The organism is Flavobacterium aurantiibacter, from assembly GCF_002251775.1.
GTDB classification, from domain to species: Bacteria; Bacteroidota; Bacteroidia; order Flavobacteriales; family Flavobacteriaceae; genus Flavobacterium; species Flavobacterium aurantiibacter.
This window is the reverse complement of the sequence record NZ_NOXX01000194.1, coordinates 1-52958: the sequence shown is the minus strand read 5'-3', so window position 1 is coordinate 52958 and position 52958 is coordinate 1. Positions and strand designations below refer to the sequence as shown.

Below are 52958 nucleotides of genomic sequence, written 5' to 3'. Positions count from 1 at the left end.
AATAAAAAGATACAGCCGAAAGCCGGAAATGCTGCCCAAATAAAACCAATCAGAAAGCCAACGTTAACGCGCGCCAACACTCGCAATACGTATTCTTGTCCATTTTTTTCCATCAAATCACCCAACAACGGCACCAAATAAGTACCATTTTAGCGACATAAAATCCCAGTCTTTTACATTTGTGCAGAATTGCATGGAATTACCCTCAAATTACTGCTAGTTTTTTTGAGGTATTTTAAATTTACGCTACTTTTATGCAGATGTTTTTGAGACAATTTCCTTACTATATCGCCGAAATTGCGCAAGCGCACGAAGGCAGCCTTGGGATTTTACATTCCTATATCGATGCCGTTGCAAAAACCGGCGCGCATGCGGTTAAATTTCAAATGCATATTGCTGAAGCAGAAAGTAGCAAAGCCGAAACTTTTCGAACGAATTTCTCTTACGAAGATGCCACGCGTTTTGATTACTGGAAGCGCATGGAGTTTACTTTCGAACAATGGCAAGGCATTAAAGCACATGTGGAGGCCGTCGGACTCGATTTTATCGTGTCGCCTTTTAGTGTCGCTGCCGTAAAAATGCTCGAAAAAATTGGACTCACAGCCTACAAAATTGGTTCCGGCGAATTGAGTAATTTGTTGATGCTCGAAGCGATTGCAAAAACTGGAACGCCTGTGATTCTCTCTTCCGGGATGAGCGATTTTACCGAGCTCGATACCGCAGTTTCGCTGTTTAAAAGTCGGAATACCCCGCTTGCCTTATTGCAATGTACAACAGCTTATCCAACAAAAGCGACCGAATACGGTTTCAATGTGCTTGCCGAAATGAAGTTGCGTTACCAAATTCCGATTGGCTTTTCGGATCATTCCGCAAAATCGAGTACTGGAATTGCTGCCGTGGCTCTTGGTGCCGAAATACTTGAATTTCATGTGGTTTTCGACAAAGATCTTTTCGGACCAGATGCAAAAGCCTCGTTAACTTTTCCAGAAGTAAAGCAGCTGATCGCTGGCGCAAATGATGTGTATGAAGCTTTGCAAAATCCGGTTGTCAAGAACCATACGGCTGATTTCAAGAGTTTAAAAACACTCTTTGGCAAAAGCTTGGCTGTAAATCGGAATTTAGAACAGGGAGCTCTGATACAAGAATCTGATTTAGAAAGTAAAAAGCCAGCAAATTGCGGTATTCCCGCCGCCGATTATAAACAAGTAATTGGCAAAAAACTGCTTCGCCCATTAAAACAATGGGATTTTTTAACTGAGAATGATCTTTCATGAAACGTAAAATAGCTGTTGTTATAACCGCCCGTCCATCCTACAGTCGTGTAAAAACCGTACTTACAGCGCTTAAAAACGCACCCGATGTCGAGTTACAGCTTATCGTGGCTGCATCGGCTTTACTCGATCGCTACGGAAATGCCGTTGAACGTATCGAAGCCGATGGTTTTGAAGTTACAGCGCGTGTTTTTAATGTGTTGGAAGGCGAAAATCTTACCGCAGCAGCAAAAACTACAGGAATCGGAATTTTAGAATTAAGTACAGTTTTCGATAATCTGAAGCCCGATATCGTGGTTTCGATCGCCGATCGTTTCGAAACAATCGCTACGGCTATTTCGGCATCCTATATGAATATTCCTTTGGCGCATATTCAAGGAGGAGAAGTCACAGGAAACATCGACGAGAAAGTGCGTCATGCCGTAACAAAATTAGCTGATTATCATTTTGTTGCGTCGGAAGGTGCAAAGGAACGTGTGATCAAATTGGGCGAAAATCCGGATTTTGTATTTAACACGGGTTGTCCGTCGATTGATTTAGCTGTAGAAGTTTTAGCAAATCCAGAACTTGATTTTGACCCCTATCAAAAGTACGGAGGGGTAGGAGAAAAGCCGGATTTATCGAATGGCTATTTAGTTGTGATGCAGCATCCTGTAACAAACGAGTACACGCAATCGAGGCAACATATTGAAGAAACATTTAAAGCAGTTATAGAGATTAATTTACCTACTTTGTGGTTTTGGCCAAATATTGATGCGGGAGCCGACGGCACGTCAACAGGCATTCGTGCTTTTAGAGAAAATAATAATATACAGAACGTTCATTTTTTTAAAAATATGGACGGAATCGACTTTCTTCGGATTCTTGCAAACGCAAAAGTGCTGGTAGGAAATTCCAGCGTTGGTATTCGAGAAGCGGCCTTTTTAGGAGTTCCCGTTGTAAATGTAGGTACACGTCAAAATAGGCGTGATCGTGCCGAAAATGTAGTCGACGTGGTTCACGAAACTCAAATAATTAAAGATGCCATTCAATGGCAAATAGAGCGCATACGCTATCAATCGTCGGATTTATATGGTGATGGTTCTGCCGGAAAACGAATTGCCAATTTGCTAACAACAGTACCGCTTCATTTTCATAAAACTATTTCCTACTAGTAAAACAAAAGCTTTGAGAGAAGGAGTGATATTTTATTTGTTAAAAATTTGAAACGCAATTGTTGTTTTACATTTGTTGACCGCACTAGATGCTTGAAGCAACAAGAGTCGCATATTTTAAAAATGACAGTTCGGTATTTAGCACACAGAAAAAATTGACAATAAACTTATCGCAATTATTAAAGTATGTTGCAGTACTTTTACATTTTTGTATACGATAATTTTTAAATGTTGGTAAGATGCTTTCGATTTTAATTCGCAATAAAAATGAAGCTGGTTATCTTGAGAATACACTTTCCAGCATCAGAAAGCAGGAGCTAAATTTTGATTGTGAAATTATTTTTATAGACGATCACTCCACGGATAATTCCGTCGAAATTGCAGAAAAGTATGGCTGTAAAGTTTTTTTATTAGATCGCGATTTTTCTTACGGATATGCATTAAATTTCGGTATTTCAAAATGTTCTTTTGAACTCATTTTATTTTTAAGCTCGCACATCACGTTGCTAACTACCCGATTTTTAGAGGACCTTGTTCAACAATTTTCTGATCGTAACATTGCTGCGGTTAGGTGCACTCCAATTTTAAATGTTCGTCAGGTAATGCAAAGTGCAAAAGAGCCACTCTTGCTCACCAAAGAAAATTACAGCCATTCTATTGATTGGGAAAATTTGATAGTAGCGAATTGCTCAGCTGTTAGAAAAACAGTTGCAACTGCAATTCTTTTCAACGAAGAAATTAGTGCAAACGAGGAAAAACAATGGTGTTTAAAAGTTCTTGATCAAGGATTTGTTGTGAAGTCGAATGTTCCGTGTTATTTTCTCTACACTAAGAAAAAGCATTCAAATAGTTTTATAACCGATGCTACAGCTAAATTTCAGATTGATGGAATTGCTACAGTTTCGAAGAGCAACTTTTTCCTTAGTGTTATCAAAGGAGTACCATGGGCACTAAAAATTGCAGCGAAAACCTATTGGTCAAACATCGTTACAAAATATAGTTTAATCAAAATTCCTTTAAGCAATAAAAAAGGTGTCTTTACAAAATGATAGAGAGTAATTGAAAACGATAGCAATCATACCAGCAAGAGGAAACTCGAAAGGAATTCCAGGTAAAAATCTAGCGAAAATTGGCGGCTTAAGCTTAATTGAGCACACGATTAGGTGCGCAAAGAATGCTAAATTGCTTACGAAGGTGGTTTTAACTACCGATTGCGAAAATATCGCAGAAGTTGCAGAAGCAGCAGGTTGTCAGGTAATCAATCGGCCGAAAAACCTCGCTCAAGATGACTCTTCAGTTGTTGATGCCATATTGCATACTCTAAGTGTTGTGGAGGAAGAATTTGATGCAATCGTTCTTCTTCAACCAACCGCACCTCTGCGCACTGGTGCGAATTTAGATGAAGTGATTGAAATTTTAAAAAATGACAGAAATACGGATGCTGTTGTTAGCGTGGTCGCAATCGAAGATTTACATCCTGCACGAATGTATAGGTTGGAAAACTTAAGACTTGTTTCATTGGAAAGTGAAAATGAAACAAAACGAAGGCAAGATCTCGATAAAGTTTTTATTAGAAACGGTTGTTTTTACGTCATTAGATCAGCTAATTTCCTCAGAGAAAAAACACTAATGATTAAAAACAAAGTTCCGTATGAAATGGATGCTAATTTTCTGCTAAACATTGACACACCGCGAGATTTAAAAATCGCCGAAATTATTTACGATGAATGGAAAACTCACATTAGCGATAACAGAATCAAATAATTTCAATCCCGCTGTTGTTGAAAAATTAAAGGATTTTTTTTCTGTTCGGCTTTTTGATATAAAATCTGAAGCTGATTTGTTGCTCGCGCTGGAAAATGCAGATATTGCCTTTATTAGGCTACGATTTCATTTTAGAAGCGATATTTTAAAGCAACTTCCCAAACTCAAATACATCGTAACTGCAACGACGGGATTAGACCATATCGATACCAACTATTTCAATTCGATCGGTGGAGTAGTTGTCTCCTTGAGGGGTGAAACAGCATTTCTAAGTTCCATACCCTCGACAGCAGAGTTTACGTGGGGTTTACTTTTGTCGATATACAAAAACACCATCAAAGCGAGTACTGATGTTAATGCAGGCAATTGGCAACGCGATCAATTTCGTGGTAGAAATCTTAAAAATAAAAGAATTGGTATTTTAGGGTTGGGAAGAGTAGGAAAACAAGTAGCAAACTACGCAAGAACATTTTCAATGGAGGTTGGTTTTTACGATCCGGTGGAAGTTTCAACCGACTTTTTAAAGATGCCTACTGCCGAAGAACTATTTTCATGGGCAGATATTATCAGCATTCATATCGATTATTCTTCCAGAAATCACAATTTTGTTGACGCTAGCTTGTTGCGTTACTGCAAGGAAACCGCAGTTTTAATTAATACATCGCGTGGCGCGGTTTGGGATGAAGAGTATCTTGCTGAGCTAATTCGAAATAAAAAGGTGTTTGGAGTTGCCACAGATGTAATTGTCGATGAGTTTATAGAAAAATCAGTTCATCAAAATCCATTGGTGAAGTTGGCAAACGAAGGTTATAATGTAATAGTAACGCCGCATATCGCAGGCGCAACGATTGAATCTATGGCTGAAACAGAGTTTTTTGTAATGAAGAAACTACTAAAGATATTGAATTACGAATGTGCGGAATAATTGGCATTTTAGGAGCAGGCGCCACTCGAGAAGTTGCGGAGAAAATGGTTGCTGCACAAGCACACCGCGGGCCAGATTTCGACGCTGTGAGGCAGGTCGGTGAAAATGAATTCCTGGGACACAATCGTTTAAGTATCATTGATTTATCAGGCTCTGCAAATCAGCCTTTTGAAAGTGTTTGTCGCCGATACACGCTCGTCTTCAACGGAGAAATTTACAACTACCGCGAATTACAAATTCAGTTGTCTACAGATTACACTTTCAAAACCCAAAGCGATACAGAAGTGCTATTAGCAGCGTATATAAAGTACGGCAAAGAAGTTACATCCTATCTAAATGGTATGTTCTCGTTTGCTGTTTACGATGCAGTAGAAAAAACCTTGTTTGCTGCTCGTGATCGATTTGGTGTAAAGCCTTTTTATTACTACTATGCTAATGATCAGTTCATTTTTAGCTCGGAAATAGCAGCACTTTTTATGGCTGGAGTTTCAAAAAATATCAATTATAGCGTCTGGAGCTCATATTTTGTTTATGGTTCCTATGGTGCAACTGATGAAACTTTTTGGAAAAACATAAGGCAACTCCCCGGAGGATCACAACTAATTTTCCGAAATAATGCGGTCGAAATAAAACGCTGGTACGATTTTGCGCAGCGCGTTGCCGAAGTAAAGCTTTTGTCGGAGATCGAAAGTAGCCTTCAAATTGAAGAGTTGCTGTTGCATGCGACAAAATTGCGTTTTCGTGCCGATGTACCAGTTGGTTTTAATTTAAGCGGTGGAGTTGATTCGAGTACTTTATTGGGTTTAATAAAAGCGCAAAATTTCGATGAAAGTCTGATTAATGTATTCACTTTCGTTTGTAATGACCCACGATATGACGAATTAGAATGGGTAAGGGGTATGTTAGCAGGCACAAAATTCCCTTTGCACGTAGTTCCTCTAGAATATCGCCAAGTGCCTGAATTGTTTGACGAATTGTCGAAACACCAGCTCGAACCTTTCGGAGGAATACCAACACTAGCGTATTCACAAATTTTTAAAAATGCACGTCATTTGGGTGTGAAGGTACTACTCGACGGACAAGGAGCCGATGAGGCTTGGGCGGGATACGATTACTATTTAAACGCGAGTGATTCGGTAATTCAGGGAACGTCAAAAAGTCCCTTTAGAATAAATGTTTTAGATAGCGAGTTTCGTTCGCGCGCCGAAAAACCTGCAATTGAGAAGCCTTTTGAATCGGATTTGAAAAACCTGCAATACCGCGATTTATTTCACACCAAATTACCCAGAGCTTTGCGTTTCAACGACCGTGTTTCTATGCTCTACGGAACCGAGCTTCGTGAGCCTTTCTTAGACTATCGACTTGTTGAATACGTTTTTGCACAACCTTACGATCTCAAAATTAAATGCGGTACCCAAAAGTGGTTACTTCGCCAAATTGCCTCTAAATATTTAGATCACAACATCGTATATGCTCCTAAACGGCCACTGCAAACGCCACAGCGCGAATGGTTGAGTATCGAGTTAAAAACATGGGTTTTAGAAATGACCGAATGCTTAAAAACACATGAATTTTTTGACGGAAAAGCACTAGTACACGAATTAGACGCATTTTTCAAAGGTGATAATCAAAGTAGTTTTCATATTTGGCAGTATATTAGCTCGGCAAAATTGTTATTCCCCTGATGAAGAGATTTTCACAATTTATTTTTATTCCGTTTACATTCCAGATTGAGATTTGTAAATATTTCGTTCGACGACTTTTTGGTGCAGCGATAGCTAATAGTCAGAATCAGCTTTATACGTTATTTTGTGATTTAGAACGCTATTCGGGTAAGGTTCTAAAATTTGATTCTGAAGGAATTACCATTCAGTTTCAATTGAAGAATGCCGTTATTAGCTTACGACATTTTCCGTCGAGCGATTACAAAGTTTTTACTCAAGTGTTTAAAGACGAGCAATATAGGTCGACATTAGAGGCTTTTCGTAAAAATTTCAAGAAAGAGCCAGACAACTTTCTAGATTGCGGAGGAAATATTGGATTAACATCGCTTTATTTCAATACAGCTGTTCCGAATATAAAAATCTGTATCGTTGAACCAGATACTGAAAATTTTAAGTCTATCGAACAGTATTTTAGGATGAACAATCTGTTTGACCCACAATTGGTTAAGAGCGGTATTTGGAGCAGCGATACTTTTTTGGAAGTGAATAGTTCCTACGGTGATGGAAATCACTGGGCTAAGAGTGTTCAGGAAACTACAACCGATACAGGTTTACACGGTGTCAGTATTTCGGATCTTCAAAACCGATTGGAATGGCCAATAATCGATATTCTTAAAATTGATATTGAAGGTGCAGAAGCAGAGGTTTTTAATACTGAGAAATCAGATCTCACCTTTCTTAAAAAAACTAAAGTACTTGCTATCGAAATACATGAAGATGTGATTGAAAAACAAACCATTTTGAATGTTTTAGATCATTACAATTTCGCATATTTTGACGACGGAGAATTAACTATTGCTTACAATCAGCAGCTAATTTTATGAGATCTGAAGATTCGACTAACAGCGAAAAAACGCTTGAAAAAAATAAATTGCAATACGATGCGCTGTACAGCAGTACATCAGGCGCAAAAATGATTAAAGTATTGCAGCGATTTGAAGCATTTTTAGACGATACTACGCAAACCGATACCAGTTGGAAAGGCTTCTATCTCAACGATTTCAGAAAGCAATTGAAAGGAAAGCGCGTGCTTGAAATGGGTTGTGGCGATTGTTTAAACGCCGCTATTATGACCATGCTTGGCGCTGAAGTGGTTGCAAACGATATTTCCGATGAACCTGGAAGAATCATTGCCGAACTCAATGCGTCGGGAGTGCTTCCAAAACCGATAACTTACGTTTTTGGCGATTTTTTACAATACGACACTAAAGAAGAAGCTTCGTTTGATTTTGTAGTTGGAAAGGCGTTTTTGCACCATCTGACATTAGATTTAGAACGACAATTTCTTGAAAAAACGGCTCGGTTGTTAAAACCAGGTGGACAAGCGCGCTTTTTCGAGCCGGCCATTAATAGTTTGTGGCTCGATAAGTTACGTTTTATGATACCTGTTTCCGGACGGCCGTCGAGTTTGCAGCGAAAAGCCTTTAAAGCATGGGAGGAAGCCGATCCGCATCCCGACCGTCCAAATTCCTCGGAACACTATCAACAAGTAGGCTTGCAGTATTTTTCTAAAGTTGATATCTATTGTATTGGAGCCATTCAGAAATTTCACAGGCTTTTACCTTCCGGTTCGTTTGATCGAAAATTCCGACGTCTGGCATTTCGGTTAGAACGCTACTTACCAAAGTACATTAATGATACTTTTGCTAGAAGTCAGCTTATTGTGCTTTCTAAAGCTTCGTAAAAATGTTGGTTCGGATTTTGAGGTACTTCTCGTACCCTGATATAAAGAGACAAACGCCCGGTGAATAACTTTCTTGGGGCCGATTTTTATTTACCGAGGAAGCGGTAACCGAGTGCTATTTTTTAGTAATACTAGATCAGCCCCGCGAGAACATTAAAACCAGCGTTCTACCAAATCGGATTATTCATGTTTCGTTGGAACCGCCCAATGAAGTTGCGTCCTACCGGCAATTCGGAAATAAAAAAGTAGCTGTTCGTTTCGGACAAATACGCAATAAACAAATTTCGTTTTCGCATGGTGCACTTCCGTGGCATATTAATGTTAACTACGATACATTGCGCAGTACCTCGTGGGAAGATTTAAATAAAACCGACGAGATGGTTTGGGTAACAAGCAATTTACACACGTCGAGTGGGCATTATTTGCGCATGAAAGTCGTGGTGCAATTGCAAAACAGTTTTGTGAAGATTTACGGCCGGGGAATAAATCCGATCGACGATAAGTACACGGTTTTTAAATCGGCTAAGTATGTGATTGCTTTCGAGAATTATGCACACAGCGGCTATTGGACTGAGAAAATTGCCGATGCCTTTTTGAGTTACTGTTTACCCATATACTTTGGCGCAACGGACATTGATACCTATTTTCATCCGTTATCGTATGTGCGTTTGGATCCGCGATCGAAAACTTTATTGTCGGATTTGCAATCGATTGTTGATGATCAAACTTGGGAAAAGCGATTGCCTTACATCATCGAGGCGCGCACTGATGTTTTAAACAAGCACCAACTATTTCCGTTTTTAGTAGATAAAATGGAAGCTATTTTGGCGTCGGAAAAGCAGCCGAATGTTCCGCAGCGTGTAGAAATTCCCGGCGGCTCGGCGTATTTCGACAATATTCCGCTAAGCATCAGGTTGCAGAAAATTTGGGTACGCTTGCAGTACAAATGGTATGCAATAACTAAAAGTAGGAAGTTATGACCTATCATTCTCAATTTGAGCAAGATCGGTTTTTAGATGAGGTTGTTTTTGCCAAACAGAAAGGCGGTTTTTTCGTTGATGTAGGAGCTCACGACGGTTTAACCTACAGCAATAGCGCTTTTTTTGAGTTTTACAGGAGTTGGGACGGTATTTGCGTGGAACCGAATCCGCAGGTGTTCGACAAGTTGAAGACGGCACGACAAGTTCGCTGCGAAAATTGCGGTTTAGGTGCTGTCGAGGGTGTTTTGCGTTTTACCTCCATATCGGGTTATGCAGAAATGTTAAGTGGTTTCACCGATTTTTATGCGGCAGAGCACAAACAACGAATTGCGCGCGAATTAGAGAAACGCGGCGGGTCGGTCATCGAACTAGAAATTGCAGTAAAGCCACTTTCTAGTTTAGTAGACAGTCATAAAACTGTCGATTTTATGAGCATTGATACGGAAGGAAACGAACTTGAAGTACTAAAAGGAATTGCTTTTGAGAAACAGCATATCCGTGTTTTAGTGATTGAGAACAACTACCAAGATAATCGGGTTTTGGAGTTTTTGAAAGAACTTAATTATCTGAAAGTATTTACTTTAGATACCGATAACGTTTATGTTTTGCAGTCTGAGTGGAATGCAGCTATGAAGTATCGTTTGTTCAAATGGAAGTTACGTAAGAAAAAAGGTTCGATTTTGAGACGGCTTTTTGGGTAACGATTTTTTTGCGTTAAGGACAGTAGCGATATCCTTTTGCCGGAGGTACGTAGGCAAAAGATACAGCGGATGGCCTGACGGTGGCAGGAACGCTTTTTTGCGAAGCGATGTTCGTTTTGCCACCGGAACGCCCAAAATGTAAATGGTAAAACAAGTAAATTTTTCTGCCATCACATCCGCTCCTGCGAAAATTACTTTTTCTTTGCATTAAAAAGTTAGAATATGAAGAGGCGACTCGGAATTGTGATTACAGACGGTGTAGGTTTCCGAAATTTTATCATCAACGATTTTATTTCCGAGGCGTTAAAAACTTTTGATGAAGTTGTAATTTTTAGTTTTTTACCAAGTCATATATACCCGCAATTTTCGGAATCGGTTACTATAGTTCCGCTGGAGTTTATTCCTGAACGCACTTCTACTTGGTTTTTTAGAAAATTCAAGGAAGTGGCGCACATGCAAAAATTTGCTGCTCGAAATTTTGGAATTAACGATAATTTGAAAGCAACTACAACTTTTGTTTGGAATGTGCACGGAGTTTTGAATGCAATTATACACTTCATTTCTAGGTTTTTACATTCTGAAAGTGTAATTCAAATGGCAGAGCGTTTGCAATTTCTGAGCTACTATAGTCAGCCGGCATTAAAACGATCTTGTGATCTTCTAGAGAGTCATAAAGTGGATGTTCTGTTTTTCACGCACCAACGTCCGCCGTTTATTGCTCCGGTCATAAAATGTGCTAAAGATCTGAAAATCAAAACGGCAACATTTATTTTTTCGTGGGATAATTTGGCGTCTAAGGGACGAATGGCGGGTAGTTTTGATCGGTATTTGGTTTGGAGTAATTTGATGAAATCCGATTTGTTGGAATTTTACGATTCGGTTTCAGAGACGCATGTGCATGTGGTGGGAACGCCGCAGTTTGTTCCTTTTGTAACCGATTCGTTTGGTCAGGAACGGGCAGATTTTTTCAAGAAATTCGATTTGAATCCGAATTTGCCTTTGGTGGTTTTTACGTGTAACGATTCGAGTAGTAGAAACGATCCGCATTACTTGGATGTTTTGGCGCAGTTTATTGAAAATAAGCAATTAACACAAGAAGTTTCGGTATTGGTTCGCACTTCGCCGGCTGAAGATCCGTTGCGTTTTGCGGCGATACGTGAAAGATATCCGTTTTTAAAATGGAACGATCCAAAATGGCCAATTGCATCAAATTCGGGTACCGAGATGTGGGCGCAACGAACACCCACGCACGAAGATATTTCCGATTTAAAGTCGATGTTACAGTACGCGGCATTTACTATAAACGTAATGTCTACGATCACCATCGATTCGTTTATTTTTGATAAGCCCGTGATAAATCCGGTTTTTGGAACGGGAAGTAACGGTTTGTGGAATGATCAGAAGTTTTTAAAATTCAGACATTTAGAGGTTTTGGAACGTGCCAATGCGAGTTTGATTGTTAAAGATTCCGACCAATACTTAACGGCTATCAATTTTTTACTTACTGGCGGCGATGATAAGGCGGCAGCGCGAAAGTCTTTTGTAGATTTACAGATAAGCGTACCGTTACCGGCTGTTAATAAAACGATTGTAAAGACTTTGTACGAATTCGAATAAGTTCAAATCGTTTGCATTTATTGGGAAAATGGATGTATCTTCGTTTTGATGCAAAACTACTACAACCGCACACTTGGATCGATAATTACTGATGGCGTAGGCTTTCGCAATTTCATTATCAATGATTTTGTTTCGGAGGCATTATTGCTTTTTGACCGTATCGTGCTATTAAGTTTTTTGCCTGCTGAAGTTTATCCTAATATTCAAGACCGCTCTGAAATCGTGCCTTTGCGTCCGTCCGACGAGCGTTTTTTAACTTGGATGTTTCGCAAGTTTAAGGAAGTAGCGCACATGCAGCTGCACGCCAAACACAATTTTGGTCTTCGAAACAGTTTGCAGCGCACACGCTCAACGGCTTGGAGTCCGAAAGGAATTGTAAATCGCTTTATTTATTTAATTTCTAAGATTTTTCATAGCGAAGGTGTTGTGTTAAGCGACGAGCGTTTACAGTACAGTAGTTTCCTCGGACAGCCAATTTTAAAGGAATATCGCGATATTTTGCGTCGCACCCAACCCGATGTATTGTTATTTACGCATCAGCGTTCGCCGATTATTGCACCTTTATTAAAAGTAGCTAAAGCACTCGGCTTGCCTGCATCTACTTTTGTGTTTTCGTGGGATAACTTGGCATCAAAAGGTAGAATGGCCGGCTGGTTTTCACACTATTTAGTTTGGAGTTCGATGATGAAGGCTGATTTATTGGAATTTTATCCAAGAGTTAACGAACGGCAAATTTCCATCTTGGGAACGCCACAATTTGTTCCTTTTATAATCGATCAAAGTTCAAGTGGTCGAGCGGTCTTATTTCGAAAATTCGATTTGAACCCAGATTTACCGCTTATCGTTTACACTTGCAACGACTCGACCATCAAAAACGATCCGGTTTACCTCGATTTTCTGGGTTCGTTTATTGAAGCAGCTAAGCTTGTTCGAGCAGTGAATGTTTTGGTGCGTACTTCTCCGGCAGAAGTTCCGGGACGTTTTGCAGCAGTTGCCGAAAAATATCCGTTCTTTAAGTGGAACTATCCCGACTGGAAAGTGACAAAAACGCCTTTCACTGAAAGTTGGTCGCAGCGCGTGCCAAGTTTTCAAGATTTGTGTGATTTAAAATCGATTTTAACCCACGCAGCGTTCACCATAAATGTGTTATCAACGATTACTATTGACTCCTTTTTGTTTGACAAGCCGGTTATAAATCCGGTTTTTGGGAATGGAAACAACGGCTATTGGGACGATCAAAAATATTTGAAGTTTCGACATTTGATTCCATTGGTCGAGTTGAAAGCGAGTCATATTGTCACCGATGAAAAGCAGTACTTAGAAGCAATTAATCGGTTGTTGTTGCATGGAGACGACAAGTCGGCGCTGCGGAAATCGTTTGTTGATTTGCAAATAGGTTTTCCGCTGGAGCAAGTAAACTCTCGGATAACGGAAGAATTATATTCTTTAGCGCAAAAGGACGCCTCATTAAAGTCAAAAGAGTAGGAAAAAGGTTTGTTATGAAATCAGTTGTAATCTTAGCAAAATCGAGACCTCTCGAATTCTACACGCTGTTTTTTTTAATGGTGTTCGCCACTGTCGTTACGACAGGAAAAACGATTGCTTTGGGTTTACTTCCACTGTTGGTTTATTTTTTCTTTAAGGATTCAAAAGCGCAGACAGCTGGCGAATTACTTCTTTTTTGCAAGCTATTTGCAGCTATTTTTTGTCTTAATTTTTTAGCTGTTTTTGATTGGGATTCGTTAGGTGTTGATATGCCTCATCCGGATTATCATTTTTACGCTAAAATTGCATCATACTTTAACGAATTTGGTGTAGAGAATTATTTGAATGCCAAGCACTTCATCCTTGAAAATACGAGTTTCGCTGTTCCGTATCGCAGCGTCGACACATGGATTTTAGCTGTTTTAAATAAGTTTTTGCCGATTGCCGATTTAGAGTCAGTACAGCTAGTTTACAGACCTTTAATTTTCACTGCGGTTTCGTTTACTTTTTTTAAATTGTTTAAGTCGCAATACTCTTCTCAAATTTTGTTGTTTGTATCAGCGATTCTCGTCAATTTCTTTTTGGCAGATTACTTTACTTCGTGGTTGTTACGCGATGAGAAATTAGCGCTCATTTCAGTTTCAAGCTACCATAAACTATGGATTTACTACATCGTCTTTTTGCGTTTATTCTGTTCTATTTACAAGCACGGTTGGAAAGAAAACACTTCGGTTGTTTATTTAGCTCTGCTTCCCTTGCTTATGCAAACTACGTTTCCAGTTTATGCTGTAGTTTTTTTATGGATGATATTCGATTATAAGTTCTATTTGAAAAATTATTGGCTCACTACTGCCGTATTTTTATCGATTTTGTATTTCGGATTGTTTTATTACAGCTATCAAGACGATCAAACAGCGTTTTATACAACTGCACCAACGGTTATTTTAAATTCAGCTAGTGAAATTTATAAGGCTTTGGAAGAAGTTTTGATTGATGTCGGAAGAAATGGAGGTTTGGTTATAGGAAGCTATCTCGTGTTAGTGCTCCTTTTTCTTCGAAGAAAAATGCGTTTGGCGATTATTGTTTGGCCCTTTCTTATTCTTATTTCGGGAATGTTATTGGGAATCCTAGTTTTTCCGACTCCTAATTCCTATCAATTCTATTTAAATCTGTTGGGCCCTGTTTTCGCATCATTACTCATTCTTCTGTTAGTTGTTAGAGAACGAAATCAGTACCTATTTCAATACGCATTCCTAGCTATCGCGCTGGTTGGATTTATTCAACAGCAGTTTTCAGTGGGTTTTTATAACTGTCAATCTATTTGGAACACAGATGAATCCACTGTAAATAGATTTCAAAAACAAATTTCCGAAGTCGATTTTCCCATCGGCGTGACGTATTACAAACAATCATTCGACAATTACAATGAAAATTTCAATCAGCGCGGAGCTGATATTTTACTATACGCTAACGCAAGATTAGATGTAGTTAATTTACGCGCGTTAGAACTTTCTGTTTTTGATTTCTCTTCGAAGAATAGTGCTATCGCTATTTGGAGAAAACAACAACAATTAAATCATTCTGAAAATATTGAAGAGCGATTTCTTAGGGCTTTTTGTTTTCGCTTTTTATTTACCGACTGTCAGCCCCATGAATTACCGTCGTATCTTGCAGTTAGAATTAAACCGGAGTCGGCAATTTTGCTGAACGGAACTACCTTTTACCTACTAAAATGAAAAAATTAGCGATCCTATGTGCGTACCGTTTGCTCCCCGATCGGGTGGGTGGGATGGACTATTTTTTTTGGAAGTTCGACTATGAATCGAAGAAATTAGGTTGGAATCCGGTGTGGTTCTTTCCGAACAACAGCGAGCACGGACAATACAGCAACTTGCATATTGTTTCGAGCGAAGGTTTATCGGTTGAAGACAGCTTTTTGAGCTACAACCAACAGTTTGATTACGTTTTTACACACTTTCTCGAGTTATGTACCCCTTTTTATAAGATGGCTCGACCGCTTGTTAGAAAGAACTTCATAGCGGTAGATCACAATCCGAGACCGCTTGGAGGTTACCCGTTTAAAAAGCGAATTGAAAAGCGTGTAAAAGGCTTGTTATATGGTTGTTATATCGATCGATTCGTTGGAGTTTCTAACTACACAGTAAAAGAGCTCATTGCCGATTTTGGCTGTGTGATACGAGATCGTACAACCTGTATTTATAATGGAATCATCGCAGCAGATATTCAAGTTAGATCAGAGCGAAATACCGTAAAACCTAAATTTGTTGTGGTTTCGCACTTGCGTGAAACAAAGGGCATTCAAGATCTTATTGCAGCCGTCTCACTTTTAGATGAGAACATCAAGAAAGAACTTCAAATTGATGTTTTTGGATCCGGACCGTACGAAGAAGTGCTGTTTCAACTTTGCGATCGATTTGAAGTAAGACAAAATTTCAATTTTCGAGGTAATTCTCCAACCGTCAAGCAACAATTAGCAAATTACGATTACTTACTACAACCTACTCATATGGAGTGTTTTAGCTTGAGTATATTAGAAAGTTTAGCTGCTAATGTACCTGTGATTACTACGCCAGTTGGAGGTAATAAAGAAGCGGTACATCACGGAAAAAACGGACTAATTCTTCCCGCGAAGAACGTTAATGCTTGGGTAATTGCTTTGGAGAAGTTATGGCGCGGATCTATTGTTTTAGATTCGAATGTAAGCGAAACGATTCGCAAGCATTTTTCTTTAGAAAATATGGTTCAAAATTATTTGAAGTTACTGCAATGATCACTTTTTCACAACTTGAGAAAAAAGGAAATCTTGGAAATCAATTATTTCAGATTGCGTCGACCATGGGTATAGCAATTCGAAATAACCAAGATTTTGCATTTCCAAAATGGAGTCATCAACATGCGTTTTTAAACGAATTACCTGTTTTGGAAAGACCAATTCCCGAGCGCTTTTCAGAACCGAATTTTGGATATAGAGATTATTCATTTGAGAAGGATGCCGATTTGTTTGGCTATTTTCAATCCGAGTTGTTTTTCGATGTATTGAAAACTAAACATTATTTCACGTTCAAGCCCGATTTCGTTACTCATATTAAGCAAAAGCTGCAAAAGTGTTTTGAAAAGGAAGTTGTTTTAATAAGTATTCGAAGAGGTGATTTTGTCAATCATCCCGACTATTATCAATTGCCTATTTCATATTATTTACTTGCCTTATTGACCGAATTTCCAGATTGGGAATCTAAAAACCTATTAGTTTGCAGCGACGATTTAGCGTACGCAAAGTTTCATTTTGATTTTTTACCTAATGTCTTTTTCCCAGACGGGCTTTCTGGATTGGAACAACTAGCCGCTGCTTCCTTAGCGAAACATTTTATTATCAGTAACTCAACTTTTTCGTGGTGGAGCGCTTGGTTTGGTGCGAAAAATGGAGGAAAAATTATTCGTCCGCTTCACAATTTTACAGATGAGAAAAGAGCGCGCGACAATGATGCCGATTACTATCCGAAACGGTGGCAGATTTTTGAACCGGCTGCACAAAAACTTGATTTAGCAGGAACAACATTACAGCTAGAATCAGAAAATCTGCTCTGGAAGCAGTATCTAGAGCGCTGGTTTTGTAATTTTTCAACTTCGGCACACACAGCAGCAGCCGAACGAAGTTTATCAAAGTATTTTTTACCTCCTTTTGCACTATACTACATTTGTCAGAAAAAGCATATTGATTATTCTTTGTTTAAAGTTTTGAAAATCAGCAGATTTTACGATAAAGATAGTTTCTTAAGAATGAGTGATTTTGGTTTTTATACGCTCGGATTTAACACGTCTGTTGCCCGTTTCAGCGCCGAGCTGTGCTCAGATTCTAACCATCCTATTTCAATAAAGGTCGCCGAATTTGGCGGCATCTTCGCCACACGCTACATCAGAAAGTACTATTTTCGCACAGCAATGATTTTCGTGAAATCGAATATCAAGAAAATGCTCAAGTTTTTGAAGATTATATGCATATAGTTTATCTAACCTCGCACTATCCGCTGCCCAATGCCAAAAGTGTTGGCGGTATAGGAACGAGCGTTCGAAATCTTGCAGTAGCACTTGCGCAAAAGCATGCAGTTACCGTTGTAGTTTACGGTCAGGAATGTGATGCCGTTATCAAAGATGAAGGCGTTGAAGTGCGGTTTTTGTCAGTAAAATGCATTGCTGGTTTTACTTGGTTGTTAACGCGGCTGCGTATTCGTAAATTACTGAAATCGTTACCCAAAATCGATATTATAGAAGCTCCCGATTGGGACGGTATTACGGCCTTTGTGCCCTTACCAGCACCCGTTGTAGTAAAAATTCATGGTTCTGATACCTATTTCTGCCATTTGGAAGGAAGAAAAGTTAAAAAATGGAACTTTATTCGAGAAAAATTAGCCTTGAAATCGGCGGCTGGAATTGTTTCTGTAAGCACTTTCGCCGGAAGAACCACTGCTGAATTATTTGGTTTGAAAAAGCCAGTTACAACAATTTTTAATGGAGTTGATTATGCTGTTTTTTCGGAAAGCTCCAAGGAAATTGTAGATAATTCCATTTTGTATGTTGGCGGTCTTATTCGAAAGAAAGGACTTGTTGAATTAGCCTCGATTTTTAATCTAGTTGTTGAAAATCAACCAAATGCGAAACTAACTTTAATCGGAAAAGATATGGCCGATAGCGAGACAGGCAATCCTTCGACGCTCGGTATTTTTTTTGATAGACTTTCTGAGTTAGCTCGAAAAAATGTAATTTATCTTGGAGTCGTTCCGCATCAGCAAATAAAGAGCCATTTCGAGAAATCTGCGGTTTGCGTATTTCCTTCTTTCGCAGAAGCGTTGCCTGTAAGTTGGTTAGAAGCTTTAGCTGTTGGAAAGGCCTTGGTTACCTCGAATATTGGTTGGAGTAATGAAATCATTGATGATGGTGTTGATGGATTTAGTGTTGATCCGAAAGATCATCAGCTTTTTGCCGAGCGGATTTGTACGCTTCTGAACGACAAGATATTGCGTTTAAAATTTGAACGACAAGGACAGCAGAAAGCGCAAAAACTTTTTGCAGTTACCGAGATTGCCACGAGAACAGAAGCTTATTACCAAACGATCAGTCGGAACTAATGGGAATCAAACCGCTGCATATCTGTTTTGTATCTCCTGAGTTTCCCGACCAGCGCTTGCTGCCTGCTGCAGGAATTGGTTTCAGTATCTTAAACCTCGCGAAAGCTTTGATAGAGCAGGATCATAAAGTAACTGTCGTTGTATATCGCCAGCAGAAGTCAACGGAGTTTACCGAAAATGATATTCGCATAATTGCATTATCGGCAACTAATAATCCGTTTTATTCCCGATTTTATTGGCGAGTAGATTTGGCGCGCCGTGTTGAAATGTTACATAAAATCGAATCCTTCGACGTGATCGAAGTTCCTGATTACGAAGGTAGTGCCGCATTTTTTAAATTACACTTACCCATTATTGTAAAACTTCACGGTTCTCTTTCTTACTTTGATTTTCTGTTGAAGCGAAAGCCAAAATTTACCTACTATTTTTTTGAAAAGCGTGCGTTGCAGCGAGCCAAATTCGTAACAAGTGTCAGTCATTTTGCAGCTAAAATTACCAAGGAAGTATTTAACCTAGATTTTAATCATAAAGTAGTTTTTAATGCAGTAGCAATCGATGGTTACCAGCAATCAGAATCAGCATTAGCAATATTGTATTTTGGTTCTTTGATAGAGAAAAAAGGTTTTTTAGAATTGCCGGCAATTTTTGAACGCATAGCTCAAGAACATCCGCATGTTGAGTTTTGGTTCGCGGGTAAAGATTTCATTACTGGTAGTGGGAAAAGTACTAAAGCAAGCTTTTTTGAACTGCTTCAGCCCAAATTCCATCATCGAATTAAAGATTTTGGCATGTTGCCCGCTCCTGAATTAAAACAACTATTGGCTCAAGCTAGTGTTTGCATCTTTCCGAGTTTTGCCGAAGCACTGCCAATGGCGTGGTTAGAAGCTATGGCTGCTGGTAAAGCCATTGCAGCAAGCAATATTGGATGGGCAGAAGAATTACTTACGCACCGGGAAAATGCCCTTCTTTGCCATCCGACCGATCACGACACCTTCGCAAAACATATTCTCGACTTACTCGAAAGTCCAGAGCTTCGGAAATCCTATGGTTCAAAAGTGCAGCAGTTGGTTCATGAAAAATTTACACTCGAAAAAATTGCAAAATTGCATATCGATTTATACAAACAATTTGGAAAACACTAAATGGAAAATCTAAAAACATATACGTTAGAATCTGGCGAAGTACTGTATTACACAGGAAATCCCGAATTTAGTATGTTGGAACGCCTCGTAGCGGGTCCAGGTCATCTGTGGCACAGCGGATTGGATCAAGGTTGTAAAAACTTGATGCAGGAAATCATTTATCAATCGAATGTGATGTTTTGGTATGTTAATGATTTTCTAGCCGAAAATCAGTCGGTTAGTTGGCGTTGTCATCCCCATGCTTTTGTTGTAAGGAAATCAACTTGGGATTTTGTTGGAGGTTTCGACCTTGATTTTATGTCGCCAACAGCTCAAGCGCTCGATTTCGCCTTCCAATTATTGCGTTTTTACGGCGGAGTTCCTCTCTACGTTAAAGGTTTGTTTCCTGCTACTGAAACTGCTGTTCCGGCGATAGCAGTTACCGATCGTTATCGATTTTTCCTAAAAAGTTTCAAACCTGCGCACGCGTATTACATGCTCTTTCGTAAAGGGATTTACAGTTTATCAGAATGGTCTGGTTTGATTCAAGCCAAAAAAAATACCCGAAAACGTGTGTATAATCGAACGATTCCGGTTCGAAAACTTACAGATACCATTCCTTCTACAACCGTAAGTTACATCATACCCACAATGATGCGACAAGAATTAGTACTCAAATTGCTAGACGATATCAATGTGCAAACCGTCTTACCCACGGAGGTAATAATCGTAGATGCCACACCAGATTCCGATCTTGAAAAAGTCTATTTTCCTTCAAAGTATCGATTTCATTTGCGTTTCTATAAGCAAACCTCTAAAGGAAGTTGTCGTGCTCGAAATGAAGCGATCGAAGCAAGTAAGGGAGAATACATTGTTTTTGGTGACGATGATATTCGTATTCCACCCGATTACATAGAAAATCACCTAAAGTTTTTAATAACGTATGGCGTAAATGCCTGTAACGGGTTAGATACGCGTTGCCAAACCGTTACAGACGGACTCGATTATTTGGCCACACGTTTAAACGCTATGCAAGATCGGCGTTGGTTTGCCGGAGTTACTTCAAGTTTTAACAATGCTAATTCTTGTATAAAAGCTTCGTTAGTAAAGAAAATTGGAGGGAATGATGTCAATTTTGATGGTGGCTATGGCGAAGACAGCGATTTTGGACACACTTTAGCTGAATTAGGTGAAGTTATTTTAAGTAATCCGTTTTCAACGACGCTACACTTACGACCCGAATCAGGAGGCTACCGTTGGTGGGGCAATCAAGCGAAGATTCTCGGGAAAAAGAGAAAAGCACAGCCTTGGGAGTTGGGTGTGCCTTTAGGTTTTATCCGACCTGTACCGAGTCCGACGATTATGTACGGAATTCTAAAGCATTTTTCTTCGCAACAATTAAATGATTATAAGTACAAACATTACTTGCATTTTCTGCAAAACGGCTCGAAGTGGTTTTTGCCTGCGCGGATTTTATATCTTCCCTACAAAGAACTTCAATTTCATAAGTCGCTTTTTTATGCCAAACGTCTTGTTAAAGCGTCACAAAAAAAAATGGAATGAGTGCTATTTCGCAAAATTTGGCATTAATAATATGCACGTATATGCGCAGCGAATCACTAAAGCGACTGCTCGATTCGATTGTGCAACAAACAGTATTACCGCAGCAGATCTTAGTAATCGACGGCTCTGGTGACAATCTTTCTGAGCAAGCCTGTCGCCAAGCTAATATTGCCGTTTCGTATTTTCAAGTACCACCGGAACACCGTGGTTTAACAAAACAACGAAATTTCGGAATTGAAAAAGTTCTTCCAAGTTGTGAAATAGTTGCTTTTCTCGACGACGACGTGGTTTTAAACGAATCGTACTTTGAAGAGATCCTCAAAACGTTTACCACATTTCCCGAAGCAGTTGCAGTTGGCGGAGCGATTGAGAATGAGTCGGATTTTACTTTTGTAGGTCTAGATTACAAACCGAAATCCACTGATTTTTATTATGATGGCTTTGTAAAAAAAGATAGTCAGCGTTTCATTTTGCGCAAGAAATTTGGGTTGGATTCAGATCAGGTGCCTGGATTTATGCCTGAAGCGGGCCATGGTCGATCGATTTCTTTTCTTCCACTTTCTCAAAAAACCTATCCCGCCGAATTGCTTATGGGTTGTGCTTTTTCTGTGCGAAGTACCGTTTTCAAAAATGGCACTCGATTTTCCACTTTTTTTGAAGGTTATGGCCTTTATGAGGATGCACATTTTTGTGTGGAACTTGCCAAAACAGGTCCGATTTATCTCAACACCGCGGCACTATTAATCCATTTGCATGAGCCATCTGGCAGACCAAATCAGTATAAATACGGGAAAATGGTCGTCCGAAATGGTTGGTTCGTTTGGAGAACTAAGTATCCGAATCCGTCTTTGAAAAATAAGTTTAAATGGCACGCCACAACACTTTTGTTGATGTATATCCGATTAACTAATGTGCTCAATTCCGAACAGCGAACTGCTGCATTCACCGAATTTCTGGGTCGAAAAATTACCTGGATTAGCTTACTTTTGGGAAACAAACCCAAGCTAGAACAGCGCGCATGAGATTCACGGTTTTTACGCATGTGGCACATGTGAAACACAACGATAAACTATATGCCTATCGACCGTACGTAACCGAAATGAATATTTGGTTTAAGTATTTCGACGAAATTCGGGTTGTTGCTCCGCTTTCAAAGGCACATTTTACAGCTATAGATGCGCCGTATGAACACGCAAATATCACTTTCGTAGAATTAAAAGCGTTTGATTTTACTTCATGGGCAAATTTGTTAGCAGCACTCTTTTTTCTGCCGTTTAATTTGTTCATCATTGCACGCGAATTTCAAAAAAAAGCACATTTTCATTTGCGTTGCCCAGGTAATATCGGCTTTCTAGCATGTATCATACAAGTTTTCTTTCCGCGAAAGCAAAAAACTGCCAAATATGCGGGAAATTGGGATCCAAACAGCAACCAACCCAAGAGTTACCAATGGCAACGGGCTATCTTAAACAGTACTTTTTGGTCGAAGAATATGCGCGTATTGGTTTACGGCGATTGGCCCGACAATTCAACCAATATTCAGCCGTTTTTTACAGCTACTTACAGTGAACAAGAACTGCACGAAACAACTGCAAAGCGAGACGAATCTTCGGTAGTATTTGCATTCGTAGGCGGCATCACGGCAGGTAAAAATCCGTTTTACGCATTAGAGTTGATTGAAAATTTGCATCAGCAAGGACTAAATTGTCGGTTGCATTTTTATGGTTCTGGAGATTTAGAAAATGCGTTGAAACAGCGAATTTCAGAAAAGCAACTTTCGTTTTGTAAATTTTTTGGTGCTGTTTCAAAGGAGGATTTAAAAGCAGCTTACCAAAAGTCGTATTTTATGATTCTGCCTTCGCAGAGCGAGGGTTGGCCAAAAGCAGTTGCCGAGGCAATGTTTTGGGGTTGTATTCCTGTTATAACTCCCGTTTCTTGCGTGCCACAAATGCTCGACTTCGGAAAGCGGGGAATTTTATTAACTGGCGATGTTATCCGAGATTCTGAGCAATTGATTACTTTGTTGCAATCAGGTGAAATGGCTGCCATGAGCAAAGCAGCTCAACAATGGTCGATTTCCTATACTTTAGAGTCGTTTGAAAATGCTATTAAAGCCGTCATACACCATGCGAATATTACAATTAATTGATTCATTGGATATTGGTGGTGCTGAGAAAATGGCTGTTTTATACGCCAACGAATTAGCGCAGCTTATAGATAAATCGATTTTAGTTAGTACACGAAAAGAAGGTGCCTTAAAGGGAAGTATCGCTCCAAGTGTAAGTTACCACTTTTTAAAGCGTCAAGGTGTTTTCGATTTTAACGCCTTAATACGCTTGGTTCAGCTATGTAAAAAAGAGCAAGTTACCCACATCCATGCACACGGAACCTCGATTTTTTTCGGAAGTCTTGCTAAAATGCTCCTTACAAATGTGCAACTCATTTTTCACGATCATTTTGGTTCGCTACAGCAACGAAAAGTATGGAAATATAGATTAGCAACTTTTAAAGCAAATTTCTGTATTGCGGTTAATGAGCAAATTGCCGCTTGGAATTTCCAGAATTTAAATTTGCCCTCGTTTTATCTACCTAATTTTTCGGTAGTTCCTAAATCTGAGAATTTTAACTTACAGAGATCCGATTCAAAGTTTACAATTTTGGTACTTGCTAATTTTAGGAAAGAGAAAGGACATGAATTTTTATTTCAGATTGCTAAAGAATTGAAATTACGCGGAGTAGAGGCCATTTGGCAGTTGTACGGACGAGTTTCGGATCTTGAGTATTATAGCCAATTACGAAACGGTGTAAAACAGCTAGATATATCCGAAGTTGTTACGTTTTTTGAAAATCAATCGGATCTATCACTAGCATTACAACTAGCTGATATTGCAGTCTTAACCTCTTCATTTGAAGGCTTGCCTTTAGCATTAATTGAGTATGGATTAGCAGGAAAACCAGTTGTAGTTACCAAAGTTGGTGCTTGCGAAACGATAGTGCAGTCGGAAGTGAACGGATTTGTAGTGCCCTATGGAAACGCAAAGGAATTTGCGGATAAAATTGAATATTTGTATCGTAATCCAGATAAAAGAACCATTTTTGGAGAACGATTGTACGTTGAAGTAAATCGAACCTTTTCTGCGGAAGCGGTCATATCGACATACTTACAACTTTTGGGAAACACGCATGACAGACAATAGGTACTATACTCTAATCGGAATTCATATTGCCTTAGCGTTTGCTATTTGGTTGGTTTTGCCGTTGGCTAAGTTGGTGGCTATCTTGGTATTGCTAGGAAGCGCGTATTATGTCATCAAAAACCAGAATCGAAACAACGAAGCGTTACTCGCGGCTGCATACATCACTGGAATTGAGGTTTTTTTGCGTGCTACAGAAGGTGTGCCCATCTACGAGTTCGGCAAATACGGCGTCATAGGAGTAATCGTCATCGGAATGTTTTATCGCGGATTTTCCAAAAGTGCAGTTCCGATGTGGATTTATCTGCTCGCGCTGCTTCCTTCACTTATTCTCGCATTTGTGGTATTGAATCCAGACACGGAGCAACGAAAAATCATTTCCTTTGTAATTAGTGGTCCCATTTGTCTAGGTCTGTGCGGATTATATACATACCAACGCAAAGTAAGTTACGATCAATTTCAAGATATTCTACTTGCATTGTTACTGCCTATTATTAGCTTAACAACATACGTTATTCTGTTCAATCCGAGTGTGCGCGAGATTGTTTCAGGAACCGACTCCGATGGCCGTCTTAGCGGAGGTTTCGGACCCAATCAGGTGTCGACAGTTTTTGGTTTGGGAACTTTTCTTCTGATAAATCGTGCTTTACTAAAATCGCCCAACATACAAGTTATGCTTGTGAATATTGGTCTAGCAGCAGTAGTCATTTTTAGAGCAATTGTAACATTCTCGCGCGGAGGAGTTTTTACCGCAATAGCGATGATTTTAGCCGTAATGCTGATTTTATTCATTCGCTTAAATGTAAATGCTCGCGTAAAAATTAGCAGGCTTTTATTTTGGATGGTTATTGGAAGCATCGGGATTTGGGGTTATTCCCTGTTACAAACAAATGGTTTAATTGGTAACCGATATGCGAATAAAGATGCTTTAGGACGGGTTAAAGAAAGTAAATTCACGGGTCGTGAAGAACTTGCCCAGTCAGAATTAAAAGCATTTTTTGAAAATCCTATTTTAGGTGTAGGCGTTGGTAAATCTATCGAAATTCGTAAAGAAGAAACCGGAATCGACGCAGCCTCGCACAACGAAATAACACGACTTTTGGCCGAGCATGGAGCCTTCGGAATACTGATTCTTGTTTTATTAGCGGCAACTCCTATCGTTCTGCATCTAAGAAATAGGCAGAATTTTTTCATGGTTCCGCTGCTCTTGTTTTGGGCATTAACGATAAATCATGCAGCCATGCGAATAGCTGCACCGGCATTTGTTTATTCGCTTGCGCTTCTTTATGTAGATATTCCTTTCATCAGAAGAAAAACCGTGTCGTAAAAAAAAACTACATAACCTTAAACATTGGCTGTTGTTTTGTAATTTCGAAACCCGAACCAAAGACAATGAAAATTGACACTCGAATACACTTTGAAGTAAGTGAACGCAAAATTTTGCTTCGCTTATTTGATACCGTATTTGTCATTTTGGCACTGTTTCTGTTGGATAGTTTTGTCGATTTTCAATATATCGATGTATCGCTAGACAATCTTTGGTGGATTGTAATCCTGGGTTTATACGTAAATGTCATCGGAACCATTTTCGAAATGTACAATTTGCAGGTTGCCAGTAACCAATTTCAGGTGGTGCGAAGTATTTTACTAACTGCTTCAACTACAGTTTTATTCTACTTACTTACACCATTTTTAACGCCTTTTTTACCGAGTAACCGACTTCAAATCATTTATTTCTTTGGTGCAATTTTTTCTGCCCTGCTCATCTGGCGCATTTTTTACCAAGCTTTTTTAGCTTCTCACAGATTCGAGAAAAAAGCAGTCTTAATTTGCGATAAGGAAGAAATTGTAGAGTTAGTCGGCGATTTGCAAGCGGCCGATCCGCATTACCGTGTTATTGGTTACATCGATACTGGAAAATCAGAAAGTTATGTTTTTAATTATGGTGGAGTAGATGCCGTTCAGACAGAAAACTTAGTGCAGTTTATTCAGGAGCAGACGGTTTCTGAGCTTGTTATTGCGGGAGCAAAAGCCGATATTATTACTGTGCCTCTATACAATGAATTACTGCGATTGTTGGAGTTTGGATTCCCAATTAAAGAATATACCCAAGTTTACGAAACGCTCACACAGCGTATTCCTATTCATTACTTGGATCGCGACTTTTATCGATACTTTCTCTTCAGTCGAAGCAATCAAAACAAATTGTATTTGATTTTTGTTCGAGCCGTGGAAATTATTCTGGCCATTGTAGGTCTGATTGCTGGGTGTGCTATTTTACCCTTGATTTTATTAGGAAACCTTCTCGGAAATCGCGGACCTTTATTCTATAAGCAAATTCGCGTAGGCAAATTCGGAAAGCCTTTTAAAATCTACAAATTTAGAACCATGGTGAAGAATGCTGAAGCGGGTGCCGCTGTTTTTGCTACTTCTAACGACGTACGGGTAACCACTTTCGGAAAATTTTTACGAAAAACCCGTCTTGACGAAATTCCGCAGTTTATAAATATCTTAAGTGGCGATATGGGTTTTATCGGTCCGCGACCCGAACGCCCCGAGTTTGTGCAAGAATTATCCGATATTATGCCTTTCTACGAAACGAGGCACATCATAAAACCAGGGTTAACGGGCTGGGCACAAGTAAATTACTCCTATGGACAAAGCTTTGAAGACAGCTTAATTAAATTGCAGTACGATTTGTACTACATTAAACACCGCAGTATCTTCCTTGATTTAAATATTGTGATTAAGACTTTTAGCACGATTTTGTTTTATCGTGGTCAGTAGCTCTGAATCAATAAGCAGCAACAGAAATACGGTCAGGTAAATAGGTGCAAAAAGTATAAGTTGCGATTTGTTCAACACATAAATCAAGTGAACTAAAACAAAAACTGCTGCCAATAGTTGAATCGTTTTTCTACGAACGGATTTCTTTTCCGCGAAAGCGAAGTATAGAAGTAATGGATTGAATAATAGAATGTTATAGTTCCAAAGTACTTCAACATGCTCGCTATATAAGCCGGCTGCCGCTAGAAAAATTCCGATAAAGCCAAGTACTACGAACAAGAATTTCCGTACATATTCATGGACAAAAACCAGCGTTATTAAGATTACAAATAATGTAAAAATAGAATTCCACCAGGGCACATCGAGTGTTAAAGAAGCTTTGTTTAAGGTATTAGTTTTGGAAACAACTTCCTGACCTTGAGTTTTATACGCATTGAAAAGTTGTTCGGGCAAGAACACTGCATCAGCCTTTTCATCGGTGTAGTAGCCAAACATGATGTTGATTCCTAAATTCTCAAAATACAGTGGCGACTGGTATTCGCTGACAATTTGACGAAAACTCTTTTCTTTAATCTCGTTTATAACCGCTGGCTTTATTGAACTGTGTTTCGCAATCAGATCGGCAACCATCGTAGTACAATTTCGATGGAAAAATTTGTACGTATAAAATCTCCCGTCTGAATTTACGATTGCGGCTAAATCATTAATAATCGATTGAATTTCAGACGATTTTAAATTTAAAATCTGCTCTTTAATACCTCGTTGTTCAAAAACGTAATTGGCGTAAAAATCTTCGTAACGATCGATTCCTACAAAGTACTTCAAATCTCCTTTTACAAATTTCAAATAGAAATTTGGTGTTGAAAAGTCGAAGTATCCAAAATTAACTACAAAGTCAAATCCTTGCTGCTCGTCGTAAAATCGGAGTCCGGTGTGGCCGTATAACGAGTATAATTGATTTCCCGCACTCACGGTTAGTAAACTGCACTTAGTGTTAGGAGATGCTATTGGAATTTGCGCTTTCGCGGAAAAGAAACAAAACGAGAAAAATAATAGTAGATAACGAATCATCGTCTAAAGATATCAAGGTCAACTTTCACAGAGAAAATATTGCTGTACAAGGCAGCACTTTGGTCGCCTAAATCGGTTAATGCATAGTCGATTTGAATGCCGCGGTATTTGAATCCTAGTCCAATATTTGGCTGAAAACCCAGTCGTTTAGAACCGTCAATTTCTTCAATGTTCTGAAAATTTCCAACGCCTGCTCGAACAAAAATTAAATCGCTGTAGCCGTATTCAAAACCAAGTGCCGGATCAATAGAGTAGCCGCTGCCCGAAATTAAATCGTTCGTTTGTTCAAAACGCATGTTTAGATTGGTACTAGCTAAAAGACTGGTTTCGTTGTGAAATTCAAATAGTTTTGCTAAACCAATTTGTAGTTTCGGCAAAGTAATCTCGGTACTTTCGGGTAATTCGGCATTTTGTCCCGGAACAGCGTCCGAGATTGTTTTAAATGCCTCTTCATCAATCGTCCAAATGTTGTACGTTGTGGTAATGTCTCGCGCCATCACACCTAATTTCCAGCCCGAGCGTTCGAACTGAAATCCTAAGTCGAAACCAACACCCCATGATGAGGCAAAATCGCCAATAACCCGACGAATTATTTTTGCAGAAATACCGTATTGAAATCCAGGTACTTGTAAACTACGAGCGTAGGAAAAGGTAAGTCCGTAATCGGCGGTTGAGAAAAGAGAAATGCGGTTATAATCGATATTTCCTTCGGAATCAATAAGTTGAGTGGTATTCAAGATGTCGTCAACGCCAAATCGAATTAACGAAAATCCAAAAGCACTTCGATCGTCGATGTTTTTTGCATAGCCAATGTAGTCGTACTGCGCAATATTCGCAAAATAACTAGCGTGCATTAAGGCAACCTGATCGCGTTCAACGCCGAGTAATCCAGCCGGATTCCAATAGCCTGCCGTAACGTCGGTAACATGCGCGGTCACGGCATTCGACATTCCCAGCGCACGTGAGTCGACACCGATGTTCATAAATTCGTTTGAGTATTTACGCACTGCCTGTGCGCTAGCAAATAGCGAGAAAACAAGGCTTAACAGAACGAAGTTATATTTTTTTTGATTCACAATTTTTTTTCGGCAATCAGCTCGCAAAAGTATCGATTTCACAGTAAAGCATCGGACTATTTCGCAATTAAAATGCGCCGAAATCACCGAAATCTTCTTCAACAAAACGAATTTCGGTTCAGCTTATTGCCTTACATTTGCTTGCTTACATTTTATAGCATGACAAAGCATATTCCGAATACTATTACGATACTGAACTTGTTTTGCGGTTGCGTAGCCGTAATTCAACTGTTCGAAAAACACTACGATTGGGCCTTTTTCTTTGTCGCACTCGGCATTTTCTTCGATTTTTTCGACGGTATGGCGGCACGAATTTTTAACGCTGCTAGTCCACTTGGCTTACAACTCGACAGTTTGGCCGATATGGTAACCAGTGGAGTAACGCCGGGCTTGACTTTGTTTTTTATGCTACAAAATTCAAGCGGAATGCCGGCCGACTCCGTAATTCCGTATCTCGGATTTCTTCCCACTTTAGGTTCTTGCTACCGCTTGGCGAACTTTAACATCGATACGCGTCAAACCGATTCTTTTATCGGCATGCCAACACCGGGTAATGCGCTTTTTATCGTGAGTTTACCCGTAGTTTTAGCTTCAACTACAAGCTTGATTGCCATTGAGTTACTTACAAATCACTTTTTTTTAATTGTGCTTGCTGCCTTGAGTGCGTTTTTATTGAATGCACCGATTCCTTTGTTTTCACTTAAATTTAAGTCGTTTCGATTGTCTAAAATGAAGTTTCAACTGGTTTTAGTGTTATTTTCGGTACTTAGTTTGGTTGTTCTACAAGTTGCGGCTGTACCTCTGATTATTTTTCTGTACGTAGTTTTGTCAATGCTAAAAAATGCCACGGAACGTAAATCCCAGAAAACGAGCGCCTAGGCGAAAATCGAATCCGAAAAATCAGCTTCGCAATCGAATTTTTCTCCTGCTATTCTTGTGTGGAACTGTTGCACTTTTGATAGTATTGAATAAAGCCACATTATTGCGGTATTTAGGCTTTGTCACAAATCGTTACGAACAACGAGCCAGCAACGCTGCAAACACCAATCAGCGTACCAAAGAAGTTTTTACGAGTTTTCCGAAGAGTACATTTGGTATCGATGTCTCTGAATATCAAGGTCGGATTCGTTGGCAGGAAGTCGACTCGGCCTATGGCAAGCCTATTGAATTTGTGGTTTTGCGCGCCACAGCTGGCACTAATTACGTCGATAAACAATTCAAAGGCAATTGGAAAGCCGTTCGTAAATTAGCGGTTATTCGAGGTGCTTATCATTATTTTCGTCCGGACGAGAATTCTTCTGCGCAAGCGGAAAACTTCATAAAAACAGTGCAGTTAAAGCCCGGCGATTTACCTCCCATTTTAGATATCGAGCGCGTTTCGTCAGTACAAAGTTTGCACAATCTGCGTAAAGGCTTGCGAAATTGGTTGGACCTTGTGGAAGCGCATTACGGCGTTAAACCGATAATTTATTCGGGAAAGAAATTTAAGGAAGCGTTTTTAGAAGAAGAATTCTCGGGATATCGGTTTTGGATTGCCGCATATACTGTTACACAAAGAGAATTTCCGCCACAGCAACTTTTTTGGCAATTTTCTGAATCTGGATCCATTCCGGGCATTCGTGGTCCGGTAGATTTGAATATTTACCGAGGAAATAGCGAGGCATTAAACCGACTAACTATTGGGCGGTAAAGTCTAATTTCTTTTTACGCAATTCGAAATTCTGACCGAGATATACACGACGAACCACTTCGTCTTGAACCAATTCTTCGGGAACTCCCGCTTTTAAGATGCCGCCTTCGAACATCAGATAGGTTTTATCGGTAATTGCTAGCGTTTCCTGTACGTTGTGGTCGGTAATTAAAATTCCAATGTTTTTGTTTTTTAATTGCGCGACGATTCGTTGAATATCTTCTACTGCAACAGGGTCGACACCTGCGAACGGCTCGTCGAGAAGAATAAACTTCGGATCGGTTGCCAAACAACGCGCAATTTCAGTACGTCTGCGTTCACCGCCTGAGAGTAAATCGCCGCGATTGGTACGTATGTGTTGCAACGAGAATTCGTCTAAAAGCGACTCCATTTTCGCAACTTGCTGTTCTTTAGTGAGATTCGTAAGTTGTAAAACGCTTAAAATATTGTCTTCAATACTCAGTTTGCGAAAAACCGATGCTTCCTGCGCTAAATAGCCAATGCCTTGCTGCGCCCGTTTGTACATCGGGTAGTCGGTAATTTCTAAATCGTCGAGATAGATGTTGCCTGCGTTGGGCTTCACCAAACCAACAATCATGTAAAATGAAGTTGTTTTCCCAGCACCATTCGGGCCGAGCAATCCTACGATTTCACCCTGATTTACTTCCACCGAAACGCCTTTTACGACACTTCTACCTTTATAGGTTTTAACTAAATTATCTGCGCGTAAAATCATTTTTATTGGTTTGATTGTTCTTCTAAAGCTTCCCAAAACTCGTATGCCCGACGCAAATGCGGAATAACTATGGTTCCGCCAACCAGCGTAGCAATTCCCATGGCTTCCATCATTTCTTCTTTGGTAACGCCGTGTTTGTAGCTGGTTTCTAAGTGGTATTTTACGCAATCGTCGCAACGCAAAACAGTCGACGCTACCAAGCCCAAAAGCTCTTTTGTTTTCACGTCGAGTGCACCTTCTTGATAGGCATTGGTGTCTAAATTGAAAATGCGTTTCACAACCTTGTTCGGGTCGGAAAGCAGTTTTTCATTCATTTTAGAACGGTATTCGTTAAATTCGGTTACTAGATTGCTCATTTTTCAAACGATTATTTACTACTACTTTAGCGATAAAAATACTGCATTCATACAGTACGAGTATCGGAATACTTACCAATAATTGCGAGGTTACATCGGGTGGCGTAACAATCGCTGCGATAATCAATATAATTACGATCGCAAATCTTCGATATTTTCTTAGAAATTCGGCTGTTACCAGACCGAGTTTGGCTAAGAAATAGATGATTACAGGCAGTTCAAAAACCAAGCCAGAGGCAATAATCGAAGTTTTTACCATCGATATGTACGAATCAACGTTAAATTGGTTCACTATCGTATCGCTCACTACAAAAGTGGCGAAGAAATTCACCGATAACGGCACGACCAAGTAAAATCCGAACAAGACGCCGAGGAAAAAAAGTAAAGAAGTTACGAGTACAAATGCGATTGCCATTTTTCGTTCCTTCTCGTATAATGCTGGCTTGATGAATTTCCAAATTTCAAAAAGGATGTAAGGAAATCCGAGGATAAAACCCGCGGCAATGCACGTCCAAATGAAAATAGAAAATTGTCCGCCAACATTCGTATTTTGTATGATGAAACTAAAATCTTTTACACAAGTCGATTCGTCGTCGAGACCTAAATATTTAGTGGTTTCACAAAAGAACTCATACGTGATAAAATCGGGTCGTGTTGCGGCAAAAATGATATCCGAAAAGATAAAATCAATGAAGAAATACGCCACCACCGCACATATTAAAATGGCAACAGTGCTGCGAATCAACATCCAGCGAAGTGCTTCAAGATGATCTAAAAAAGTCATCTCTTTCATGCTTTTTTCAGCCATTATACTATTCCTTCTTTTAAAATATCGTGTAAATGAAGTACACCTTTGTATTCGTCGTTATCAACTACAACCAATTGTGTAATCGAAAAATCTTCCAAAATATTCAAAGCATCAATAACCATAGTATTCGACGTGATGGTTTTCGGATGCACTGTCATAATATCTTTCGCCGTTAAACCACTAATACTGTCTGTTTTATTCAACATTCTACGAATATCACCGTCGGTAATAATACCAACTACTTTACCTTGATCGACCACAGCAGCCACGCCTAAACGCTTTTCAGAAATTTCGAAAATAGTTGCTTTTATTGAAGTGTCTGGACTTACCTGAGGTTTTAACGTATTGGCGAGCATATCTTTTACGCGAAGCAGTAATTTCTTGCCCAATGCGCCGCCCGGATGATACTTGGCAAAATCTTCGGCTGTAAACTGTTTCATTTCCATTAAAGTTACCGCCAAGGCATCGCCCATAACCAACTGCGCTGTCGTTGAAGAAGTAGGTGCTAAATTTAGCGGACAAGCCTCTTCGGTTACGGTTGTGTCGAGAACTAAATCGGATTGCTGCGCTAAAAACGAATGCGTGTTGCCCGTCATTCCGATTAAAATATTTCCAAAGCGTTTAATAATCGGCGCAAGTACTTTAATTTCCGGACTGTTGCCGCTTTTGCTGATGCAAATAACAACATCGCCCGCTTGCACCATACCTAAATCGCCGTGAATGGCTTCGGAAGCATGAAGAAATAAAGAAGGCGTTCCAGTACTGTTTAAAGTAGCTACAATTTTTTGGGCAATGATGGCACTTTTTCCAATTCCGGTAACAACTAAACGACCTTTCATCGAAAGTATCGCTTCCACTGCCGAAACAAAATCGGGAGTTAATAAGTCTGCCAACTTTTCAATCGCCTTACTTTCAGATAAAATCGTTCGTTTGGCGGTATCAAGGATGTTTATTTGCGTCATGAAAAGTGTACTTGAGAAGTATTTGTAGATTCAGAGGAATGTTGTACTTTTAGTATTGCAAAATTAAGTAAAATCCCCTTTTTTATCGCATGAATAATAAGGAAATCGACATTCATAATGAGCTCAAGAAACACTTTGGTTTTGACAGCTTTAAAGGGCTTCAAGAACAAGTAATTCGGAGTATTCTCGCCAATCAAAATACTTTTGTTATAATGCCAACCGGCGGCGGTAAGTCGCTCTGCTACCAGCTTCCAGCGCTTGTTTTAGAAGGAACAGCTATCGTTGTTTCTCCGCTAATTGCCCTGATGAAAAATCAGGTCGATGCCATTCGAAGCCTTTCCGACAAAGAAGGAGTTGCTCATGTTTTAAACTCTTCGCTGAATAAAACGGAAATCAATCAGGTTAAAAAAGACATCACAAATGGTGTCACCAAACTCCTATATGTTGCGCCCGAATCGCTTACAAAAGAGGAATATGTTCAGTTTCTACGATCTGTTCCCATTTCTTTTGTTGCCATAGACGAAGCGCACTGTATTTCGGAATGGGGACACGACTTCCGTCCGGAATACCGCAATTTGCGATATATCATCAAACAGTTGGGCGAAGTTCCCGTAATCGGGTTAACTGCAACCGCAACGCCAAAAGTTCAAGAAGATATCTTGAAAAATTTGGATATGACCGATGCAAAAACTTTTAAAGCGTCGTTTAATCGTCCGAATTTATTCTACGATGTACGTCCGAAAACTAAAAATGTCGAGGCGGATATCATCCGATTTATTCGTCAATACAAAGGAAAGTCGGGAATTATTTACTGCTTAAGTCGCAAGAAAGTAGAAGCCATCGCCCAAGTTTTACAAGTTAACGGCATCAGCGCTGTGCCGTATCACGCCGGGCTCGATGCAAAAACACGTGCCAAACATCAAGATATGTTCCTGATGGAAGATGTTGATGTTGTTGTGGCTACCATTGCCTTTGGTATGGGAATCGATAAACCCGACGTGCGTTTTGTTATTCATCACGACATTCCAAAAAGTTTAGAAAGTTATTATCAAGAAACGGGTCGTGCCGGTCGCGACGGTGGCGAAGGCTATTGCTTGGCTTACTACTCCTATAAAGATGTCGAAAAACTCGAAAAATTCATGTCGGGTAAACCTGTTGCCGAACAAGAAATCGGATTTGCGCTCCTGCAGGAAGTAGTTGCTTACGCAGAAACTTCAATGTCGCGACGAAAATTCCTGCTTCATTATTTTGGAGAAGAGTTCGATAGTGAAAACGGCGAAGGCGCCGATATGGACGACAATGTGCGCAACCCAAAATCAAAGGTAGAAGCACAAGATCAAGTTGTAAAATTGCTGAAAGTAGTTCGCGACACCAAGCATCTATACAAAGCCAAAGAAGTGATTTATACTTTGATTGGAAAAGTAAATGCGGTGATCAAAGCGCACAGAACCGATTCGCAAACATTTTTTGGTTCGGGCGAAAAACACGACGAGCGTTATTGGATGGCGCTCATCCGACAAGTGTTGGTAGAAGGTTTGCTGACGAAAGACATTGAAACCTACGGAATTTTAAAGGTTACCGAAAAAGGTTTGGATTACATCGACAATCCGACTTCGTTTATGATGTCGGAAGACCATGAATACGATGAAAATGAAGACGATTCGATCGTAACGGCAAGTAAATCTTCAGGAACAGCCGACGAAGCATTGATGGCTATTCTCCGCGATTTACGCAAGAAAGTTGCCAAGAAAGCAGGTGTTCCGCCGTTTGTGGTTTTTCAAGATCCGTCGCTCGAAGATATGGCACTCAAGTATCCTACAACGCTCGAAGAACTGAGCAATGTGCATGGAGTAGGCGAGGGCAAAGCCAAAAAATACGGCAAGGAATTCGTGGAAATGATTAATCGTTATGTGGAAGAGAACGATATTGTTCGTCCAGACGATTTGGTGGTGAAGTCAACCGGGGCAAATTCGGCTAACAAATTGTACATCATTCAAAATATCGATCGCAAGCTTTCACTCGACGACATCGCTTCGGCAAAAGGCTTAACCATGGATGCCCTGCTGAAAGAAATGGAGCAAATTGTGTACGCCGGAACCAAACTAAATATTAAGTATTGGATCGACGACATTCTCGACGAAGATCAGCAAGAAGAAATTCACGATTACTTTATGGAGTCGGAAACCGATCGCATTGAAGATGCATTAAAGGAATTCGACGGCGAATACGATATTGATGAATTGCGATTGATGCGCATCAAATTTATCAGCGAAGTAGCAAATTAAGTTAATCAGCCAATACAGCGCGATGCGGTTTTAGAATATCTCGGTATTTTAAAATTTCATCGCGCTGCACGATTACAAAGGCTAGCGAATGAAATTCCGAAACGTTTTCTGAGCCAATCTCGTAGAATTTTGCGTGCTCGGCGGCGGCAAATTCCGTTAAATGTTTGGCGTGATGTACCGCGGTTTGCGCTGCTGCTGCGCCGCGAAAATCCCAAATGAGCTTCACTTTTTCCATGGTTCAAAAGTAGTTATTTCGGCGAACACATTTTCATTGGAAACGATTGCCCGCGGCCGCGATTGAAACGGAAAGCACGCAAAGCAAATGAGCAAGAGCCCTTGGAAGTTTTGTGCGACCAACGGAAGCGCAAAAATGCCGTAGGGATGTGCGAATTTTGCTGTGTACTTGTAGTGAAAAGCGCGAAATGCCGCCCAAAAAAAGGAGCAAATCTTTATAGAATTCTACTTCAAAGCAGGAAATTTTACAATTGTAGGTAGCGTTTTTATTTGGGCAGCTGCCGGCAAAATTCGTTTTCATCAGCGTTTGAGTTCCAGCCGGCACCGCGCTATCCGCTGTATCTGCTGCTCGGCAAACGCCGCTCGCAGCAGGATGCCGCTCCTATCGCTGCTGCGAAATCCGTGTTCGAAAATCGTTTTCTCCTTAAATACAAGTAAAAAAAAACGAGATGCCAACCAAAGTCGAAATCTCGTTACCTTATTGAACAGTTCTTTTCGCTACTTCGCGATATTTACCGCACGTGTTTCACGAATAACCGTAATTTTTACCTGACCCGGATACGTCATTTCCGTTTGAATTTTTTGCGAAATATCAAAACTTAAACTCGCAGCGTGATCATCGCTAACTTTTTCACTTTCAACGATTACACGCAATTCGCGACCCGCTTGAATTGCATACGCATTTTTCACACCGTTAAAGCCGTAAGCAATGTCTTCTAAGTCTTTCAAACGCTGAATGTACGAATCGAGCACTTGGCGGCGTGCACCTGGTCGTGCACCTGAAATAGCATCGCAAACTTGAACAATGGGCGACAGCAGCGATTTCATTTCAATTTCGTCGTGGTGCGCACCAATAGCATTACAAACTTCATCTTTTTCGCCGTATTTCTCGGCCCACTGCATACCCAATAAGGCATGTGGTAAATCGCTTTCTGTTTCTGGAACTTTACCAATATCGTGGAGTAATCCGGCGCGTTTAGCAAGTTTTACGTTAAGTCCTAATTCGGCAGCCATCAAACCACACAACTTCGATACTTCTCGACTGTGTTGCAGTAAGTTTTGTCCGTACGACGAGCGGTATTTCATACGTCCAACCACCTTAATCAGCTCTGGATGTAAACCGTGAATTCCCAAATCAATAACGGTACGTTTACCCACTTCAACAATTTCTTCCTCGATTTGTTTGGTTGTTTTAGCAACTACTTCTTCGATACGAGCCGGGTGAATACGTCCGTCGGTAACTAATTTGTGCAAAGCAAGTCGTGCAATTTCCCGACGTACGGGGTCGAAACACGATAAAATAATAGCTTCCGGCGTGTCGTCAACAATAATTTCAACACCTGTAGCGGCTTCGATCGCACGGATGTTTCTACCTTCTCGACCGATAATTCGACCTTTAACATCATCCGATTCAATGTTGAATACCGAAACGCAGTTTTCAACGGCTTCTTCAGTTCCCACACGTTGAATGGTATTGATGATAATCTTTTTCGCTTCTTGATGTGCGGTAAGTTTCGCTTCTTCAACCGTTTCCTGAATGTATGCCATAGCGTTAGATCGCGCTTCTGCTTTCAATCCTTCGATAAGCTGATTTTTAGCTTCCTCGGTTGACAATCCAGAAATCACTTCAAGTTGCTCTAACTGACTCTTGTGCATGCGATCAACTTCTTGTTGTTTACGTTCGAGTACTTCGATTTTAGCCGACAATTCTTTGGTTTTAGCCTCATAATCGTCGTTAATTTTCTTGGCCTTAGCGAGTTCACCTGAAACTTGCGATTCTTTGTCGCGAATGCGTTTTTCTACTTCGGCAACCTTCTTATCGCGCGATAAGATTACTTGCTCGTGTTCGGCTTTCATTTCAAGAAACTTCTCTTTCGCTTGAAGAATCTTATCTTTCTTTATGTTTTCAGCTTCTAAGGCTGCATCTTTTAAGATCGATGCGGCTTCCTTTTTTGCGTTCTTTATCAGGTTTGAGACGTTTTTCTTTTCCAAGAATTTAGCGATTAGAAATCCGCCTACAATTCCGATAATCGCTGCAATAATTGCAATTGTGTTCATATTTTGGGTTAAGTTTAAAAAAAAGCCTGCATTAATCTGTGAATAAACTCGTAAAGACAAGTTTTGAGCTAGCGTATTGTTCCAGGATCTGCGACAAAGGCAGCATGCTGTAGTAATACCGATTTGCTCATTCTAAATTGTTAGTGTTGAGTTTACCAATAATGAATTAATGCAGGCAGTATCGATGTATGTTAAGAACGTTATTTTTCGAGCACTTGTCCTAAAATAGCATTCATATTCTTGAGTTTTTCGAGCGTTTGTACATCGATGTTTTGCTTATCGATTTGCTGTTGCTCCAACTGAGAGGCAAATTGTAAGGCGCACATGGCCAAAACATCTTGCTTGTCTCTAACGGCATAGTTTTCTTCAAATTGCTTGATCATGGCATCAATTTTCTTCGAGGCAAGTCGCAACGCTTCCTCTTGCGAAAAATCTACAGTGAGCGGATAAACTCGGTCTGCAATTGATATTTTGATCTTTAATTTGTCGTCCATCTAGTCTGCTAATTGCGCTATGCAATAGTCAATTTCTCGAATTAATGAATTTATTTTAAGCTTCGTATCTCTTTTATATTCGTCACTGCCAAGTAAAGAATTGGCCATTTTCTGAGCTTCTAGCGCCTGTGCAAGTTCTTGAATCTTCAAATTTAACTGCTCTTCTCGTGCTTTTGAGTCGGTTAACGCCGTTGTTAACTGACTGTTATGTAGCTCAACCTGCTGCAAACGAGCCAATAACGCGTTCATCCGATTCTCAAGCGTCGTTACTATGGCAGCTATTTCACTCATAAATGCTCCGTTCCTTACTTATTTCACAAAGTTAAAATTAGTTTTCGTTGTGGCAATATATTTGTTGACTTTTGAATAACGTTATTTTTACGGTTTTTCCGTAACAGCAATTCAATCTGTTTATGCAACTTTGTACCTATACGCCAGTTATGAATAAATTATTAGCACTTTTCTGCCTCTTTTTTTCTTTGCAAATAGTTGCACAATCCGCATATCCAAAGGATTATTTCCAATCGCCACTCGGAATTCCTCTTCAACTTTCGGGTTCTTTCGGCGAACTTCGAAACAATCATTTTCATACCGGAATCGATTTTCGAACACAGCAAAAGGAAGGTTTGCCCATTTACGCTTGCGCGGAAGGATACGTGTCGCGAATAAAAGTTTCTACGACTGGAAACGGCAAAACCATTTACGTTGATCATCCCAACGGATATACTACGGTTTACGCACATCTTCAAAAGTTCGACTCTGCTATTGCCGCCTATGTGAAACAAGCGCAGTATCAAGCGCAATTATTTGAAATTGAGTTATTCCCAAAACCTAATGAATTGCCCGTTACGCGAGGCCAGCAAATTGCTTTTTCGGGTAATTCGGGAAGTTCGTCGGGTCCGCATTTGCATTTCGAAATTCGTGAAACGGTTTCCGAATTGAGCGTGAATCCACTTTTTTTCGGATTTGATAAACTTATAGCCGATACCAAGCGTCCGGCTATTTCAAGTATTTTGGTGCATCCCGTGAGTGAAAACGCTTGTGTTAATGGAACACGCGAGGCGATTAGCGTGAATTTGAGTTTGCAAGAAAACGGAAATTACATCGCCGATCCCATAAAAGCGAAAGGAAAAATTGGTTTTTCAATCTCGGCTACCGATGCTTTCGACTACGCTTACGGTAAAAACGGTCCCTACACCATTGAAACGTGTGTAAACGGCAATCGGAACTTTATGTTTACCGCTGATAAGTTCTCTTTCGATGAAGTGAGATACATTAACGCGTACATCGATTATTCGCGACTCAAAAAAACAGGTGTGCGTTATCAAAGATTGTTTATGAATCTGCCGTATCCTTTGCGCAATCTTCAAACCGATATTCAGGCTGGAATAGTTGATGTACAGACAAATCTTGCTGCCACCTATCGCATCGAAGTTGCCGATTACGCAGGAAATAAAACGGCAGTAGATATTCCGATTACCTACGATCCTAAAGAAGTGATAGCAACAGCAAAGCCAAAGACCGAGCTTCCAATCCTAAAATACGACATCGAAAATTTGTATGAAGAAGGTAGATTTACAGTTTCGGTAAAACCACTCACATTCTACGCCAACTTTCCAATACTCTTTAAAGCTACAGATGACGAACTTGAATTTGCAGCAGATGACGTTCCGGCACATCAAAACGTTACCATTTCATACGAAGCCGATCATTTGACTCCCGAAATTTTTGAAAAAAGTTTTATTGGTTCTGTCGACGGGAATCGCTTAAAATTCATTCCCACCAAAAAGCAAAACAATAAGTTAATTGCTTACACGCGAAATTTAGGACAGTTCCGCATTGGTTTGGATACCACCGCTCCAAACATAAAAGCGTTCAACATCAAAGAAGGAAAATGGATTTCTAAACAACAAACCATAATTTTTATCGTTTCAGATAACGGAAGCGGAATTTCAAAATACGAAGGATATATCAATGGAAAGTGGGTCTTGTTTGAATATGAACCCAAAGACAAGTCGCTGACTTACTTCATTGACGACTCTCAATTAGTTGACGGTAAGAACGACTTGCGCGTAATTGTTACCGATGAGCTCGGAAATTCTGCTATATTTGAAACATTCTTCCATAGGAAAATAAATTAAACGGGTACCATTGACAACTTTTCAAAGATTAACTATAGCTTTTTTACTGTTTTTTACAGCACAAGTTTATTCACAAACAGCACGCATTCAAGGTATTATTCTCAATGACAATAATGAGCCGATAGAAGGAGTGACCGTTGTTGCTGACACCGACAAAACAACTTCAAATTCCAACGGCTATTATTTGTTGAAAATACCCGCGAATCAGGAAATTACAGTCCGATTTACGCACATTACCAAAAAACCATATCAGATAAAAGTAAAGTTAAGCCCCAATGAGGTTTTTGAGTTTAATCCGGTTTTAAAATCCGACGAAGAACAGCTGTCGGAAGTAGTTCTGAATTCGAGATCTCGAAAACGACTCGAAGGCGCCATTGCCATTGATCCGGTAGTTATTCGCAAAATTCCAGGTGCAAATGCCGGTGTCGAAAACATCATAAAATCGTTTGGTAGCGTTTCCTCGAATAACGAATTAAGCACACAGTATTCCGTACGTGGTGGTAGTTACGACGAGAATTTGGTTTATGTGAATGAGATTGAGGTGTATCGACCGTTCCTGGTTCGCTCTGGCCAGCAAGAAGGCTTGTCGTTTACAAATAGCGACATGGTACAAAATGTTGAGTTTTACGCCGGAGGTTTCCAAAGCAAATACGGGGATAAAATGTCGTCGGTGCTGGATATTACCTATCGTACTCCAACGAAATTTGGCGCTTCCGCAGAAGGTAGTTTTTTAGGTGGAAGTGCTTCGGTTGAAGCTGTTTCTCCGAATCAAAAATGGTCGGTTTTAACAGGAGTGCGGTATCGCGACAACAGTTTGTTCGTGAATTCCCAGGAAACTGAAACCAACTTCCGTCCGACTTTTGCGGATGTTCAAACGTATGTTGTTTTTCGTCCGTCTTCAAAATGGGAACACAGCTTTCTCGGAAATATTGCCCAAAACCAGTACCGAAACGAACCAATTTTCAGGCAAACCAACTTCGGAACCATCGACGATCCGATTGCTCTTGTAATCGACTATGAAGGAAATGAAAATGTGCAATACAATACTACATTTGGCGCCTTTAAATCGATTTTCAAGCCTACAGAAAATCTGAATTTCCGCTTCATTGCTTCGGCGTATCATGCTGTAGAACAAGAGTATTTCGACATTTTGGCGGGATACGCTTACGGCGACGTGAACACAAATATCGGAAGCAACAACTTAGGAGAAGTAGAATATGTAACACGTATCGGAAACCAATTAACACATGCGCGCAACGATTTAGATGGTTTGATTGTTAACTTCGAAACAAAAGCGACTTATCGAATTCTCGACAGAGAGAGCAAAACAAACAAGCACCTTTTTGACTTTGGAATTAAGTACACACGAGAAGATTTTCGAGATCGTTTAGTGGAATACGAGGTGATTGATTCCGCAGGTTTTTCGATGGCCCCGCCGAATTTAGATATAATTCGCAACGACCAACCGTACACCAGTTTTGAAGGTCCTTTAGTGCCATTTCAAAGTGTACGAGCTACCAATTTCGTTCAAGTAGATCGGTATTCGGGGTATCTTCAATACGGTAATCGCATGAAGTGGGGAAGTACCGACGTTACGTTTAATATAGGAGCACGTTTTCACCAATGGAGCGTTTCTGGAGAAAACATTAGTTCGTCAACACAGCAAACGGTTAGTCCACGTGCCCAGTTTTCCTTTAAACCCGCTTGGAAACGCGATATGTTGTTTCGACTTTCAGGAGGTTTTTACCACCAACCACCTTTTTATCGCGAAATGCGTGCACCAAACGGTCAGGTAAATCCCGACGTTAAAGCACAAGAATCCATCCATTTGGTGGCCAGTCACGATTATAGCTTTAAAATGTGGCAACGACCATTCCGACTAACTTCCGAAGTATTTTATAAATGGATTTCGGATGTGAATACGTTTACAGTTGATAACGTTCGTATTCGCTATGCCGCAAACAATAATGCTGAAGCCTATGCTAAAGGTTTCGATATGCGTTTGAACGGAGAATTTGTTCCCGGTACCGAAAGCTGGTTTACGTTTGGCTACTTGAAAACAGAGGAAAATATTGATAACCGTGGATTTATTGCACGTCCGACCGATCAACGATTGAAGTTCGGAATTCTGTTTCAGGATTATATGGAAAAAATTCCCAACGTAAAAGTGTATATCAATTTGGTATATAGCACGGGATTGCCGGGTGGAAGTCCGTCGTATGCAGATCCATACGTGTTTCAAAACCGCTTAAACGATTACCGTCGTGCCGACGTTGGTTTTTCGTATGTGTTTACGGAAGGCAATCAAAATCGTCCGGATGGACATTGGTTGAAGCGATTCAAAGATTTATCTGCTGGTTTAGAGATTTTTAATTTATTCAACAACCAAAACTCAATCACCAATACTTGGGTTCGAGATACTTTTACAAGTCGGCAGTTTGGTGTTCCGAACTACCTGACGACACGAGTTTTTAACTTGAAATTTACAGCTCGGATATAGGCAGACATCGAAATATTCTCGTATTTTTGATAAAAGCCTTTGTATGAAACGTAGAGCATTTTTTTTGTTTGCCTTAGCGGCGACTGTCGTTCTTTCCTGTAAAAAAGAAGAAGAGACGCCAAAGGTCATTTACGATGCGAGTACGCAAAAAGGTTCGGAAGCTCCGAAAGTAGATACCGTATCTATTGAAGTTGCCGACCTACCGGTACACATTCCCGGTACGCAATACTTGATTCATCCGGTCGGAAAATTGAGTTTGCGTAGTGATTATAAATCTTCAAATACTTATTCTGGCGAAGTTGGATCTAACGCTCCGAGCAATATTTCTAATTACAGAGATTTTGAGATTACGGGTATGCTCAGTAATTTGAAGTTTCAAAAGGTAGGTCAAGACAGTATTTATCCGCTCAGCGAAAAACCGGTTTACATACAAACGGCCACTTTTCTAAAGTCGGTTGCCGATAAAACCAAACAACAATTTTTGGTTTACACTTTGGAAGATGAAGATACCAACCGCGACGGTCAGTTAAATGAAAAAGATATTAAAGCTCTGTATATCAGTAATACAGATGGTTCTAATTTCGAGAAACTCACCGCTCCGTTTCACGAATTAATCGATTGGAAACTTATTGAGGAAACAAATACCATCTATTTTAGAACCGCAGAAGATTCTAACAAAAACGGCAAATTCGATGTTGAAGATAAAATTCACTACAATTCGCTGAAACTCCCAGGAAAAGCTGCCGACGTAAAAAACTACAAGATACAGTAGTTACTTCGCCGTGATAAATCCGCCAAAATATCCGATAAGAGAGATGGCTAAGGTTAAAATCACAAAAACCACAAAGAATAAGAACAGTAGTAATAACATTCTTAAAATCACAAAGCCAAGTTCTTGTTTGTTATACAATTGAACGTACAACCAAGCGGGTAAAAAATACGATGGAAAATCAAGCAGCGTAGCAAGTAAGGGCGATACGCCATTTATAATTAGTGCGTATTTAATTGGAGTTAATACGATGGTGTAGACCAATATTTGAGCACCAATAAAACAGTTAATTACTATGTTTTCAATGTAATTGTATCCGTATTTTTTGAAGGAAAGCCAAGAACAAAAGGCAAAAATCGGAATCAGTAAAATATTAAAAAGGGCGTAATGATCGATCATCCATTGAATAGCCGATTTTACACTGTTTACTTGTTTTTTGGAGCCGCCAACTATTGTTAAATTTTGCTCTACGTAATCAAAATAATGCATGGTTAAGCCGGCAATACCACCTAAAACAAATACTAATAAAACGGGTTTGTAGTGGTTTATTCGTTTTCCTTCCAAAAACTCCCTAACAGTGTGCCCGGGTCGAGTAAAAAGTTCTTTAACAGTAAAAGTTAATCCTTTGTTTAAGTGAAGAAATGTGTATTTCATTTCGTCGATTAGGTACTTTCGATCAAGTCGAACTGTTGCTGTTTTTTGTCCGCAGTTTGAGCAGTATTTTCCCGAGGTTTCGCTTTCACAATTCTTGCAAGTTAGCGCAGCTTCCATAGTTGATTGGTTTGAGGTTTACACTCGTAAATTCGCTTGTGAATGTACTCGATTTTTTAAAAAAGTTAAAGAAATCTAAATCAAAATATCACTTTCCAAATCTGATTTTTCCACACGGAAATCAAATCCCAAACGACGAACCAGTTCAATAACCAAATTCTTGTACCAATTTTCGGACTTGGGATGAATGTAAATGCAGTCGATCAAGGTTTCAATATCGATTTCAATTTTCAATCCGTTGTCGATTTCCAAACCATAAGGCGAAACATCAGTAATCACACGGATTTCGCGCTCGTATTGAAAGCTTTTTCGCTTAAATAAGAATGGAAAATAAGGATTCTCAAACGGGATGTGCTCCTTTTTGTAGTCGATGTAATTAACTTCTCCGATGTGTTGCACATATTCTTCGTTTGCAGCAAGTGCTTGCTGTAAGCGTCCTAATGTAGTTTGGATGGCTAAACCTTCGTTGCGTTGTGTGAAAATTTGCCACATGGCAAACGATTCGTATTCGTTTATGTGCCAACTACTAATCACCACTTTTTTGCGCTGCGCTTTGTAGTAATCGAGAAATCCGGGTTTGTATTCGGCTAGTTTTTTAATTTCTTCGTAGGTCGGTTCGCTGAAAGTACCTTCGTATTGGTCTTCGAATTTATCCGAACGCGACATAAACAACTTTCTGTACAGCAGCAAGTCAACGAATTTGGATAAATCGAGGTATTTCCAAATAATCATATTTGGATCGGATGTCAGCGCAATTTCAGCATTTTCAACAAACATGAATAAACCATTTATTGATTGCTAAAGTTATGTCTTATCGTTCAAACGATTGCATATTCACTAACTTAAAATACGTTCCTTTTTCTGCAAGTAAACTGTCGTGCGTGCCTTGTTCTACAATTTCACCCTGATTCAAAACTACAATCAAATCGGCATTTTGAATGGTCGACAAACGGTGTGCAATTACCACCGACGTTCGGTTTTGCATCATATTTTCCAAAGCCACTTGCACGAATTTTTCGCTTTCGGTATCTAAAGCTGAGGTTGCTTCATCCAAAATCATAATCGGTGGATTCTTCAAAACTGCTCGTGCAATCGATAACCGCTGTTTCTGTCCACCCGATAATTTATTTCCGCTATCGCCAATATTGGTTTCAATACCGTTGGGCAGAAGTCGTATGAATTCGGTAGCGTTTGCAATATCCAAAGCGGCTTGCAATTCGTCGTCGGTGGCGTCGGGTTTACCCAATAGTAAATTTTCGCGAATACTTGCGTTAAACAATATACTGTCTTGGGTAACCATGCCAACTAAGTTTCGCAACGACTCCAAAGTCATATTCTTAATGGGGGTTCCGTCTATGGCAATGCTACCTTGTTGCACGTCGTAAAAACGTGTGAGTAAATTGGCAATCGTCGATTTGCCCGAACCACTTTGTCCAACTAAGGCAACGGTTTTTCCTTTCTGGATTTCGAGCGAAAAGTTCTTTAAAACGGCTTCATCTTCGTAAGCAAAAGTAACTTTCTCTAATCGAACCGAAGTTTCAAAACTCGTTTTTACTACGCTGTCTTTTTCATCGACAATCGGATTTTCGGTTTCCAAGATATCTAAAATTCGATCGGCGGCTGCATTTCCGCGTTTTACTGCGTAGCTCGCTTTCGAAATGGCTTTAGCTGGCGTTAAAATATTGTATGCCAAACCCATGTAGGCAATAAATTGCGCGCCTTGCAGCGATTGCTCAATCAACACCATGTGCCCGCCGTACCACAATAACACGGCAATGGTTACAATTCCCATAAATTCACTCACAGGAGATGCTAAATTCTGACGGTGCGAAATTGCGTTAGATAAATGAAAAAATTTACTGGTCGATTTTTTAAAGGTGTTGATAAATCGTTTTTCGGCATTAAAGCTCTTCACTACTTTCAAACCGCCTAAAGTTTCTTCGATTGTAGAAAGAAAAACGCCTTGTTCAACTTGTGCCCGACTCGATTGCTTTTTTAATTGCTTTCCGATAAGACTGATCACATAGCCCGAAATGGGAATAAAAATGAAAACAAAAAGCGTTAATTTCACACTGATTCCAAACATCATCAAAATAGTAAAAATGATTGTAAGAGGTTCTTTTACAGCCATTTCTAAAATAATCAAATATGAATTTTGAACTTCGTTTACATCGTTCGAAATACGGGCAATAACATCTCCTTTTCGCTTTTCAGAGAAATACGAGAGTGGCAACTCAACGATTTTCTCGTACATCGCATTTCGAATATCCTGAAGCAGCCCGTTTCTCAAAAAAGTGATGAAAAACATCGCGAAATAGTCAGCTAGATTTTTCAATAAAAAGATACTGATTATCCCGGTAATCATTACTGCTAACGTGCGTTCTTCGCCGTAGGTGTCGGTTGTGTGTGTAATGTAGTAACTCAAGCTGTCCTGCAAATACGACTTTAATTCGTAGATGCTGGTGTAAACAGGTTTTTCTCGGAGTTGTTTGGTTTGATCAAACAAAACCTGTAGCATAGGAATGAGTGCCACAAAAGACAAGGTGCTGAATAAAGCGTACAGCACATTGAAAAAGATATTCAGAAAAGCAAACCGCTTGTACGGCAACGCATAAGGCAAAAGCCTCTTAAAATTGCTCATTAGTTAAGTTTTAAATCGGCAACGATAGCTGCTACGTGCTCTTTACATTCCACTTTTGCGGCTTGTAATTCTTCAAGAGTTTCTACCGATTCGGTAACACTTACGTAGAATTTGATTTTGGGTTCCGTTCCGCTTGGTCGCATCGCAATTTTCGATCCATCGGCCAAATAGAAAATGAGTACGTCTGATTTTGGTAAGTCCAGTTCCTCTTCCCGATTTACGGTGAAGTCGAAACTTTTCGAAGTCTGATAATCTTCGATCATGATAACTTCTTGACCAGCAACAGAGCGCGGCGGATCGTTTCGGAATCCTGCCATCATCGCTTGTATTTCTGCCAAACCATCGATACCTTTTTTGGTTAAGCTGATTAACGTTTCGTGAAAATAACCAAGGTCTAAATACAAATTTTGTAGCTCATTGTACACTGAACTGCCACTTGCTTTTGCGTAAGCTGCTAGCTCACAAGCAAGTAAAGTAGACGCAACCGCATCTTTATCACGTACATTATCGCCAACCATATAACCAAAGCTTTCTTCTCCACCGCCGATAAATTCGAGTTCAGGATGATCCTTAATCATTTTTGCAATCCACTTGAAACCGGTTAATCCAACCATACAGCGTACTTCGTAGGATTCTGCTAAAGCGTGCATCATTGGTGTAGAAACAATGGTACTTCCAACAAATTGTTTTCCATTAAGGCGTTTTTCCGACTGCCATTTTTCCAACAAAAGTGCAGTTAGTAAAATCATTAATTGATTTCCGTTCAATAATTCCATTTTGCCCTCGTTGTTGCGAACAGCCACGCCTAAACGGTCGCAATCTGGATCGGTACCAATGACAATATCGGCACCTACTTTTTCGGCTAAAGCCAAAGCTAAAGTTAGAGCTTCTGGTTCTTCCGGATTTGGAGAAACAACCGTCGGGAAGTTTCCGTCCGGAGTTTTTTGCTCTTCAACAATATGCACTTGCGAATATCCTGCTTGTTTTAAAGTTTCTGGAACTACTGTAATCGATGTTCCGTGAAGCGAAGTAAAAACAATTTTCAAGTCGTCTCTGGCTCCTGCTTTCTGTAAAATCGTGGCGTTTTGAATGGTACTTTTGATGAACTCTTGGTCGATTTCTGCACCAATTTTTGTGATGTGTTCTGGCTTAGGTTTAAAACGAATATCTTGATAGTGCAATGCGTCGATTACAGCAATAAGTTCTTTGTCTTGCGGCGGAACTAATTGCCCACCGTCGTTCCAATACACTTTGTATCCGTTATATTCCGGCGGATTGTGTGATGCAGTTAGCACAATACCTGCCTGACATTGCAATTTTCGGACAGCAAAACTCAATTCCGGCGTTGGTCGTAGCGATTCGAACAAATACACCTTAATGTCGTTTGCCGAAAAAACATTGGCTACAACTTGCGCCAACGTATCGCTGTTGTGACGGCAATCGAATGCAATAGCAACAGAAATTGACTGATTGGGAAAACTACTGTGTAAATAATCGCACAAACCTTGGGTGCTTTTTCCCAAAGTGTACTTGTTGATGCGGTTGGTACCAACGCCCATGATACCGCGCATACCGCCGGTTCCGAACTCCAAGTCTTTGTAAAAAGCTTCGAGAAGCTCTTTTTCGCCTTGCGCTTCAAGATCGTGCAATTGTTGCTTTGTTTCAGCGTCGAAAACGTCCGACTTCCAAGTTGTAATTTTTGCTAAAATTTCTGTACTAATCATAATAAAAGTGCAATTAGTTGGTTTCTTCTGCTATTTTGTATCGCGGTTCGTTGTTTTTTGTACGGAGAATAATTTCGCCCAAAAAGCCCGCTAAGAAAAGTTGTGTTCCGATTATCATTGTAGTTAGTGCAATGTAAAACCACGGATTTTCGGTAACGCGTATCGTAGGTAAATCGCTGTACAAGCGAATTAATTTGTTGATTCCAATGAAACCAGCGGCAAAAAAGCCGATAACGAACATCACCGAACCCATGGCGCCAAAAAGATGCATCGGACGTTTTCCGAATCGCGACAAAAACCAAATGGTAATCAAGTCGAGAAAACCATTGATGAAGCGCTCCATACCAAATTTGGTCTCGCCGTATTTTCGCGCTTGGTGCTTCACAACCTTTTCACCGATTTTTCTAAAACCAGCATTTTTTGCTAAAACAGGAATGTAGCGGTGCATTTCGCCACTAACTTCAATGTTCTTAACCACTTGATTTTTGTAAGCTTTTAAACCGCAATTGAAGTCGTTAAGATCTAGTCCGGAAGTTCGTCGCGCTGCCCAGTTAAAGAGCTTCGAAGGTAGGTTCTTGGTCACTACATCGTCAAAACGCTTCTTTTTCCAACCTGAAACGAGGTCGTAATTATCGGAGGTTATCATTTGAAAAAGCGCAGGAATTTCTTCCGGATTATCTTGTAAATCGGCATCCATGGTAATAACAACATCGCCAAGTGCTGCCGCAAAACCAGCGTGTAAGGCTTGCGATTTGCCGTAATTGGTCAGAAATCGCAAACCGTGTACGTGCGTATCGGCAGCGGCTAACTCTGAAATGATTTTCCACGATTGGTCGGTACTGCCATCGTCAATGAACAGAATTTCGTAGGTGTATCCGTTCGCTTGCATTACTTTGGTTATCCAAGTGTGCAATTCAGGAAGCGACTCTTGCTCGTTTAATAAAGGTATGACGACGCTGATATTCATTTAGTTAAGCAGTAGCTTTGTTTTTCATTAACAGCGAAAATAGCATGCCAATGATACTCATTAGTAAAAGTTTGATAAGCGATTGACGGAACAAACCGCTAACGGCCGCTGGATCCATTTCGTTAGAAAGTTTCCTGGCTTCTTCGATATCGGCAGCTTTTGCATTGCTTTGTTCCATGATGCTGATGTTAAAATCGGTTTGCAAGTTTTTAAGATACAGCAGCTGTTCTTCTGAGTACAATACGTTTAAAACTAAGGTGTTGTATGCAAAAATAAGCAGAATCATAACCAATAAAGACAAAAAGAAGGTGCCAAATGCTTCTTTAAACGAAATGTAGCGCAAGAGTTTACGGTAGCGATAGGAGGCTAAACCCGGGAAAAGGATAAGTAGCGCAAAAAGTGCCAATCCAAACCATAAGTTCGTAGCTAAATGAGGATTTACAAAGTACAAATAGCTTTGCAATACAATATATACCGCAGCTCCGGCCAGGCCATATCCTAAGGCAAGTATGTTTCGCGTGTTCAAATCAAGAAATTTACGGTCGTAAAGATAGTAAAAGTAAGATGTGCTTAAATTTATAAAATTCATTGCAACTTTATTCGTGTAATTATTTTTCTGATTTAAATATAGTTGTACATTTGCGCTCTCAAATTTGAACTGATTATAAAAGTCGGAACCGGCGGAATACCTTTCGATTTCGAAAGCATCAACCTAAAGTACGACACAAATAGAAAAACCATGAAAAAAGGAATCCACCCGGAAAACTACAGATTAGTCGCTTTTAAAGACATGTCTAACGAAGAAGTGTACATCACTAAATCAACAGCTGAAACCAGAGAAACCATCGTTTACGAAGGTGTTGAGTATCCAGTTGTAAAGATGGAAATCTCTAGATCTTCTCACCCTTTTTACACAGGTAAATCTAAACTTATCGATACTGCTGGTCGTATCGACAAATTCAAAAACAAATACGCGAAGCACATTAAATAAGCTGTTTTGCTATCCTATAAGCCTCTCGAAATTCGGGAGGTTTTTTTTTGCCTGCATTTTCAAGGAGCTTCGTACCTTTAGCATCATTCTTTTGAAACCATGAATTACATCCTTTACGACGGTCCGCACCGAAATGCCTTACTACCTTTTACGTTTACCCGACCTGTTGCCGATATCCGCATAGGTATTTTAACCATTCGCGAAAAATGGGAACGCCATCTCGGAAACACGATTACAACGCTCACCGAAGAATATCTTTCCGAGAAATTCCCAATGGTCGAACTCGACGAAAACATCATGATTGATGCGTCTGTACTGCCCAGTAATGTGCTCGTAGAAATGGTTCAAAACCTCGAAGCCAATCAGGCTATCGCTAAAGATGGAGAAATTATTGCCTTTTTTACGACCTCGGTTCAAGAGGAAATTGATTTCGACTTGTACGAAATTCTCGAAGTACCCGAAGATGTAGTAACCATTCAAAAGCCATATGACATATTTTCTAAAAACGACGCTGCAATTCGCGACGATTTCGACTTGCTAACTTCCGATCGCACTTCACAACCCATTCCAAAATCGGTTCAAACCATAGCGTCCGAAAATATTTTTATAGAAGAAGGTGCGAAATTGGAGTTTGTGACGTTAAATGCAGCTGGCGGCCCTATTTACATCGGCAAAGACACCGAGATTATGGAAGGAAGCATCATTCGTGGGCCGTTTGCATTGTGCGAGCAGGCGGTGGTGAAATTGGGTGCGAAAATCTACGGCGGAACAACTGTTGGTCCGCATTGCCGAGTGGGAGGAGAGATTTCAAACTCGGTTCTTTTCGCGTATTCCAATAAAGGTCACGACGGTTTTCTCGGAAATTCGGTACTCGGCGAATGGTGCAATCTAGGTGCCGATACAAACAACTCGAACTTGAAAAATAACTACGAAGAAGTAAAGTTGTGGAGCTACGAAACCGAGCGTTTTGAAAAAACAGGCTTGCAATTTTGTGGATTAATGATGGGCGATCACAGCAAATGTGGAATCAATACCATGTTTAACACCGGCACCGTTGTAGGCGTTTCGGCCAATATTTTTGGAGCTGGCTTTCCGAGAAATTTCGTTCCGGGCTTTTCGTGGGGCGGAGCCGCTGGTTTTACAACGTATCTCACCAAAAAAGCTTTTGAGACTGCAAAAATTGTGATGTCGCGCCGCCACGTAAGCTTTAGCGATGAAGATGCTAAAATTTTAGAGCACGTTTATGAACTGGAAGCCAAGTTTAGAGGATAAACCTAAAGCAGATAAAAAATCTAGAAAAGCCGTTTCGTTTTGAAGCGGCTTTTTTTGTGGAAGTATTTTAATTTGGGCGTTCCGGCGCAAAAATAGTGCGTCAAAAACAAAAGTTCACGCGCCGTCAGGCTGTTCGCTGCCCCGAAAGCTACCGGGGTATTTTGCGCCTTTAGCGGAAGCGCAAAACACGATTTCCGCTGCCATCCTTAACGCGGAAGAGTGGGGTCGGAGATTTTGAGATTTAAAGATTTCGAGATTAAAAGATTAAAAGATTAAAAGATTAAAAGATTAAAAGATT

General features: G+C 40.0%; 47 protein-coding genes and 1 other RNA gene. 31 read left to right on the top strand and 17 right to left on the bottom strand.

The window, feature by feature from the left end:
* Window positions 1-254: 254 nt before the first annotated feature.
* From CHX27_RS08135 to CHX27_RS08020, 23 genes are all read left to right on the top strand, one after another.
* Window positions 255-1274, top strand: a complete 1020-nt coding sequence (locus CHX27_RS08135; protein WP_243388974.1) for an N-acetylneuraminate synthase family protein — start codon at window positions 255-257, stop codon at window positions 1272-1274.
* Window positions 1271-2425, top strand: coding sequence for a UDP-N-acetylglucosamine 2-epimerase (gene neuC / locus CHX27_RS08130; RefSeq protein ID WP_094486264.1), 1155 nt, complete (start codon window positions 1271-1273; stop codon window positions 2423-2425). The genes CHX27_RS08135 and neuC overlap by 4 nt, the downstream gene beginning before the upstream one ends.
* A gap of 239 nt (window positions 2426-2664) precedes the next feature.
* On the top strand, window positions 2665-3474 hold the full coding sequence (locus CHX27_RS08125) for a glycosyltransferase family 2 protein (protein ID WP_094486263.1): 810 nt from the start codon (window positions 2665-2667) through the stop codon (window positions 3472-3474).
* 10 nt (window positions 3475-3484) lie between these two features.
* Entirely contained in the window at window positions 3485-4189 is a 705-nt protein-coding gene (locus tag CHX27_RS08120) for an acylneuraminate cytidylyltransferase family protein (protein ID WP_094486262.1), read from the top strand.
* Entirely contained in the window at window positions 4149-5114 is a 966-nt protein-coding gene (locus CHX27_RS08115) for an NAD(P)-dependent oxidoreductase (RefSeq protein ID WP_094486261.1), read from the top strand. The genes CHX27_RS08120 and CHX27_RS08115 overlap by 41 nt, the downstream gene beginning before the upstream one ends.
* A complete protein-coding gene (gene asnB / locus CHX27_RS08110; RefSeq protein WP_094486260.1) occupies window positions 5102-6799 on the top strand; it encodes an asparagine synthase (glutamine-hydrolyzing) in 1698 nt (565 codons plus the stop codon). The genes CHX27_RS08115 and asnB overlap by 13 nt, the downstream gene beginning before the upstream one ends.
* Window positions 6799-7662: an FkbM family methyltransferase gene (locus tag CHX27_RS08105; protein WP_094486259.1), complete on the top strand. Its 864-nt coding sequence runs from the start codon at window positions 6799-6801 to the stop codon at window positions 7660-7662. Before asnB ends, CHX27_RS08105 begins: the two co-directional genes overlap by 1 nt.
* Window positions 7659-8522 (top strand): class I SAM-dependent methyltransferase, encoded by an 864-nt coding sequence (locus tag CHX27_RS08100; protein WP_094486258.1) that lies wholly within the window; start codon window positions 7659-7661, stop codon window positions 8520-8522. The genes CHX27_RS08105 and CHX27_RS08100 overlap by 4 nt, the downstream gene beginning before the upstream one ends.
* Window positions 8523-8716: 194 nt before the next feature.
* Window positions 8717-9502: a glycosyltransferase family 10 domain-containing protein gene (locus CHX27_RS08095; RefSeq protein ID WP_094486257.1), complete on the top strand. Its 786-nt coding sequence runs from the start codon at window positions 8717-8719 to the stop codon at window positions 9500-9502.
* Entirely contained in the window at window positions 9499-10203 is a 705-nt protein-coding gene (locus CHX27_RS08090; RefSeq protein WP_094486256.1) for an FkbM family methyltransferase, read from the top strand. The genes CHX27_RS08095 and CHX27_RS08090 overlap by 4 nt, the downstream gene beginning before the upstream one ends.
* Window positions 10204-10425: 222 nt before the next feature.
* Window positions 10426-11820, top strand: coding sequence for a hypothetical protein (locus CHX27_RS08080; RefSeq protein ID WP_094486254.1), 1395 nt, complete (start codon window positions 10426-10428; stop codon window positions 11818-11820).
* 48 nt (window positions 11821-11868) lie between these two features.
* Entirely contained in the window at window positions 11869-13305 is a 1437-nt protein-coding gene (locus CHX27_RS08075; protein ID WP_094486253.1) for a hypothetical protein, read from the top strand.
* A gap of 14 nt (window positions 13306-13319) precedes the next feature.
* A complete protein-coding gene (locus tag CHX27_RS08070) occupies window positions 13320-15041 on the top strand; it encodes a hypothetical protein (RefSeq protein ID WP_094486252.1) in 1722 nt (573 codons plus the stop codon).
* Entirely contained in the window at window positions 15038-16096 is a 1059-nt protein-coding gene (locus CHX27_RS08065) for a glycosyltransferase family 4 protein (protein WP_094486251.1), read from the top strand. The genes CHX27_RS08070 and CHX27_RS08065 overlap by 4 nt, the downstream gene beginning before the upstream one ends.
* Complete coding sequence (locus CHX27_RS08060) at window positions 16093-17328, top strand: alpha-1,2-fucosyltransferase (RefSeq protein ID WP_165764469.1); 1236 nt, start codon at window positions 16093-16095, stop codon at window positions 17326-17328. The genes CHX27_RS08065 and CHX27_RS08060 overlap by 4 nt, the downstream gene beginning before the upstream one ends.
* The gene (locus tag CHX27_RS08055; RefSeq protein WP_094486249.1) at window positions 17319-18449 is read left to right on the top strand and encodes a glycosyltransferase family 4 protein; all 1131 of its coding nucleotides are present in this window, start codon (window positions 17319-17321) and stop codon (window positions 18447-18449) included. Before CHX27_RS08060 ends, CHX27_RS08055 begins: the two co-directional genes overlap by 10 nt.
* Window positions 18449-19591: a glycosyltransferase family 4 protein gene (locus CHX27_RS08050; RefSeq protein WP_094486248.1), complete on the top strand. Its 1143-nt coding sequence runs from the start codon at window positions 18449-18451 to the stop codon at window positions 19589-19591. Before CHX27_RS08055 ends, CHX27_RS08050 begins: the two co-directional genes overlap by 1 nt.
* Complete coding sequence (locus tag CHX27_RS08045; protein ID WP_094486247.1) at window positions 19592-21133, top strand: glycosyltransferase family 2 protein; 1542 nt, start codon at window positions 19592-19594, stop codon at window positions 21131-21133.
* A complete protein-coding gene (locus CHX27_RS08040; protein WP_094486246.1) occupies window positions 21130-22155 on the top strand; it encodes a glycosyltransferase family 2 protein in 1026 nt (341 codons plus the stop codon). Before CHX27_RS08045 ends, CHX27_RS08040 begins: the two co-directional genes overlap by 4 nt.
* On the top strand, window positions 22152-23282 hold the full coding sequence (locus CHX27_RS08035) for a glycosyltransferase family 4 protein (protein ID WP_094486245.1): 1131 nt from the start codon (window positions 22152-22154) through the stop codon (window positions 23280-23282). Before CHX27_RS08040 ends, CHX27_RS08035 begins: the two co-directional genes overlap by 4 nt.
* Window positions 23260-24330 (top strand): glycosyltransferase, encoded by a 1071-nt coding sequence (locus tag CHX27_RS08030; RefSeq protein WP_165764468.1) that lies wholly within the window; start codon window positions 23260-23262, stop codon window positions 24328-24330. The genes CHX27_RS08035 and CHX27_RS08030 overlap by 23 nt, the downstream gene beginning before the upstream one ends.
* Window positions 24317-25654: an O-antigen ligase family protein gene (locus CHX27_RS08025; protein ID WP_094486243.1), complete on the top strand. Its 1338-nt coding sequence runs from the start codon at window positions 24317-24319 to the stop codon at window positions 25652-25654. The genes CHX27_RS08030 and CHX27_RS08025 overlap by 14 nt, the downstream gene beginning before the upstream one ends.
* Window positions 25655-25719: 65 nt before the next feature.
* On the top strand, window positions 25720-27114 hold the full coding sequence (locus tag CHX27_RS08020; protein ID WP_094486242.1) for an exopolysaccharide biosynthesis polyprenyl glycosylphosphotransferase: 1395 nt from the start codon (window positions 25720-25722) through the stop codon (window positions 27112-27114).
* Here CHX27_RS08020 and CHX27_RS08015 read toward each other — a convergent pair.
* Together CHX27_RS08015 and CHX27_RS08010 are read right to left on the bottom strand one after the other, a co-directional pair.
* Window positions 27061-28185 (bottom strand): lipoprotein N-acyltransferase Lnb domain-containing protein, encoded by a 1125-nt coding sequence (locus CHX27_RS08015; protein WP_094486241.1) that lies wholly within the window; start codon window positions 28183-28185, stop codon window positions 27061-27063. The genes CHX27_RS08020 and CHX27_RS08015 overlap by 54 nt on opposite strands.
* Window positions 28182-29261, bottom strand: coding sequence for a putative type IX sorting system protein PorV2 (locus tag CHX27_RS08010; protein ID WP_449403963.1), 1080 nt, complete (start codon window positions 29259-29261; stop codon window positions 28182-28184). The genes CHX27_RS08015 and CHX27_RS08010 overlap by 4 nt, the downstream gene beginning before the upstream one ends.
* Before the next feature lie 159 nt (window positions 29262-29420).
* Between CHX27_RS08010 and CHX27_RS08005 the strand changes: the two genes are divergently transcribed.
* On the top strand, window positions 29421-30140 hold the full coding sequence (locus CHX27_RS08005; RefSeq protein WP_094486269.1) for a CDP-alcohol phosphatidyltransferase family protein: 720 nt from the start codon (window positions 29421-29423) through the stop codon (window positions 30138-30140).
* Between the two features lie 85 nt (window positions 30141-30225).
* Entirely contained in the window at window positions 30226-30951 is a 726-nt protein-coding gene (locus CHX27_RS08000; protein WP_207758949.1) for a glycoside hydrolase family 25 protein, read from the top strand.
* Here the strand turns inward: CHX27_RS08000 and lptB are convergent.
* Genes lptB through CHX27_RS07980 form a run of 4 tightly spaced genes read right to left on the bottom strand, consistent with a single transcriptional unit; the run spans window position 30938 to window position 33813 of the window.
* Complete coding sequence (lptB, locus tag CHX27_RS07995) at window positions 30938-31687, bottom strand: LPS export ABC transporter ATP-binding protein (RefSeq protein ID WP_094486239.1); 750 nt, start codon at window positions 31685-31687, stop codon at window positions 30938-30940. The genes CHX27_RS08000 and lptB overlap by 14 nt on opposite strands.
* A 2-nt stretch (window positions 31688-31689) precedes the next feature.
* On the bottom strand, window positions 31690-32043 hold the full coding sequence (locus tag CHX27_RS07990; protein ID WP_094486238.1) for a carboxymuconolactone decarboxylase family protein: 354 nt from the start codon (window positions 32041-32043) through the stop codon (window positions 31690-31692).
* Complete coding sequence (gene tatC / locus CHX27_RS07985; RefSeq protein WP_094486237.1) at window positions 32018-32851, bottom strand: twin-arginine translocase subunit TatC; 834 nt, start codon at window positions 32849-32851, stop codon at window positions 32018-32020. Before tatC ends, CHX27_RS07990 begins: the two co-directional genes overlap by 26 nt.
* Entirely contained in the window at window positions 32851-33813 is a 963-nt protein-coding gene (locus tag CHX27_RS07980; protein WP_165764465.1) for a KpsF/GutQ family sugar-phosphate isomerase, read from the bottom strand. The genes tatC and CHX27_RS07980 overlap by 1 nt, the downstream gene beginning before the upstream one ends.
* An 89-nt stretch (window positions 33814-33902) precedes the next feature.
* Between CHX27_RS07980 and recQ the strand changes: the two genes are divergently transcribed.
* The gene (gene recQ, locus CHX27_RS07975) at window positions 33903-36098 is read left to right on the top strand and encodes a DNA helicase RecQ (RefSeq protein ID WP_094486236.1); all 2196 of its coding nucleotides are present in this window, start codon (window positions 33903-33905) and stop codon (window positions 36096-36098) included.
* 1 nt (window position 36099) lies between these two features.
* Here recQ and CHX27_RS07970 read toward each other — a convergent pair whose 3' ends face one another.
* The 5 genes from CHX27_RS07970 to CHX27_RS07945 form a co-directional block, all read right to left on the bottom strand.
* Window positions 36100-36333, bottom strand: a complete 234-nt coding sequence (locus CHX27_RS07970) for a hypothetical protein (protein WP_094486235.1) — start codon at window positions 36331-36333, stop codon at window positions 36100-36102.
* A gap of 497 nt (window positions 36334-36830) precedes the next feature.
* On the bottom strand, window positions 36831-38390 hold the full coding sequence (gene rny / locus CHX27_RS07960) for a ribonuclease Y (RefSeq protein WP_094486233.1): 1560 nt from the start codon (window positions 38388-38390) through the stop codon (window positions 36831-36833).
* A 44-nt stretch (window positions 38391-38434) separates the two neighbouring features.
* Window positions 38435-38542, bottom strand: a non-coding RNA gene (gene ssrS / locus CHX27_RS07955) — 6S RNA.
* Between the two features lie 48 nt (window positions 38543-38590).
* Window positions 38591-38884 carry a cell division protein ZapA gene (locus CHX27_RS07950; protein ID WP_094486232.1) on the bottom strand — a complete coding sequence of 98 codons (294 nt, stop codon included), beginning with the start codon at window positions 38882-38884 and terminating at the stop codon, window positions 38591-38593.
* Window positions 38885-39175 (bottom strand): hypothetical protein, encoded by a 291-nt coding sequence (locus tag CHX27_RS07945; protein ID WP_094486231.1) that lies wholly within the window; start codon window positions 39173-39175, stop codon window positions 38885-38887.
* Window positions 39176-39324: 149 nt separating this feature from the next.
* Between CHX27_RS07945 and CHX27_RS07940 the strand changes: the two genes are divergently transcribed.
* The 3 genes from CHX27_RS07940 to CHX27_RS07930 are packed head-to-tail and all read left to right on the top strand — an operon-like array spanning window position 39325 to window position 44297.
* Complete coding sequence (locus CHX27_RS07940; RefSeq protein ID WP_094486230.1) at window positions 39325-41025, top strand: M23 family metallopeptidase; 1701 nt, start codon at window positions 39325-39327, stop codon at window positions 41023-41025.
* A 10-nt stretch (window positions 41026-41035) separates the two neighbouring features.
* On the top strand, window positions 41036-43525 hold the full coding sequence (locus tag CHX27_RS07935; RefSeq protein WP_243388973.1) for a TonB-dependent receptor: 2490 nt from the start codon (window positions 41036-41038) through the stop codon (window positions 43523-43525).
* A 43-nt stretch (window positions 43526-43568) separates the two neighbouring features.
* On the top strand, window positions 43569-44297 hold the full coding sequence (locus CHX27_RS07930; RefSeq protein ID WP_094486229.1) for a hypothetical protein: 729 nt from the start codon (window positions 43569-43571) through the stop codon (window positions 44295-44297).
* Here CHX27_RS07930 and CHX27_RS07925 read toward each other — a convergent pair whose 3' ends face one another.
* The 6 genes from CHX27_RS07925 to CHX27_RS07900 form a co-directional block, all read right to left on the bottom strand.
* On the bottom strand, window positions 44298-45065 hold the full coding sequence (locus tag CHX27_RS07925) for a DUF3667 domain-containing protein (RefSeq protein WP_094486228.1): 768 nt from the start codon (window positions 45063-45065) through the stop codon (window positions 44298-44300).
* A gap of 75 nt (window positions 45066-45140) precedes the next feature.
* Window positions 45141-45842, bottom strand: coding sequence for a hypothetical protein (locus CHX27_RS07920; protein WP_094486227.1), 702 nt, complete (start codon window positions 45840-45842; stop codon window positions 45141-45143).
* A gap of 34 nt (window positions 45843-45876) precedes the next feature.
* A complete protein-coding gene (locus CHX27_RS07915; RefSeq protein WP_094486226.1) occupies window positions 45877-47706 on the bottom strand; it encodes an ABC transporter ATP-binding protein in 1830 nt (609 codons plus the stop codon).
* Window positions 47706-49433 carry a phospho-sugar mutase gene (locus CHX27_RS07910; protein ID WP_394335691.1) on the bottom strand — a complete coding sequence of 576 codons (1728 nt, stop codon included), beginning with the start codon at window positions 49431-49433 and terminating at the stop codon, window positions 47706-47708. The genes CHX27_RS07915 and CHX27_RS07910 overlap by 1 nt, the downstream gene beginning before the upstream one ends.
* A 10-nt stretch (window positions 49434-49443) precedes the next feature.
* Entirely contained in the window at window positions 49444-50397 is a 954-nt protein-coding gene (locus CHX27_RS07905; RefSeq protein ID WP_094486224.1) for a glycosyltransferase family 2 protein, read from the bottom strand.
* Between the two features lie 4 nt (window positions 50398-50401).
* Window positions 50402-50986 carry a DUF4199 family protein gene (locus tag CHX27_RS07900; protein ID WP_094486223.1) on the bottom strand — a complete coding sequence of 195 codons (585 nt, stop codon included), beginning with the start codon at window positions 50984-50986 and terminating at the stop codon, window positions 50402-50404.
* A gap of 150 nt (window positions 50987-51136) precedes the next feature.
* On the opposite strand from CHX27_RS07900, the gene CHX27_RS07895 reads away from it, so the two are divergent.
* Together CHX27_RS07895 and CHX27_RS07890 are read left to right on the top strand one after the other, a co-directional pair.
* Complete coding sequence (locus CHX27_RS07895) at window positions 51137-51388, top strand: type B 50S ribosomal protein L31 (RefSeq protein ID WP_094486266.1); 252 nt, start codon at window positions 51137-51139, stop codon at window positions 51386-51388.
* Between the two features lie 99 nt (window positions 51389-51487).
* Complete coding sequence (locus CHX27_RS07890) at window positions 51488-52660, top strand: GlmU family protein (protein ID WP_094486222.1); 1173 nt, start codon at window positions 51488-51490, stop codon at window positions 52658-52660.
* The last annotated feature ends 298 nt before the right edge of the window (window positions 52661-52958 follow it).

What these genes read in the sequence shown, in the direction of transcription:
- CHX27_RS08135 (WP_243388974.1), top strand. Translation starts at nt 255, where the DNA reads ATGCAGATGTTTTTGAGACAATTTCCTTACTATATCGCCGAAATTGCG.
- neuC (WP_094486264.1), top strand. Translation starts at nt 1,271, where the DNA reads ATGAAACGTAAAATAGCTGTTGTTATAACCGCCCGTCCATCCTACAGT.
- CHX27_RS08125 (WP_094486263.1), top strand. Translation starts at nt 2,665, where the DNA reads ATGCTTTCGATTTTAATTCGCAATAAAAATGAAGCTGGTTATCTTGAG.
- CHX27_RS08115 (WP_094486261.1), top strand. Translation starts at nt 4,149, where the DNA reads ATGAATGGAAAACTCACATTAGCGATAACAGAATCAAATAATTTCAAT.
- asnB (WP_094486260.1), top strand. Translation starts at nt 5,102, where the DNA reads ATGTGCGGAATAATTGGCATTTTAGGAGCAGGCGCCACTCGAGAAGTT.
- CHX27_RS08105 (WP_094486259.1), top strand. Translation starts at nt 6,799, where the DNA reads ATGAAGAGATTTTCACAATTTATTTTTATTCCGTTTACATTCCAGATT.
- CHX27_RS08100 (WP_094486258.1), top strand. Translation starts at nt 7,659, where the DNA reads ATGAGATCTGAAGATTCGACTAACAGCGAAAAAACGCTTGAAAAAAAT.
- CHX27_RS08090 (WP_094486256.1), top strand. Translation starts at nt 9,499, where the DNA reads ATGACCTATCATTCTCAATTTGAGCAAGATCGGTTTTTAGATGAGGTT.
- CHX27_RS08080 (WP_094486254.1), top strand. Translation starts at nt 10,426, where the DNA reads ATGAAGAGGCGACTCGGAATTGTGATTACAGACGGTGTAGGTTTCCGA.
- CHX27_RS08075 (WP_094486253.1), top strand. Translation starts at nt 11,869, where the DNA reads ATGCAAAACTACTACAACCGCACACTTGGATCGATAATTACTGATGGC.
- CHX27_RS08070 (WP_094486252.1), top strand. Translation starts at nt 13,320, where the DNA reads ATGAAATCAGTTGTAATCTTAGCAAAATCGAGACCTCTCGAATTCTAC.
- CHX27_RS08065 (WP_094486251.1), top strand. Translation starts at nt 15,038, where the DNA reads ATGAAAAAATTAGCGATCCTATGTGCGTACCGTTTGCTCCCCGATCGG.
- CHX27_RS08060 (WP_165764469.1), top strand. Translation starts at nt 16,093, where the DNA reads ATGATCACTTTTTCACAACTTGAGAAAAAAGGAAATCTTGGAAATCAA.
- CHX27_RS08055 (WP_094486249.1), top strand. Translation starts at nt 17,319, where the DNA reads ATGCATATAGTTTATCTAACCTCGCACTATCCGCTGCCCAATGCCAAA.
- CHX27_RS08050 (WP_094486248.1), top strand. Translation starts at nt 18,449, where the DNA reads ATGGGAATCAAACCGCTGCATATCTGTTTTGTATCTCCTGAGTTTCCC.
- CHX27_RS08045 (WP_094486247.1), top strand. Translation starts at nt 19,592, where the DNA reads ATGGAAAATCTAAAAACATATACGTTAGAATCTGGCGAAGTACTGTAT.
- CHX27_RS08040 (WP_094486246.1), top strand. Translation starts at nt 21,130, where the DNA reads ATGAGTGCTATTTCGCAAAATTTGGCATTAATAATATGCACGTATATG.
- CHX27_RS08035 (WP_094486245.1), top strand. Translation starts at nt 22,152, where the DNA reads ATGAGATTCACGGTTTTTACGCATGTGGCACATGTGAAACACAACGAT.
- CHX27_RS08030 (WP_165764468.1), top strand. Translation starts at nt 23,260, where the DNA reads ATGCGAATATTACAATTAATTGATTCATTGGATATTGGTGGTGCTGAG.
- CHX27_RS08025 (WP_094486243.1), top strand. Translation starts at nt 24,317, where the DNA reads ATGACAGACAATAGGTACTATACTCTAATCGGAATTCATATTGCCTTA.
- CHX27_RS08020 (WP_094486242.1), top strand. Translation starts at nt 25,720, where the DNA reads ATGAAAATTGACACTCGAATACACTTTGAAGTAAGTGAACGCAAAATT.
- CHX27_RS08015 (WP_094486241.1), bottom strand. Translation starts at nt 28,185, where the DNA reads ATGATTCGTTATCTACTATTATTTTTCTCGTTTTGTTTCTTTTCCGCG.
- CHX27_RS08005 (WP_094486269.1), top strand. Translation starts at nt 29,421, where the DNA reads ATGACAAAGCATATTCCGAATACTATTACGATACTGAACTTGTTTTGC.
- lptB (WP_094486239.1), bottom strand. Translation starts at nt 31,687, where the DNA reads ATGATTTTACGCGCAGATAATTTAGTTAAAACCTATAAAGGTAGAAGT.
- CHX27_RS07990 (WP_094486238.1), bottom strand. Translation starts at nt 32,043, where the DNA reads ATGAGCAATCTAGTAACCGAATTTAACGAATACCGTTCTAAAATGAAT.
- tatC (WP_094486237.1), bottom strand. Translation starts at nt 32,851, where the DNA reads ATGGCTGAAAAAAGCATGAAAGAGATGACTTTTTTAGATCATCTTGAA.
- CHX27_RS07980 (WP_165764465.1), bottom strand. Translation starts at nt 33,813, where the DNA reads ATGACGCAAATAAACATCCTTGATACCGCCAAACGAACGATTTTATCT.
- recQ (WP_094486236.1), top strand. Translation starts at nt 33,903, where the DNA reads ATGAATAATAAGGAAATCGACATTCATAATGAGCTCAAGAAACACTTT.
- CHX27_RS07970 (WP_094486235.1), bottom strand. Translation starts at nt 36,333, where the DNA reads ATGGAAAAAGTGAAGCTCATTTGGGATTTTCGCGGCGCAGCAGCAGCG.
- rny (WP_094486233.1), bottom strand. Translation starts at nt 38,390, where the DNA reads ATGAACACAATTGCAATTATTGCAGCGATTATCGGAATTGTAGGCGGA.
- CHX27_RS07950 (WP_094486232.1), bottom strand. Translation starts at nt 38,884, where the DNA reads ATGGACGACAAATTAAAGATCAAAATATCAATTGCAGACCGAGTTTAT.
- CHX27_RS07945 (WP_094486231.1), bottom strand. Translation starts at nt 39,175, where the DNA reads ATGAGTGAAATAGCTGCCATAGTAACGACGCTTGAGAATCGGATGAAC.
- CHX27_RS07940 (WP_094486230.1), top strand. Translation starts at nt 39,325, where the DNA reads ATGAATAAATTATTAGCACTTTTCTGCCTCTTTTTTTCTTTGCAAATA.
- CHX27_RS07930 (WP_094486229.1), top strand. Translation starts at nt 43,569, where the DNA reads ATGAAACGTAGAGCATTTTTTTTGTTTGCCTTAGCGGCGACTGTCGTT.
- CHX27_RS07925 (WP_094486228.1), bottom strand. Translation starts at nt 45,065, where the DNA reads ATGGAAGCTGCGCTAACTTGCAAGAATTGTGAAAGCGAAACCTCGGGA.
- CHX27_RS07920 (WP_094486227.1), bottom strand. Translation starts at nt 45,842, where the DNA reads ATGTTTGTTGAAAATGCTGAAATTGCGCTGACATCCGATCCAAATATG.
- CHX27_RS07915 (WP_094486226.1), bottom strand. Translation starts at nt 47,706, where the DNA reads ATGAGCAATTTTAAGAGGCTTTTGCCTTATGCGTTGCCGTACAAGCGG.
- CHX27_RS07905 (WP_094486224.1), bottom strand. Translation starts at nt 50,397, where the DNA reads ATGAATATCAGCGTCGTCATACCTTTATTAAACGAGCAAGAGTCGCTT.
- CHX27_RS07900 (WP_094486223.1), bottom strand. Translation starts at nt 50,986, where the DNA reads ATGAATTTTATAAATTTAAGCACATCTTACTTTTACTATCTTTACGAC.
- CHX27_RS07895 (WP_094486266.1), top strand. Translation starts at nt 51,137, where the DNA reads ATGAAAAAAGGAATCCACCCGGAAAACTACAGATTAGTCGCTTTTAAA.
- CHX27_RS07890 (WP_094486222.1), top strand. Translation starts at nt 51,488, where the DNA reads ATGAATTACATCCTTTACGACGGTCCGCACCGAAATGCCTTACTACCT.